Below are 57,671 nucleotides of genomic sequence, written 5' to 3' on the forward strand. Positions count from 1 at the left end.
GGCTGTTGCTACTGGTAATGGGTTTACCATTAATTCTAATGTCCCAATCACAGATACGCAGCCTGTTACTGTGTTATCTAAGCGTATGTATATTGTTTGATTTACTGGTGTTGTATTTGTGTAAGCTGGTCCTATTGCGTTTGTTGGCGGGGTTGCTTGTGCATCAGCCATTGTTGCGTAATAGGATACGACTACGTCGGCTTGTCCATTTATTGCGGAGGCATCTATGGTTGATAAATCGAACTCTGCTATTCCATTAGTTGCATCGCCATCATCGTCATTATCACATATCTCGTAGGCTGGTAATGCTGGGATTACGGGTAATGGATTTACTATTAAATCGAACGAAGTGAACCCATAACATGTAGGATTAGTATTATCATCTACTCTTACAAAAATTGTTTGAGGAGATCCTGTATTAGTATACGTTGTTGGGTTCGGAATTGCATTCATTGGAGTTGGTGTATCTCCATCTGCTGCATTTTCATAATAAGAAACTGTATAATTTGCTGGGTTTTGACCTCCTAATATAGCTGGTTCTTGAGTTGTTAAGTCAAAAACCTCGACCCCATCTCCAGAAGTATCATCACAAACAACCATATCCATTGGCTGGGTTGCTACTGCTCTTGGGTTTACTATTAAATTAAAAACTGCAGTAGCAGAGGCTATATAACAATCTGGATCTGTTACACTTTCTATTCTAACAAATATAGGTTCTGGACTAGTCGTATTATCATACATGTTTGGTAAAGCAGCCGTACCTGCATCTGCATTAGCAAAATCTAAGTGATAAGTTACAGTATAATCTGCTGCTGCTTGTGTACCTAATATAGCTGCTGTTTGAGACTGTAAATCAAAAGTTTCTGTACCATCATTAGAAATATCATCACAAACCTCCATATCTGGTGCTGGATTTAAAGACACATTTAAAAACTGAAGTTCAAAAGAGTCTGTCGCTGGACACATCATTGTTGCAGCATTTTCTACTCTAATATGAATAATCTCTCCATCTGTTCCCGTATAATTGGCTGGGTCTGCGATTGCATTCGTACCATTTGTAGCATCTAAAGCGGTATTGTGATAAGAAACAGCATATACTGCTGGATCTTGACCTCCTAATGCTGGTGCTGTATTCTCTGTTAAATCGAAAATTACTGGCCCTGAACCGTTATTACATTCTACAAGATTATTTACTGTATCGACTTGAGCACCTGGAATGAACTCTACAAAGATAGAGTCATTAGCTATACAACTTGCTGCAAACACTACATCTACAGAATAATTACCCTGCTGCGTTACATCTAGTGTAGGCCCTGTTTCTCCTGGAATCTCTACCCCTTCAAAATACCATACATGAGCTACAGATGCATCAGTCCCTGTATTTAAAGTAATTGTGTCTCCTTCACAAACAGATGTTCCTGCTGCAATTGTTACATCGTCTCCTAAATCGCCTCCTAAATTAAAACTTCCAGCTTCTAAGAAAATTGCAGAATCCCATATAGAATCCCCTTGATCGGCAACAACTAATTTGATCTCATAAGTTGTATTAGGTGTTACGTTAGACATTGCTGTTAACACAACCGTTCTTCCTCCATAATTAGTATCTGGAAGGTTGTAACCTTCAAAAAACGCAGGGTTTGCTGTACAATTTCCTGAATTATTAATATTGGTAACACTTACTGGTGTTCCATCAGGAAGAACTGCTAAATTGGTATATGCTGTAGTTCCTACCTCTCTTAATAAAAAGGCAAAACTATCTGCAAAACTACACTCAGTATTTCCATCATATTCTTCAGAAGCCATTAAAAATCGGAAGCTAATGCTATTCGCTGTTGGTACGAAATTAAATTTTATAAATGTAGCATCATTAGTATTTGTTTGTCCTAACGCAGCTTCTAAATCGGCATCTCCTGGCTGTCCATTATTATTACTTGGGTTAGGGTTAGCTGGTACAGCTGTTGTGTTTCCGCCTCCAAATGCTTGTCCTGTTGTAAGAATAACACCTTCTTCAAAAGGGAAATTCACAGCGCCTCCTTGTCTAAAATACCCGTAACTTTTTGTTGTTAAATCTCCTGTTCCTCCACTTACTTGAAATGTGAAATTATCTACTCCAGAGCAACCTCCAGAGACTAATACATCAGATATTAATTGTTCTGGACCAAAGCTAGACTCAGGATATGCTGCACTATTAATTGTTACTAATGGACTTAGTACAACGACAGTAATAGTTACCTGCTCAGAGCATCCTGTTGGATTAGGATCTGTAACCGTTAAAGTTGTCGTAAATGTCCCTACAGTATTGAATGTATGGTTAACTACTTCTCCAGCATCTGCATTTCCATCACCAAAGTTCCAATTATACGTTGCTCCAGTTGGATCATCTGAAAACGTTGCGCTTCCGTTAAATACAACATTTGTTCCTACTGGCACTTCAACAATACCTGCTCCATTTGCTGCTGGTGTTGTAGAGTCTATTGATGGTGTTATTGTTTGGCAAGTTTCTAAACATGATATTTCTGCAGCCCAACCAACAGTAGGCCCTGTTGCATCACTAACAAATTCTAGTGTTAAACATCCTGTTGCACTTGTAGTAGATGCAGAAACGGTTCCTGGATTATTTGCAGCTCCTCCTCCTGAGTATGTTCCAATTATAGGAGCTGTAGTATCATCTCCATCATATATAGTCAATACATCATTTACTGCTTGGGTTCCAAACTGCGTAAAGTTTAATGAAATAAATTGATCTGCTGCGTCTGGGCAAAGCGTTAAAACAAAGTTTTCGTTATTTCCATAATTACTAGCACTTCCTCCTGAATCATACAAAGTACCCGAACATTGATTAAATGTCCCGTTTTGCATTAAAATGTCTTGTGCTTGAAGCGTGAAAAATGAAATGAATAAAACTATAAATAATGTAAAATTTCTCATCATAAAGAGGGTTCAGTTTTTTTATCTAAATCTACTATTGCAATTATACTAATAATAACTCAATTTTTATGTTAATCTCGAGTAACTTATACCGTAAATACTTGCATTTCATCCTTTAATAAAAAGGCTTATCGATTGTTATATAACATATAACAATTTTAGTTGCCTATTTCCTACCCTACGTCTTGTATTTTTTTATTGAAAATAATTTTTACATTTTTATTTAACTAACTTTGGTTTATGAAATTTATTAAACTCTTCTTATTAATCGCTTTAATTAGTTGTAAAGGACAAAATAAAAATAGTATGGCGCATGAATTTACAAATAATCTTATTAATGAAACAAGCCCATACTTATTACAACATGCACACAACCCTGTTAATTGGAATGCATGGAATGATGAAACCTTAGAGCTAGCTAAAAAAGATAATAAGTTAATAATTATTAGCGTTGGTTATTCTGCATGTCATTGGTGCCATGTTATGGAGCATGAAAGCTTTGAGAATGTAGAGGTCGCCAAAGTAATGAACGCCAATTATATTAGCATTAAAGTTGATAGAGAGGAGCGTCCAGATGTTGATCAAGTATATATGAATGCGGTGCAACTTATGACCGGGCAAGGCGGTTGGCCATTAAACGTAATCACTTTACCCGATGGAAGACCTATATGGGGAGGCACATATTTTAAAAAAGAACAATGGATCGATGCCTTAAACAAAATATCTGAACTTTATAATACCAATCCAGATAAATTATATGAATATGCAGACAAATTAGAACAGGGTATCAAAACCATGGATATTGTATCGCTAAATAACGATGAGATTAATTTTGAAAGCAGTTTCATTAAAGAAACTATTGCTATTTGGTCTCAACAATTTGACAATAAAAAAGGTGGCCTCAATCGCGCACCAAAATTTATGATGCCAAATAATTATCATTTTTTATTACGTTATGCTTACCAGAATAATGATAGTGCTCTTAATACTTTTGTAAACACTACACTAACAAAAATGGCTAATGGCGGCATCTACGATCAAATTGGAGGTGGGTTTTCTAGATATTCTGTAGATGAAAAATGGCATGTTCCTCATTTTGAAAAAATGCTTTACGACAATGGACAACTTGTAAGTTTGTATTCTGATGCTTACTTAGTTACAAAAAATGAATTATATAAAGATGTAGTTGTTGAAACTTTAGAGTTTGTAAAGCGAGAATTAACTGCTAAAAATGGGGCTTTTTACTCCTCTCTAGATGCAGATAGTATTACTAAAGAGGGAGCGTTAGAGGAAGGCGCTTTTTATGTTTGGCGAAAAGAAGAACTTAAACAGTTATTAGGTGATGATTATAACTTATTTTCAGATTATTATAATGTTAATGGTTATGGTCATTGGGAAAATGGTAATTATGTTCTTATTAAAAGTAAAACAGATAAAGACTTTATAGAAAAACATAAAATACATTTTAACACATTAGTATCTAAAAAACAACAGTGGCAAGATTTACTTTTAAAACAAAGAACTTTAAGAAAACGACCTCGTTTAGATGATAAAACGTTAACATCATGGAATGCCCTCATGCTTAAAGGTTATATTGATGCTTATCGGGTTTTAGGTAATGAAGACTATTTAAAGTCTGCAATACAAAATGCTAATTTTATAATTAATAACCAATTACGAGAAGATGGAGGCTTGAATCATAATTATAAAAATGGTGTGAGTTCTATAAATGGTTATTTAGAAGATTACGCTACTACTACTGAAGCTTTTATTGCTTTATATGAACTTACTTTAAACGATAAATGGTTATTTACTGCCAGAGATTTAACTAATTACACTTTTGATCATTTTTTTGATGAGACTAATAAAATGTTTTATTTCACTTCAAATGAAGATGCAGATTTAGTTTCTAGAAACGTAGAATATCGTGACAATGTTATACCTTCTAGTAATTCAATAATGGCAAAAAATTTATTTAAGCTCTCTCATTTTTACAGTAACCCTCACTATTACAAAACAGCTACAACAATGTTAAATAATGTAAAACCTGAAATAAAAGATTATGGCTCTGGTTTTTCTAATTGGTTAGATTTAATGTTAAACTATACCAATCCTTTTTACGAAGTAGCCATTGTTGGCGCATCAGTTTCAGAGAAAATTTCAGAGTTAAACACTACTTATATCCCTAATAAACTTATTGTAGGCAGTAAAACCGAAAGTAAACTACCTTTACTAGAAAATAGATATGTTGATGGAGAAACTTTAATATATGTTTGCGTAGACAATGCTTGTAAACTACCTGTATCTGAAGTTAGTAAAGCGTCTAGTTTAATACAAAATAAATGATTATGAAACTACTAACAACTATTTTAATTTTGTTTGTTGCTTTTGAGCATTTCTACTTTTTAATTTTAGAAATGTTTCTTTGGACCAAACCACAGGGGATTAAAACTTTTGGCCTAAAAAATAAAGAGTTTGCTGAAGACACAAAAGTACTGGCCGCTAACCAAGGTCTATATAATGGTATTTTAGTAGCTGGTATAATTTACTCTCTTATTATAAATGCAACAAATTTTTTAATTTTCTTTCTAATATCTATAGTTATAGCCGGTATATATGGAGCATATTCTACGCGAAAGATTAGATTATTTTACGTACAATCTATTCCTGCATTATTAGCTTTAGTTCTTTTAATTATTAACCTTTATCTTTAGGCATTTCTTCGATAAAATAAACCATTTATCGATTAATTAAAATAAACACTTATAAGCTACTTACTTAAAATCTGTAGTTATTTAATTTTAACTTTATATAAAAATATAATATAATGGAAATACAAAAATGGATTGACAAAGGTATAGAATTCGCATCTGAGTATGGGATTAGAATTATTGGGGCTATAGCCATTTGGATTATTGGATCTTGGATTATTAAGAAAATAATGAAGGCAACCAATAAATTAATGTCTGTTAGAGAATACGACGAAAGTCTAAAACGTTTTTTATTAAACTTAATTAACTGGGTTTTAAAAATATTACTAATCCTCTCAATTTTAGCTAAATTAGGCGTGGAGACAACCTCTTTTGCTGCTATTCTAGCTTCTGTTGGTTTAGCGATAGGGTTAGCTTTACAAGGGTCTCTAGGCAATTTCGCAGGTGGTGTATTATTAATGATTTTTAAGCCTATTAAAATAGGTGATTTAATTGAAGCTCAAGGAGAAATTGGTGTTGTTAAAGAAATTGAGATTTTTACAACTAAACTAACAGGACTGTCTAATCGTGAAATCATTATTCCAAATGGTGCATTATCTAATGGAAATATAATTAACTACACTACTGAAGGTACTCGTCGTGTAGATTTAGTATTTGGAGTTGGTTATGATAGCGACATTAAAAAAACTAAACAGGTATTAATGGACGTTTTAACGTCTAACCCTAAAGTTTTAAAAGATCCCGCACCTACAGTAAACGTAATGGAATTAGCAGACAGCTCTATTAATTTTGCGGTACGCCCATGGTGTAATGCAGAAGATTACTGGGATGTTTACTTTGAAACAACTGAAAATACAAAAGAAGCTCTAGACGCAGCTGGTATAGAAATACCATATCCACATGCTGTTGAGATACAAAAAGAGGCTTAATTTATTTTTTAGGCTTAGGTTTTAAAGCTACAAAATCTTTTAAATAATAAGGTTCAAAATAAGCGACATCTTCGATGTCGTTTTTTTTGTACTTATTATAAGCTAATGTACTCATTTGCTCAGCTGAGGGTAATTTCCCTTCTATAAACACAGCATTTTCATGTTGTATTAGTCCTTTTGTTTTTTCTACACCATTACCAATAAAATATACTTTTTGAGAGTTTAGGTAATTTAAAAACGAGTTTTCATCAAGTATTTGTGCTTCAATTTCTCTTTTCTGCTCAAATGATGATGAAAAAACTGCAGAATAAACTTCCATACGTCTAGCATCTAACATTGGTACAATAACACCATTAGTTATATTTACTTGGTTAGCCAAAGCTTCTAGAGTAGACACAGAGATAAGTGGTATATTTAATGCAAAACAAAGCCCTTTTGCAGCCGAAACTCCTATACGTAAACCTGTGTAAGATCCAGGCCCCTTACTTACTGCTATAGCATCTAATTGAGAGCGGTTTATTTTAGATACTTTTAATATATTCTCTATAAATACATGTAATTGTTCTGCATGCGAATAATTAGTATTATAATCTTCTTTTAAAAGCAAAGTCTCTCCTTCTTTTGAAAGAGAGACCGAACAATTTGTTGTTGCTGTTTCTATACTTAATATTAGTGCCAAATTATTGTGTAATTGGTTTTCCTATATAAAAGTCTAACACTTTAGTTTTAAACACAAAATCATACTTTGCGTTTATTAATGAAGACTCTGCATTTATTAATCTAATCCTTGCTTGCTCTAACTCAAAAGCATTCATAGCGCCTATATTATATCGTTCTTGAGCATTACTAAATGATAACTGTTGAGCTTCTAACGATTTTGTAGCAGCTTGAAATGTTTTTAGTGCTGCTTGCGCATCTGTAAAAGAGCGCTGTATGTTTGCTTCTAGTGCTAATTTAGCTTCATTTAATGCTAGTTTTGAGTTTTCTTCTTGTATTCTAGATTTAGCTACAGCTGTTTTATTAGAAAATCTAGAAAAAATAGGAATACTTACATTAAGGTTAAAACTATGGGCTCTTTGATCATTTAACTGGGTAAATAATGCGGCTTCATCATCCCTTAAGTTAGTAAAAAAGGCATTAGTACTGTAACCATAGCCAAGACTTACTGTTGGTAAAAATCCACTTTTTGATATTTCTGTATTTAACTCTGCATTTTCAATATTTTTTTCTGCAACTTTTATTTCTCCTCGATTAGAAAAAGCATAATCTAATATAGGTTGAATATCGTTATACATTATTGATGCAGATGGCGTATCTATATTTATAATTTCAACGTCAAATCCTTCGTATGGGACTTGTAGTAATTGAGATAAAGTTAATAACGATAAATTATAATTATTTTCTGCGACGGTTACACTTTGAGAGTCATTACTAAGTGTCGCTTCTGTATCGTATATATTGGCTTTAGGTTGCACTCCTGCATCTACTAAATCTTTTACTTGCTGTAATTGTTTTTCTGTAAAAGCATATTGCGCTTTTGCAGTTTCTAAACGCTCTTTATTAAATAATATATTTAAATACGAATTAACTACGTTTAATGAAATATCATCTCTAATTCTTTTTAATTCTAAATCACTTGTTTCTCTTGTTAATAGCGATTGCTTGTATAAGTTTGTTCTTCTAAAACCATTAAATATAGTATAATTAGCACCTATACTTATACTTGTACTATTAGACGAACGGTCTACGAATTGTCCTGGAAATACTTCTGTATTACCTAAACCAAGAGATTGCCCAACACTTCCACTAACACCTGGTAAAAATTGTCCTTTTGCAGCTTTAATATCTTGGTCGTTTAACAGTAATGCATTTTGAGCTCTTTTAACCGAAATATTATTTTCTATCGCATGATTTACACATTCGGTTAGTGTCCATTTTTTACCTTGTGCAAATGTTGATACACTAACAAGTAATGCTAAAACTAATATTGTTATATTTCTATTATTCATCGTCTTCATCGTTATTATCGTCTTTTGATGCTTTATTCCATACCTTTATTTTATCTCCTTCTGCTACTCCATCTTCAAGAATTTCTACATTTATACCATCAGACAATCCCAATACCACATTTTTCTTCTCAAATTTACCATCTTCTTTTTGAATTTCAACATATGGCTTCTCTGTTATTCTGTTAAATTGTAATAAAGATTCTTTTATCACTAAAACACTGTCTTTACTTGCCATTTCTATTTCAGCATTAGCACTATACCCTGCTCTAATTTTAGTTGAAGGTTCTACTTCTACATCTGCTTTAATTGTAAATTGTACAGCGCCATTTTCTTCTTTTCCTTTAGGTGCTACAAATGTAAGTTTTGCTGGAAAATCTTTTTCATTTATGGCTCCTAAAATTACTTTAATATCTTTACCTTCTTCTAACTTGCCTACTTCAGCCTCGTCCACTTTTCCTTCAAAAATCATTTTACTCATATCTGCAATAGTAGCGATTGTTGTTCCTGCATTAAAATTGTTACTTTCTATAACTTGATCTCCTTCTCTTACAGGTATTTCTAATATAGTACCAGGTATTAAAGCTGTAATTGTTGTATTTGCAGAACCTCCTCCAGATAGAGACCCTCTTTTTATAATTTGATAATTATTTTGAGCTTGGTTTAAATTTTCTTTTGATTGGTTAAAACTTAACTCACTATTTTCAAAATCTTGCTTAGAGATCACACCTTTATCGAAAAGTGTTTTATTTCTTTCATAAATTGTTTTTGCATTATTGTAAGCTATTTTAGCTGATGAAATTTGTCCATTAGCTCCTACTAAACTTTGTTCGTTTGGTACAACTCTAATTTTAGCTATTACATCTCCTTTCTTTACTATATCGCCCTCTTCAACCATTATTTTATCTATAATTCCAGAGATTTGAGGTTTTAATTCTACTTCTTCTTCTGGGTTTAATTTTCCTGTTGCAACAACTTTGGTTTGCATAGATGAGTAAAATGGCTCTGATACTTTAAATTCTTCTACAGATTTCTCATTAGAGTCTTTAAAATATTTTAATACGAATAACAAGGCTACTAGTAACCCTAATCCTAAAATGATTTTTAATGCTTTTTTCATTTTTTATTTAATTTTTGCTGTTGGTTGAAAACATATTGTTTTTAAATACATTTTCGTTTTTTATTTTGATTGATTTATTTATTCTTCTCTTAATGCGTCTATAGGTTTTATACTGGTTGCTTTAAATGCTGGTATTAACCCTATCAAAGTTCCTAAAAAGACTAATATTACTAATGCTATAAATACTACTCCTATGGATACGGATGCATTTACCATCCATGCTTCGTCCCCCTGCCCTATGGTTGCATCTATTAGTATTAAAATCCAGCCTCCACTTAATATTCCAAAAAAGCCTGCAATTAGTGTGATAAAAACAGCTTCTACAACTATTTGTCTTTTAATTTCAAAAGGTGTTGCTCCTATTGCTCTACGTACTCCAATTTCTTTGGTTCGTTCTTTAACTGTTATTAATAAAATATTACCTATGGCAAATACCCCAGCTACTAAGGTAGCAATACCTACAAACCAAGTTAGAAACTGCATTCCTGTTAAAAATCCAGTCATTTTACCAAACATACTACCCAAATTGAAGCTACCAAAAGCACGTTTGTCTTTTGGGTGGATTCTGTTTAAGTTTTTTAATAGTAATTTGGCGTCTGCTTCTATTTGTTTTATATCGTATTCTGGTTTCCCAGTAATCATCATCCAACCTATTTCTTCTCCTTGATTATATATTTGCTGAAAGGTTGTAAATGGAATGTGTATGTCGCTAGATGGCCCCATATTTACATTTCCTACTTCAAATATGCCAACAACTTTAAAATTAATGCTGTTTACTTGTATATACTCGCCTATAGCTTCTTCATCTTTTTCGAAAAGTTGCTTGTACATGTCTTCTGAAATAACAGCAACTTTTTTATTATCGTTAATATCGTTTTGGTTTATAAAACGCCCTTTTAACATTTTCTTTTTCTGCACTTTATCTAATAATGGATAATCGCCGTTTACTGAAAAGTTTCCTGATAAAAAATTTCTAACCACTAAAGCTCCACTTTGATTTCTAGGCACAACAAACTCTATTCCTTCTATATTCTCTTCTACTTTTTTAGCATCAGATAATGATAAACGGACTCTTTTCCCTTCTTGAAATCCTTTAAATGGTTTACTTGTATTTTGCCCCCATACAAAAACGCTATTTGTAGCAAAGCTTCCAAATAATCTATTAAATGAGTTCTCTATTCCTCTTGCCGACCCTAAAAGGCCAATGAGAAGTAATATCCCCCACCAAACACCAACCATTGTTAATGCAGATCTTAGTTTGTTTTTACTCAAACTATCGAACACTTCTTGCCACGTATCTCTTTCAAATAAAAATCTCATAGTCTAATCGTCTCTTAATGCTACAATAGGTTTAATTCTTGATGCTTTCTTTGCTGGTAAATAACCTGCAATAGTTCCTGCTATAATTAATGTGATAGTGGCACCAACTACAAGTGATGTGCTAACGCTTGGGTCTTTTATAAAGTAGGTTTCTAAACTAGGTGCTACCAGATTTAAAATTCCTGTTCCTGCTAGCAATCCTATATAACCTGCAATTGTTGTTATTAGTACTGACTCTATTAATATAAGCGACACTATAGATTTTGGAGATGCACCTAGTGCTTTTCTAATCCCTATTTCTTTTGTACGCTCTTTTACAATAAAAATCATGATATTACTTATTCCTACAATCCCAGCTATTAATGTCCCAAAGCCTATTACTAGTATTAAAATTCCCAAACCAGAAGTCATAGTTTCTACACCTTTATTTGCTTCTGCCATATTACGAATTCTTATTGCTCTTTGATCGTTGGATGCTACAGAGAACCGATTTTTTAGCTTATTTGTAATTGTTCTTCCAAAGGCTAAAGCTTGGTCATTATTCATTTTTGGATTATATGTCAAATTTATTTGATCTATATAATCATTACTTCCATAGACTTGCTGGGCTGTAGTAATTGGCATATATATCATACGCTCCTCATTATCTCCTCCTTCATCTTCAAAAACACCTACTACTTTATATTGAATATCATTTAAGTTTACATATTTTCCTAGAGCTGTCGTTTTTTGAAATAAATCTTCCTCAACTAAGCGTCCAATAACAATTACTTTTGTTTTATTATCTAAGTCTAATTGGTTTATAAAGCGTCCTTCTGCCATCAATGTATTTTCAAGATATTGATGGTCTGGGTGACATGCTCTTACGTTATAGGTACTTTTTTCGTTTCTAAAAGAGGCATTGACATTTTTATATATTCTGGCTGTGATATATTGTACTTTGTCTCCAAACTCATTTTTTAAGTAATCGTAGTCTTCGTTTTTAAATTGTATACGTCTTCCTGCTTGCATTCCCTTGTGCGCCTTAGTTGTTCGCCCAGACATAACAAAAATAGAATTAGAGGCGTCGTCTACAAATGCTTCTGCAAATGTATTGCCTAATCCATTAGCTATACCAAAGAGAACGGCAAATAACAAAATAGCAAATGCTACAGTGAAACCAGATAGTAAACTTCTGGTTCTGTTCATATTTATACTCTGAAATATTTCTCGCCAAAGGTCTCTATCAAACATACTGAGAGGCTCTTACTTGTTCTACAAACTTATCTTCCATAATAACGCCATCTCTTAGTCTAACTATACGCTTACACATGTTAGCAATATCTTCCTCATGGGTTACCATTAATATTGTTTTACCTTCATCGTTTAAAGATTGGATAAACTCCATTATTTCGTGAGATGTTTTGGTATCTAGTGCTCCTGTAGGTTCATCTGCTAATAACAGTTTAGGGTTTGCTGCTAATGCTCTTGCTATAGCTACACGTTGTTTTTGCCCTCCAGATAATTCGTTTGGTAAGTGATTTGCCCAATCCTTTAATCCTACTTTTTCTAAATGGAACAGTCCTTTTTCTATACGCTCTTTTCGTTTTAAGCCTTGATAGTATAATGGTAATGCAACATTGTCTAGTGCATTTTTATAATTAATAAGGTTAAAGGATTGAAAAATAAACCCTAAAAATTTATTTCTGTAAATGGCTGCTTTCTTTTCTGTTAAGTTTATTATTGGCACACCATCAAGAATGTATTCTCCTTCATCTGCCTCATCTAACATTCCTATAATATTAAGTAGTGTCGATTTTCCAGATCCAGAGGATCCCATAATAGCTACCATTTCTCCACTTTCTACGGAAAGATCTATTCCTTTTAGTACATGCAGACTAGAATCTCCTATTGGGTAAGATTTATGAAGCTTGTTTATTTTTAGCATATTGATAGTTTTTGATTGATTGTAATTCTATACGGCTCAACATGTGGCGTGTATATAATTATCAATTAGACTACAAAGGACAAAAAATGTTACAGGTTATTTGTGAATTATTTGTTAAAATAATTTATTTACTGCTTCTAAATAAAAAATAGTTAATCTGTTATTTAGTTTTAAAATAGCGTCTGTATATAAAATAACCTAAACCAAAAACTAATATGTAAGGTATAGACATAAGGTATACTATACCATTATTAATGCCTTTAGCTGCGCCTTGGCCTTCTTCGTTTTCTAATACAGCACGACACATAGCGCATTGTGCATCTACAGGAAGCAAAACTAAAAGCAATACTATTGAGAGAATGATTGTTTTTTTCACAGTTATATGTAATATGGAGAAATCATTATATACACTATAACACCTGTTATAGCAACATATAGCCATAATGGAAATGTTATTTTTGCTATCTTTTTATGACGTTCAAAATTTTGAGTGATTGCTCTTACGTAAGTTATTAAAACAAATGGTATTACTGCTATTGATAATACTATATGTGTTATTAAAATAAAATAGTAAACATATTGTATAACACCTTCTCCTCCAAATTTAGTAGAATCACTAGTCATGTGGTAAGCAATATACATTAATAAAAAAGTAACAGATAAACCTATTGCAAATTTCATTAAGTTCTCGTGCAGCTTTATTTTTTTATTCTTAACAGCCCATAAAGCGATTAACAGTACTATAGCAGTACATCCATTTATAGTAGCATAAATTGGAGGTAAAAATGTTAAAGGTTCTACATTGAATCCTAATTCACGAAGGTTTATACCAAAAAGAAGTGCTACTGCTAATGGAATAATTATAGACAATGCTATAATCCATTTATTGTATTTTTTTTCGTCTTGTATATTCTCTAAGTTACTCATTGGTTATTTCTTTTGAAGCCTAATCTTTTCTTTTAATTACTCGTTTAATAATTTTTTGATATCCTCTTTAAGCATCGTAATTTCTTCTTCATTACCATCTTCATCCATTTTCTCTTCTACACTTATAACGCCTTTATAAAATATTTTTGGATTACCAAAAGCATCTTTTCTTGAACGTATATATCCCTCTTTATCTATTAATGCAAAATCTCCAGAGTGCTCAAACCCTGCCTCTACTTCTGCGTTTTTTCCAACAAAAATATTAAATCCTATGTTTGCCAAATTATATATAGCATTTTCTTCTCCTGTCATTAAGTTCCAATTAGGGTTTGTTACTCCATAACGAGATGCGTATTCTTTTAAAACCTCTGGCGTATCTATTTCTGGTGTTATACTAAATGAAGCAACCCCAAAATCACTTTCTCCTCTAAATGCGTTTTGAATTTCAATTAAATTTCTATTCATTCTAGGACATATTGTAGGACATGTTGTAAAAAAGAACTCAACAACATATACTTTCCCTTTATAATCTTCTTGGGTTATAGTTTTTCCATCTTGATTTGTAAAACTAAAGTTAGGGACTCTTTTTCGCTTACCATTAATTTCTATATAAGAGAGTTTTTCATTATTAGAAAAATTATTATCCTGCCCTTCACTCATTCTATCACTTCTACTTATATCATTATTTTTCACTCTATTTACTATTCTAGGAATAAAAAGAATTCCGAATAATAATATAATAAATGCTATCCCTATGTATGAATAATTATTCTTTTTCATCGGATGTATTGTTTGGTTTTATATCGTCTGCTCTTCTACTAGTAGAATTGAAATCTCCTTTTCTTTTTTCTCTATATTCTTTAAATAGTACTCGCATATCTTCTGCCCCCATTTTATTTTTTAGTATAGATACTTCTGAGCAATTGTATGCAGTTAATGGGTATGCTTGTACTGTATTCTCTTTAACTTCTTTTTTAGTTCTGTCATCAAGTCTTCCTCGCTGGTTAAGTTCTGTATCTATAATATAAACGCTATTAGTGGCATACGTCCCATCTAGGCGTAAACTAGTTCTTAGACTATTAAATAAACGATTTATATCGCTCTCACTTGCATATACAAAATGCCAAAACTTTAAAGGTTTATATTTTGTTAACTCTTGTTTTACGCGTTCTGCTTCTGCTTTTGCTTGCTCTGGAACGAGCATAACTACTTGAAATTTTTTAAAGCCTTTAAATTTATTATAAATTAATTCTTTTAAATTGGATGCTTCTGTAATTTTTGCTTCTGGATTACTCCCCAAAAAACCTAAAATAGTTATATGATCTTTTAAAACAATATCTTTATCTTTATTAGATGGTAAATTCTCTATACCTAATACATTTTCTTTAACAATATTTAAAGGTACATAGTTATCTTCTGAAGGTAATAATATTAATAAAAAAGCAACGGGAAGAAAGAATAGTATCCCTAATACAATGTTTTTTTTTATTGACTTTTTGCTCATTAGAAGTCTGTTATTTTTCGTTTTACAAAAATAAAAAAGGTGGTTTAAATAAACCACCTTTTCTTTATGTTTAACACCTAATCATTTGGTGTTTAGAAATCTCTTTTAATAAAACCATTTCTATATACTCCTTCTACATATCCTCCTTCTTGCAATAAGATAAATACTAAGTAGCATATTAAGAATATTGCAGTCCAAACGACAGCACGTCTTAACCCTTTTGTTTCATCACGCATGTGCATAAAATCCCAAGTAATGTAATATGCTTTTACAATTGTTAGTATAATAAATATCCAATTAAGACCTTTCATTCCTAAAAACTGTCCCATTAAAGCTTCTGGTTTGTATATACCTAATACAACTTCGATTGCTGTGATGATACTTAGGAAAATTAAAACTCCCCAAATCTTTTGGGTATTAGATTTAAATTTTAGTAATCCTTGAAATATTGCTAATTTATGTTCGTGTGCCATTTGTAATTTTATATTTTGAATCCTTTATATTGGATTATTGTCTTGATCTAAATAAATTATACTAAGTAGAAGAATGTAAATACGAATACCCATACTAAATCGACAAAGTGCCAGTATAGACCTACTTTCTCTACCATTTCGTAATTTTTACGTCTTTCGTATGTTCCTAATATAACATTAAAGAAAATAATGATGTTAATTACAACTCCAGAGAATACGTGAAAACCGTGGAATCCTGTAATGAAGAAAAAGAAATCTGCAAATAATGGAGATCCATATTCATTTACTTCAAGATTAGCACCTTGAACAAATCGTTTTCCATTGTCTTTTATTTGTTTAAGCCCTTCTTCTCTACTTAACACTGTTTTTTCTCCGTGCTCATTTATAATTTGATTTCTAACACGAATATTACTGTGAGATTGTAATCCAGCGTAAACTTCTTCTACAGTAAATTCTGGCAATGGCCCTTCTGAAACAAACCAAAGTCCATTCTTTCTTTCATGCTGTACTCTTTCTGTATGCATTGTTTTGGCAAAATCGGCCACAGCTACACGTTTAAATACTTGCTTACCTTCTACCTCTTTATATTCCCCAAATTGTAAAATGTTTCCACCTTTAGTTTGTACTGCTCCGTATTCTCCTTTAATGAATGTTCCCCATTCCCATGCTTGAGAGCCTACGAATATTAAACCTCCTATTACAGTTAAAAACATGTACCATGTTACAGCTTTTTTCTTCATGTGGTGTCCAGCATCTACAGCTAATACCATAGTTACCGAAGACATGATTAATATAAAGGTCATAAACGCTACATAGATCATTGGGTAATTCCCATGAAAAAATGGTACGTGCGTAAATACTTCATCGGCTATAGGCCATGAATCTATAAATTTGAATCTAGAAAAACCATAAGCTGCTAAAAAGCCTGAGAATGTTAAGGCATCTGATACGATAAAAAACCACATCATCATTTTACCATAACTTGCATTTAGAGGTTTGTTTCCTCCGCCCCAAGTTTTTCCTTCTATTGCAGTATTTTCAACTGTAGTATTCATATAATTTAATTAGTTATTTAAATGTCGCACAAAAATAATCAATTTTCTTTTCTAAAGAAACTTCGCTTGACTAAATTTTAACTTGTGTATATAATGTTTCTCGTATTTGGCTCTATGTCTATTAAAAAAGGGACTTTAACTACATGAAAAAATATAAAAACAAAAACAGACAGACCCAAAGTATATCTATAAAATGCCAAAATGTAGCTGCTAATTCTAGCCCCAGCATATTGGTTGCTGTATACTTTTGTTTAAAATGATTATAAATTACAACTATTAAACAGATTAACCCCGCAACAACATGTAATATGTGTACAAATGCTATTAAAAATATATAGGATGCCTTAGGGTCACTTGTAGGACCTGTTAAATAATACCCAGAGTTTATTAGCTCTCCAAAACCCACAAATTGGATATAAATAAAAGCACAGCCTAATCCTAAAGTTACTAACAGAAAGGCACTAGCCACATCTTTTTTTGCTTTTTTAACGGCTTGTTTTGCTAAAATAAAAGTAATACTACTTAAAATAATAACAATGACGCTTACAATAAAAACATTAGGTAACACCAAGTCTTCAGACCAATCTGGTCTAGAACTACTTACTATTACTGCACTTGTTAATCCTGCAAATGACATGATTAGTGAAATAATACCAAACCACAGCATCATTTTTTTTGCTCTGTTATTTTTTTCTTGTAATGTCCCTTGGGTTAAATCCATAATTATCTAATAAATTTATCTACAACGTACACGATTTGTATTAATGTAATGTACGATACACTTGCTAACATTAATTGTTTTGCTGCTTTTTCTGTCATTTTCTTAAATAATTGTACAGCATAATACAGCATAACTAAGCCTAATAAAAAGACTATTATTGCAGAAATTATAGACAGTTTTAATTCCCCTGTTATTCCTAATACAGGTACAACAGAAATTAATATAGTCCATACAGTGTACATAATGGTTTGCACTGCTGTTCCTTTATCTTGTTTTCCTGTTGGCAACATAAAGAAGCCTCCTTTTTTATAGTCTTCAAATAAGAACCAACCTATGGCCCAAAAATGTGGAAATTGCCAAAAAAACTGTAATGCAAATAGAGTTCCAGGTTCTATACCAAAATCGTCTGTTGCAGCTACCCAACCTAACATAAAAGGAATGGCTCCAGGAATGGCCCCAACAAATACAGCTAGTGGTGTTTTTGTTTTTAATGGTGTGTAAACACAGGTGTATAAAAAAATAGAAATAGCACCAAACATTGCTGTTTGTGGATTAATAATATACAAAATGGCAATACCAAGTACAGTAAAAATACATGCAATAATAAAAGCTGTACTAACAGACATTCTACCTGAAGGTACTGGTCTATTTTTTGTACGATTCATTAGTACATCTAAATCCTTTTCTATGATTTGATTAAATGCGTTTGATGCTCCAACCATAAAATAACCTCCAAAGCCTAGCAGCGCCAAGTCTTTATAGTTTACTACATCTACTCCTAGTAAATAACCTGCTATTGAAGAAAACACGACACTTAATGCCAAACGCATTTTCGTGATTTCTTTAAAATCTGAAATTAAAGAGTGTTTTTTTGTCGTTTTTGTTGTACTCAATGTACTATAATTTACCGCTTTAACAACCTTACCACTATAATTTTGTCTAAGCGTTTTATTGCGAGTGCAAAGATACTTTATAAAAGCTTATTCACCAACGGTAAACAAAAGTAAATTACAAATCGAAATACCAGTTAAATAAATCTGTTCTAATTCCTAAATTAAACCATACAGTACTATTGTTTACAACAGATGCTATTTCGGTTTCTGGATTAAAATTCCTGTAACTAATATCTGCAAAGATCTTTAAATTTGATGCTGGGTTAACTAAATACCCGCCTTGAATACTAGCATTTATTGTTTTTGTTTTTATCCCTTGTCCAATTTCCACTCCAGTATCAAAAGGTCTATCGTTGTAGTTTTGGTATATATCGCCTCCATAACTAAAATTATCTGTACCATCATTAACATCAAACCCTCTTAATCCAGCTATTATTTTTGCTTCTCCAAACCATCGTTTATATCTGTAACGCCCTATAAGTACTAATTCTTTAAAGTTTGCTCCCCATAAGTGAGCAAAAGGTTGATTGTTATGTCCATAATTTAGTGCTACTGTATTATGAGAATATGTGTAAGGCCTAACTTGGTTATATTCTGCTTGAAGCATTAAATCTTTTACTTTAAATGCATTATAATATTTTACTCCTAATTGATAACCGTATTTGTTTTTCCAACTTTTCTCACCTCCTTTTATATCACTTAAAGAAAACTCATCTAATATAAACTGGCCATAAAAATTAATATTGTCGCTCCATTTATATTTTGCAGATGCTCCTAAAATAGCGTTACCTGCATCTTGGCCTGTTTCGAATTCTATGGCTCTGTAAAAAATAACAGGGTTTAAGTAATTAACATCAAAACCACGATCGTTAGAATTTGTCCAAATCACAGATTCAAACAAACCTATATTTAATCGTTTATTTACATTCCAGCTTAAATAATGGTTAGCTATATACTTGGTTAAAAAGGCACCATCTTCTGTTACTTCTGGTCTTACGTCTCGCAACCAAGACCATGTATTTGTATATTTTATTTTCCAAAATTTAGTGTTTAACTTTAAAAAAGGATATGGGCTAGCTACATCACTTTGTAATAATGATCTATAACCATCTCCTATAAAGTTTTTACCATGACCAAATTGAATGTTTATAAAATCTGCAGGGGTATACGATAAATAGGCTTCGGCTACAGGGTAATCGTAAGCATCATCTTTAAATCGTTTTGCAATCCCGCGCCCTGGAATTATTGCTGGATCTGGACCAAATGCTTTTAAGGTTTCGGCATACTGGTTGTAATATTGTGCAAAACGTCCTTGGCTTTCATATACTGATGCTGAAAAATTAAATCGCTTACCTAGCCCTCCTTGTATGTATACACCTCTTGTATTATTAAATGTTGAATTAAAATCGGCATCTGTGTCTTTCCCTACTTGTAAATCGAAAATAGGGTCTATTGTAAACCAATAATCCTTTCCTTGTAATTGCACTAGGTGTTCATTCCAAAGTTTTTTAGTCAACCAAGTATCTCCTTCTTTTTTTAATGCTTCATTCTCTGCTTCTATACTATAATATTTTGAAACATCTTCATACAGAAATGGTTTTGCTGCTGTATGGCTATTAGTTCCTATTAGGTTTGTTGCTCTATCAAATTTAGAATAGTTACTATGACTAAATGGAATATTCAATTGACTTGTATAAGCTTTATTACTGTAGGGTTGTTTATTAGCCTCAATACTATCAAATTCTGACTTTGCACTTTTCTCTAATGTCGTTAATTCTTCTTCTATCGTTTTTTCATCAGATAAGTCTTTTGTAGACACTGTTTGGTCTTCTAAAGGGATTTTTAATGCTATTGAATATTGCTTGAATGTAGGCTGACCATTATATGTTGCTGGTTCTACTTTTGGAAACGTTTTAAATACGCGAGTAGCTTCTTCTTTTAGCTCTTTATATAGCGCATCAACATACATGACTCTAAATGTGCCTTCTTTATTCACTTCAAAAAGAATAACAACTTCTCCTTTATAATTATTTTCTGAAAGGTTTTCTGGTACTTTAAAATCTGTAAACAACAGGTTAAACACCTTATTATCGAAACAATTTTGAAGGTTCTCAACATTCGTTTCTTTACAGTCTTCGAAAACTGGAGGTTTTTCGTTAGTTAAAGTTTCTTGAGCCTGAGCAAAAAATTGGAAGCATAATATGATAATAAGAAAGCAGCGCTTCATAAAATAGAAGATTTTATATAATGGCGAAAGATACTGTTTTTTTAAGAATGAAAAAATCTAAAAAGCCGTTATCGTTTAGGTCGATAACGGCTATAAATTATTTTTTATAAAAAGGCTTAATAATTTTGAACGTTTAAAGTAATTGGTAAATTATAAAGTACTTCTACTGGCTCATCATTATTTTTACCTGGTTGCATTGTTGGCACTTTTTCCACCACTCTTCTTGCTTCCTTTTCTAATCTAATGTGTGTTCCTTTTGTTTTTAATATTTCTACATTTCCTGCTTTATTTATTTTAAAGCTTACGTAGATTTTTTGTTTCCCACTTAAACCTAATTCTGCTCCTAGGTCTGAATCAAACTTTTTACTTATTAGTTTCTTTAATTTATCAGACATACATTTTCTACGTTCGTTATTGTTTTTTGCTTTTTCGCAACCTGGATAAATTGGCACTTTTTGTACTGCCATGATGTTTACAGGATCATCTATTGGCTGCACATCAAGTATATCATCATCTTCAGATAGTACAGGGTCTTTAGATACTGTTTCTGGTTCTACTGTTAAATCTAAATCTTTTTCAGCTTCCTCTATATCTTCCTTTTCTGTAATCTCAATTTTATGAATGATTTTCTTCTTTTTTACAACAACTTCTTCTTTTGGTTTAAGTTCTTCCTCTACGATGTAGTTTTTGTCTTCAGGGTAATAAATATTATCAGCTTCATCTGTAGGAGCCATTACTATATCATCACTAGCTGTAGCAAAACTCATTTCTAAAGCTGTGTAACTAGCCAAAAGGCACATTATTAAACCTATTTGAAAGTAAAGCGTTGAGTTTTTTCGTAAATTTGCATCATGCTTTTGTGATTTTTGCACGGTTTTGTCGTTTTGGCGAACGACTCCGTGGCTTTCGTTAGATTGTTTCATAATAATTAAAAGTTTATATGTTAATATTATGAGTAGTTCACAATAAGCGTACCAAACAAAAAAATCCCGTTACAAATTTGTAACGGGATTTTAATTTATTTAAATACAGGTCTTATAATTAATCCTGTACTTGGAACTTAATAGGTAAATAATATGGTACTCTTACCGCTTTTCCTCTCTGCATTCCTGGCTTCATTTTTGGCAATAAGTTTACAATACGTTTTGCTTCTTTTTCTAATCTTGGGTGTGGTGCTCTAGCTTTTACATCTACTATTTGACCTGTTTTATCGATTTTAAAGAATACACTAATTTTTTTGTTTCCTGGAGGTAAACCTAAATCTTGAGCTAAATCTGTATTAAACTTTTTTCTAACAAATTTTGCCATTTTTTCGTTCATACATTTTTTCTTAGCTTCATTGTTTCCACTTTCACATCCTGGAAAAACTGGAACATTTTCAATTACAGCAAAGGCAACTTCTACATCCTCTTCTACTTCTTCTACTTCTACTTCTTCTACTTCAACAATTTCTTCTTCTTGTGTTGTCTCGGTAGATTCTAATACTGTTTCTTCTATTTCCACTTCATCTTCAACGACCTCAATAACTTCTGGTGCTGGTGGCGGTGGTGGCGGTGGCGGTGGTGGCGGTGCTGTATTAGTAATTGGGATTTCCTCTTCTAATTCTTCTTCACCTAAAGAGTACTGATTTTCTACGATTTCTTCATCGTAAGTTTTGTAGTTGATAGCATAATTTGTTAAAAATAACATTAATGCTAATCCAACGGCAAAGTACAGTGCACTGTTACGGCCTACGTTTGATTTTGGATTTTTCTTAAGTTCCATAAATTAATATTTGTTTACACTCTAGTTGCTAAAATAACTATTTATTTGTTAAAAAAGCAAGCTATTATTATTTTTTAACACCTCTTAAAACGATCGTTATAATTATCATTGCTATTAGTGTTCCTGTTGTATTTGCAATAACATCAAATAAATCTGCTTCTCTATTCTTTGTTAAACTACCTTGTAGTAGTTCAATAATTATGCCAAATACGGATGAAAACAAAAAGCTAAAAACTAATGCTTTTATTTTCTTTAATTTAATTTTATAATAAAATGAAAGAAACCAAAGTGCAGTAAATATTGCATATGCTAGTGCATGAAATATTTTATCACTATTGGTTGGTAATTCTGAGGTTACCTTATTTACTTTTATTAAACTTAATACTGCAAGTGTTATGGTATAAGCAACACTTATAGGTAATATTAGCTTTTTAAGCACCAATAAGTTCTTTATAATCTTCTGCAGATAATAAGTTTTCTAGTTGAGAGGCATCAGAGAATTTTACTTTTACCATCCAACCGTCTCCATAAGGATCTGTATTTACTTTTTCTGGTTCATCTTCTAAAGCTTCATTAAACTCAATTATTTCACCTGAAACTGGTAAAAATAAATCTGAAACTGTTTTTACAGCTTCAACGGTTCCAAATACCTCATCTGCTTCTAGTGTTTCATCTACTGTTTCTACTTCAACATATACGATGTCTCCTAGCTCGCTTTGAGCAAAATCTGTAATACCTACAGTTATTGTATCGTCTTCTATTTTAACCCACTCGTGGTCTTTGGTGTACTTTAATTCAGCTGGAATATTCATTGTTGTGTTTTATATAATTTCTACAAATATATCTAATCAGTTTGTTATTTCAAACACTATTTTATACTAGTATTAATTCCCAAAATTATACCTTAAAGTTAAACCAGATCGTATTGTTGTTTGAGGAAATGCTGTAGAAATAGCATATTCAGAGAAGGTATAATCAAAATAAAATATTCCTGTTAGGTTTTTACTAAATGCATAATCTGCTTTATACTTTAAACTCCACACCGTTTGCCCGCTGGTTACTTGGTTATTATCTAAGTCTAAATATCGTATAATAGTTTTATTATCTCTTACAGACACATCCATTTCCATGTTTAAATCACTAACTATTCGTTTTCTAGGCCCTGCAAGTTTAGATTTTATTTTTACATCTTTAAATTTGTATCCTAATCCAATAATATATTCTTTTCCTTGAACTTCTGTCATTAAGTTATTATCGAAACTTAAAGACAATTGTCTGTCTTTTCTAATTTCTGTTAATATTTTTACAGAATTTTTCATCTCGAAATCTAGCCTTACTAATGGACTAAACATTTCTGTAAGACTAACATTACTGTATAGGTTTTCGTTTTTATAGTTTCCTGCTTGATCTAAATCGTCTGCTGGTTGGGAATCGTAATCTATAGTATAATCAATTCCATTATAGTCTAAGTTAGTTCTAAACTGGTTTATTGTATAATTAGAGCGGTATCCATGTGTTATAGAAAAACGTTTAAATCGTTTTTTAAACCATTTTAATTTCATTAAACCTGTATATTTTAAATCCCAGTTAGGAATAGGAATGTTACGTAAGGCTCCCAATTTTGTTTTTTCTGCATTTTGCCCTGTATATGCGCTTACAAAGGCTGGCAGCAATACGGCTTGACTTGTTTTACCAAAGCCTCTTGGAAAACCATCGGCATCTACATCATTAACATTTGCCCCTTTTTCTTGTGCTAATCGTCTAGCTATGGTTAACCTATTCTCTTTAAAATCATTAAAGGCTGCGGAACTTATTTCATCACTCTTACTAAATGCAGTAGGCAATGTAAATGTTGAAATATTAAAGTTTCCAAAAGCATTTGGTGTTAAAGATCTATATGTACCATCTTCTACTCTAAAGTTCTCTGTATAATTTTTAGCATAAATTCTAGAACCCACGAGATCTATTTTTAAGTCTTTAATAGGTTCTAAATTAGCAGAGATATCTAATTGTTTGGTTTGGTTTTGTGTGTATTGTTGATTAAATTCTTGAAAATTTGTTATCCACCCGTTTCTTGCTGCTAAAGCTCTAATATCTCTCTGGCTTCCAAAAGTATATCCTGTGGTTGGTTTTAATGTCCCTAAAAATCCTGGTGTTTGTAAGTATCCAGGTAAGAATGTTCCATTAGTTTCTGCATAATTAACTTGTATACGTTTTACACTTGTTATTATATCGATTCCAATATTGGCTAATTTTCTTCCTACGCCCTTACTTTTCTTAGCAGCTGGCTTACCGCCTTTATCTGCTATTTGTTTTTTACCTCCTGGCGGTGCACCAATATTTCTATCTGCACGGCTTACTTTATTGCCTTTTTTAGATTTTCTTTTCTTTGTTAACCCAATATACTTATACAACTTATTCATGTCCAAAGTTGAATTTATATTGTGTGTATTTCCATTAGATATTGAGTTTCCTAAATCGTAAGTTAATCCATCATCTGCAACTAATTCTCCAAATAAATCTGATCCTTTTTGCCATTGAAATTGTCCTGTATAGGCATAGGTAGCTTTTAAGAAACTTAATGTTGGTATTTTGCTTAATGGTATTTCGTAGTTTATTCCTAATTGTTGACTTTGTCTGTTTGGATCACCAAAATCGAAGAATCCATCCCAAACGTCTAACGATGGGTCTTGTTCTCCATTAATGATATTGTCTTTAAAATAATTTCTTACAATATTATTTTTTGATGTCGCAAAGTTAAATGATAGTGCATTGGTTAAATTCCAATTAACGTTATACTGGTAATCGAAAGTATAGTTTCTTCTAAACAGTTCTTCTAAACCAATATTATTACCTCCTAATTCTACATCTCTAAAACGTTGTCTGTTAAACTGCCTGTTTAAATCTGTATTAAAGGCTATGCTAGATGGTAATAAGTTTACGTTAAAATCTTTTAATAATTTCCAATACTTGCCTGTAAACAACGAATCGTTTTTCTTGAATGGCTCTATTACTTTTGGCTGAAAACTATAGGCATAATTAACACCTGCTCGTACTTGTTTATCTATAGAGCGTTCAATTTCAAAATCACGGTGTTCCACTTTATTATACGAGTAATTTAATGTTAAATTCTCTGCATCGTAGAATCGAGGTTTAGAATCTCCTGTTCTCGTTTTTCTAACGCCTATAAAGTTTATACTTTTTCGCATAGTATAATCTTCAGAATTCTCTTTAATACGTTTACGGTCTTCTGCATCTGTAGCTGCATCTAAACGTGTTTGCAACTCAATATCTTTATATTGTTGATCGAATTTTGGTGTTATTAATTCTTCAGACTGCCCATAATTAAATGGTATTTGTAAGCCCCATTTTTTTGGTAATAATTGCCCGATATTAACATTAGTAACAACATCATATTGTTTTACGTCTTCACGACTCCTCTCGTTTGGTCCTTGGTCTACAGAGCCAAATCCTGAAGTACTCATACGTCCTGTAGCGCTTACATTTGCAAAGTCTGCAAAATTTGTATCTAGACTTAATACTGCTGCCCAACCGCCTTCGTTATCCATCTCAGATAAACGCAATTCGTTATACCAAACTTCTCCACAAACATCAAATCCTCTTGCATTTTTAACACCTACCATTAGGGTTCTAATATCTCCAAAATTTGGGTTACCTTTTATTGCTACACGTTGTTGTCCTGTTACATAGTTAGAAAATTCATCTCCTGTAATTGGCACTACTTCTCCACCCACTACGTCATAAAACGTTGCATCAAGATCTGTTAGGGCTCCATTACTAATACCTATAGATTTTATTTTTTGTAATAATTCTAACTCTAAGTTTATTTCGTTTGCTGATGGCCACAAGCCTTCAGAGGAATTACTAGTAGATACTTGTAATGGCACTTCTATTTGGTAGTAGTTTTGCGTTAAATCGTTACCCATTCTAATAAAACCTACTAAGTCTCCATCTGATAGTCCTGGGGTATCTCCTTCTCCTGCATGCATAAACATACGTAAGCGCTTATATTGTCGCATATCTACGTTAATGTTTTTAAATACAGCTCTGGAATCTTCTGGTTCTAAATCGCAAACGTTGACTACTAAGGCTTGCTCATTTTGGTCTATAATGGTATTATTATTATTTAATTGCTCTGGCACAACACCTGGAGGTGATGCATAACTACCATCGTTTTCTAACGTGCTAATAACTCCTACAGAAAATTCTGTTTGTGGATCGTCTGCTGCTGGGCCTGTTTCGTCATCTAATGCTAATGTATAGCGTCTCCAATCGCTTCTTACTAAATCTAAAGTACCAAAACGGAATACTGTACTTTCTGAAAACTCTTTTAAATACATACGTGCAAAACGTATAGAACGTAAATCGGTAATACCATTAACGGCTTCTACATGGTCTCCTTGTACTGGAATTCTAAACTGATACCAGCGTATTTGCTCTGTATCTCCATTTGCTAATGCTCTTGGTCTGGTTTTAATATCTCTAATAAAGCTACCTATTGGATTAGTAGATGTAATCGCATTTAAGTTTTCTGGTAAGTTTTGTGGTGTTATCTCTAATTCATATTCAAAATAACTATCAATTGTATTCATCGTATTGTCACGATTAATATCTTCCACATCAGGGACAGTCGTAGATCCTCTATCTGTATTACTAAAGGTGTCTGGAGAGTTTCCTTCTACATTGTTATACTTTTTATAACGATCGAATAGGTTTCCTTCTGCACTTATATAGTATTGGTAGTTATCATTTGCTGGATCGGCTACGCCACTATATAACGGTGAAATAGCAACTTCTTCAACATCGTCTAATCCATCATAACCAACATCTTGATTGATTCTTTCTTGTCCTGTTGTATCGAACGCATAAATTAGGGCTTGATTTTGTGGTACTACTGTTTGTTGATTCCACCCATTGGTATTTGATGCGCCTTGTAATAGCGAAATATTACCATCTTGTGGTAATCCGTTTTCGTATAATTTCCTACCGTCTTTTAATACATCTTCAGAAATATTTCCTAAGTTAAAAACTAATTTCCCTCCTGGGTTTAATGCATTTTCTTGGAATGGATCTTGTAACCAAAATTCTATATATTCTACATTAGATTGTTCGAAATCTGTAGAGGTTAATTGTCTTGTTATACCCGCCCAACTATCTAACGGGTTATCATTAATATTATCTTCTGATCCTGGTTTAAAGTTATACGGCCCTCTTTCTTCTGGATAGTAGGCTAAATCTAGTGTATTAATAACCGATGTCTGCCCTTGAGCAATATCTTGTTCTGGAAATAATTCGTTTACAAAAACTCTTGAGGTATAAATTCCTGAAACATCATCATCACTAATACCACTTGGTCTTTGATTGCTATAAAAAATAGGATCGATAGTATACCAGTTTAACAAGGCTCTATCGTAACCATTTTGGATTCCATTTTCATCTTCTCCCTCAGCTACATCTGTATATATTCTCCCTAAATCTTTTGGTCTACTTGATAAAAACCAAGCTTGAGGCGCTTTTAAATCTACTCCATTTTGCGAGCCTTCAAAGTCGTCAACATAAGCTGTTGCTTCTCCATTAAAGTTTGTTCCTTTTGGTGCTCCTGGTAACAAATATGCAAACTCTCCTCTTACCGAAAGGTTAGATGGTGCATCTGTATCTACATTTGGTAGTTTATTGGCTAATCTTGTAAAAAACGGAACTTCTGTAGAGTAATTTCCATTGAATCCTAATATGGTATTATTTATAGGTTCGCTGTTAAAGTTTGCTTTTTGTGTTATTGGTCTTTCATTTAGGTTAATGTATGTAGCGCCTAATACAAAGTTTTCATTAAATTCATGCTCTACATTTATTCCTGTAAATCTTTTTGTTTGCTGACCAAATATTGAGTTGTTTTCTGTAGTTACCTCAATTGGTGTGTTAGATGCTTTTAAAGCTTCATCTAAAATTTGTACACGCCCTAATTCATAGTTTACAGTATAATCTACACCTTCTACTAATACTCTTCCTCCTGCTGTTACTTTTACAGAGCCTCTTGGCACATTAAATCCTCCTATAGGAATGCCTTCTCCTCCTGAAGATTTATAGCGTCCTTTTATTTGAAATTTATTCTTTTCTATCTCATCTAACGCTGCTGTTTTTGTAGCCTTATATAATAAATCGTATACATATTTTTCTTGATTGGCGTTAGCATACACATCTGCTTCATAGTCTGCTTCATTGTTACCCGAGTTATTATCGTTATCTAACACATCGAATAGGTAACGTCCAAAAGGCTCCACTTTTGTGAATACTATTTTTCCGTTTTGTGGGATTACTGTAATACCTGGAACGAAATCGAAAAATCCATCTCCATTGGCTTGGGGATCGTTATTAAAGTTTAATCTATCTAGATTGAATAATCGTAATAATGTCGTTTCTTCTATTGGGTTTCCATTAAAGTCTACTCCAAATGGTGTTCCTTCTACTGGTGTAATGTAATTTAATGGTGCTGCTTCGTTATAAAAAATGTTCAGCTTAAAATCTTCTTGACTTAATTGGTATGCTCCGGTGTCGTAGATGTTTTTCATCATTAAGTCCCAAATAGGTTGTGAGACACTTGTTATACTACTTTTAAGTAACTTAAGAATTAAGTTATTATTAGTTACATTAGTTACTTCTCCATTTGTATTTGTTTCTACATCTGTAGCTCCTATACCATCGTTTGCAAATTCTCCTACTTGGTATACTTGGCCTCCTACTGTAAATTGGAATGCTACTGCTAATACCTCATCGTTATTTAAACGTTGGTTTAAAGAGATGTACCCTAATTGTGTATTTAATTGGTATTCTTGCCCTTCTGTAAGTTTTCTTGAATTTTCTAATTTAGCATAATCGAACCCTTCATTAAAACTTGGTATTGTTATACCTTGTTCTACAGTTGCAATATCTCTAATAGCATTTGTTATTTGTGCTCCTGGCCCGCCAATATTTGTTGGGTCTAATCTGTTGTTTCCGTTATCTGGAAATGCTCCTGGGCCTGCTGTTACTTGTACTCCTGCATTTCCAATAATTTCAGATTCTCCTAAATCTTGTAACGCAACAATATTTCTTACATTCTCTGTTCTGTTACTTCTATTTGTTATCCAGACTTCTGCTCTTGTTATTTGTACATTTGTATTTATAAACGGATAGTTTTCTAAAGCTCTATCGTAATTCTGCCTAAAGTATTGTGCTAAGAAAAAGTGTCTGTTTTCATCATAATCTCTAATAAAGAAATCGAACTCATCTAATGTTCCTCCTCCTTGAGCTACAACTGATCTTGTATCGGATTTTTGCTCAGAAAACACTCCTGTTATTGTTGTTTTACCAAATCTTAATTCTGTTTTTACTCCAAATAAACTTTGTGCTCCAGAGATTAACGAACTGTTTAATGGCATGTTTACATTACCGACTTCTATTTTTTGAATAATATCATCTTCTGTTGGTGTATATTCTAATTTTATTAAATTCTGAAAATCGAAAGTAGATTCTGTGTCGTAATTTGCCGTAACTTGTAACCTAGATCCTACCTTACCTAGTAAGCTTAAACTGATTCGCTGATCGAAATCGAAAGTAAAATTACTCCTGTTTCTAGGTGAAAATGATGGATTATCTTGCTTGGTATGCAAAATACCTAAATCCATTTCTAAAGAACCTTGTGGTACAATAGATATTGGTCCTTCTCCAAATATGCTAGTAAAGAAATCTGAATTAACATAAAATTCTGGGATTAAGTTTTTCTTTTGCTCCTCTGCTCCTTCTTTCTTACCATCGTAAGCATCTATTTTGTCTTTATAGTAGGATTTTAAATTTTCTTTAAGTACTAAATCTTGATATTCTTGCGGTGTTAATATTATTGGGTAATTTATATTAAAACTCCCAACACTCTCAGTGTAAATGTATCTATCTATTTTAGGGTCGTAAGTGTATTTAGATTGTATGCTATTAGGGTTTGGCATTTGCAAAGTTCCTAAGCTAAATCCTGTTTTAACAGAATCTTGAACGACTGTAGGATCTGGATCTTGAGCCAATGCGGTAAAAGAAAGTAATAGCGCTGAGATTAATAGAATGTACTCTTTAATGGATTTCTGAAAGTGTATATTGATTGTATTCAAAATCTATTATAAATTTTTTAAAGCTAGTTTGATTATAGTTTCTACGTTGGCTTCTGGTTCTGCTGCTACTATTTTTTCGACCACTTTTTCGGCCTGTTTTTTTGCAAAACCAAGAACTTCTAATGCTGATAACGCTTCATCTTTATTAGTATTGCTTTTATTAACAGAAACTTCGTCTATATCGTAGATTTTAATGATTTTATCTTTTAAATCTATAATAACGCGTTGTGCCGTTTTAAGTCCAATACCTTTTACTGATTGAATTAAAGCGACATCTTCTGTAGCAATACCTTCTTTAACTTGTTTTGGGGTTAGAGACGATAACATTGTTCTTGCTGTATTAGTGCCAATTCCACTTACAGATATTAATAACCTAAACACATCGCGTTCTCCTTTAGAGGCAAAACCATATAAACTATGTGCATCTTCTTTAACTTGAAGATGGGTGTATAATTTTAAATGCTCTTCATTAGGGATTTGAGAGAATGTATGCAGGGAAATATTAATTAGGTAACCTACTCCGTTACAATCTATAACAACATCGGTTGGGTTTTTCTCAACCAATTTCCCTTGTATATGTGTGATCATTTATTAATGTCTTATTAAACTACCAAAACTACACATTTTTTTTTATTTAGAGTTAATAAAATAAAATGTAATACATATTACCGTTTATCGCCCTATTTTGCTGTTATTATGCAGTTTTTATAAGTAATATATTTTATTAAATTTAGATATAAATTTATATTTAATAAAAAGTACTAAATAAAAAAGCGACACTATTTCTAGCATCGCTTTTTTAGGGTATCATTATTTAGAGTCTTATTTTTTCTCTTTTTGTTGTGCATCTATTACTGCTATCGCTGTCATATTTACCATTTCGTCTACACTTGCGCCTAGTTGAAGAATATGAACTGGTTTTTTCATTCCCATCATTATTGGCCCTATAGATTCTGAGCCATTAAGCTCCTTTATAAGTTTATACGTAATGTTTGCAGATTCTAAATTTGGAAATATTAGTGTATTCACTTTTTTGCCTGCTAATTTAGAGAATGGGAATTTTGCTTGTAACATTTCTCGGTTTAATGCAAAATCGGTTTGTAATTCTCCATCTACTAATAAGTTTGGATGTCTTTTATGCAGGTATGAAACGGCTTCTCTTACTTTAGTTGCTGTTTGGTCTTTAGATGATCCAAAGTTAGAATACGAAGTCATAGCCATAACTGGCTCTAAACCAAACATTTTTACAACACCAGAGGTCATCTGTGCTATTTTAATTAAATCTTTTGCTTCTGGGTTTATATTTATAGAGGTATCACTTAAAAACATTGGCCCACGTTGGGTCATCATTACATTTGTAGTTGCTATTCGTGTAGATCCTGGAGCTAAGCCTATAAGTTCTAACATTGGTTTTACTACACTTGGGTAGCTACGAGAATAACCAGAAATTAATGCATCTGCATCTCCTTCATTAACCATCATTGCGGCATAGAAATTACGCTCTCTCATTAATTTCTGCGCTTCAAATAAAGTTACACCTCTTCTTTTACGTTGCTCCCAATAGACTTCGGCATATTCGTTTCTCTTGGCTTCTTGTTCGTCTGTTTTTGGGTCTATAATAAGTACATCTGCATCGAATTCTATTTCTTCTTTTAGGCGTTCTATTTCTTCTTTACGGCCTAATAAAATTGGGATAGCCACACCATCATCATGCACAATTTGCGCAGCCTTTAACACATCTAAATGATCTGCTTCTGCAAAAACCACACGTTTTGGATTTATTCGTGCTCTATTCATTAAAAGTCTAACGATTTTATTGTCGGACCCTAAACGTTCCATTAAAGCATCTTTATACTTTTCCCAATCTGTTATTGGCTCTTTTGCAATTCCGCTTTCCATAGCTGCTTTTGCTACTGCTGGTGGTACTTCTGCAATTAAACGCGGATCGAATGGTTTTGGAATAATATAATCTCTTCCAAATGTTAACCTTGTTTCTCCATATGCAATGTTTACTTGTTCTGGAACTGGTTCTTTTGCTAGACTTGCTAAGGCTTTTACTGCTGCCATTTTCATAGCTTCGTTAATTCCTGTTGCTCTAACATCTAATGCGCCTCTAAAAATAAAAGGAAACCCTAAAACATTGTTTACTTGGTTAGGGTGGTCGCTTCTACCTGTAGCCATAATAATATCTTTACGGGTTGTTATTGCAACATCGTAATTAATTTCAGGGTCTGGGTTAGCCATTGCAAAAACGATAGGGTTATTTGCCATAGTTTTTAACATATTTGTTGTAACTATATCTGCTTTAGATAATCCTATAAACACATCTGCATCTTGCATGGCTTCTTCTAATGTGTCTATTCTTCTATGCGATGCAAACTCTGCCTTTTGTGAGGTTAAATTCTCTCTATCGTCTCTAATAACTCCACGACTATCTAGCATAACTACATTTTCGCGTTTTGCTCCACATGCTAAATATAACCTTGTACAAGAAATTGCTGCTGCTCCTGCACCACTTACAACAATTTTAACATCCTCAATTTTCTTTTCTGCAATTTCTAATGCATTAATTAATGCTGCTGCAGATATAATTGCTGTTCCATGTTGGTCATCGTGCATTACAGGAATATTTAACTCTTCCTTTAAACGCGTCTCTATTTCAAATGCTTCTGGAGCTTTTATATCTTCAAGATTTATTCCTCCAAAAGTTGGAGCAATCATTTTAACGGTTTGTATAAACTCTTCTATATTCTCCGTATCTACTTCTATATCGAAAACATCTATATCTGCAAATATTTTAAATAATAGTCCTTTACCTTCCATTACTGGTTTAGAGGCTTCTGGCCCGATGTTTCCTAATCCTAAGACAGCTGTACCGTTAGATATTACAGCTACTAAGTTTCCTTTTGCTGTATACTTATAGGCATTATTAATGTCCTTTTCTATTTCTAAACAAGGTTCTGCAACTCCTGGCGAATAGGCTAAAGCTAAATCTCTTTGCGTGGCGTACTTTTTGGTAGGTACTACCTTTATTTTTCCTGGTGTTGGCTTAGCATGATATACTAAAGCTTCTCTTCTCTTGCTCTGTTTACTCATATATGGTATGATTTTACTCTGACTTACAAATGTAGGCTTTTAATAGAAAAGATTTTAGTAAAAAAAATTATAGACTGATATAATTTTATCCTCTTTAAAATTCTAGATTTTTTTACCAAAAAAAATATTTAATGTTTTATAAACTTCTATAGGATTTATGTTAAAAACCTTAAAACAAACCTATTAACTAATAATTTGCACTTAAAATAAGTTATAGCATTTTATTAAACACCGTTAGTATCATTGTTATTAGTATGAATAGTTTTCCATATTTATGGAAACGCTCTTTAAAACTAGAGTCATCATCTTTAATAAATACAGGTTCTAACAATGCAACGATTAAAGCTAGTATAGCACCAAATATTGGAGATATAAAGAATTCCCACTCTATGTAGATTAATAGACAATGCATCTAGTCTTTTAAAAAATTGATATTACGTTTTAATCCAGAAAATTTAGTTCGCTTTACTGCCGATTTTTGAAATACTTTTTTAAATACATCTTCGGTAATTTCTTCCCAATCTTTTTTGGTCATCTCTAGCAGTTCTGGGTGCGGATTAAACAAGGGTTCGTTATGGGCTTTAGAGAACCTATTCCATGGACAGACGTCTTGACAGACATCGCAGCCAAACATCCAATCATCAAACTGTCCTTTCATAGAGTTTGGCAATTGGTCTTTAAGTTCTATAGTAAAATACGAAATACATTTGCTCCCATCTACCACATACGGTTCTACAATGGCTTGTGTTGGGCAAGCATCTATACATTTGGTACATGTACCACAATGGTCTGTTGTAATGGTGTCGTATTCTAATTCTAAATCTATAATTAACTCTGCTATAAAATAAAAAGATCCTACTTGTTGTGTTAACAGGTTACTATGTTTGCCTATCCAACCTAATCCAGATTTTGCTGCCCAAGCTTTATCTAATACTGGCGCTGAGTCTACAAAGGCGCGGCCACTCACTGCTCCTATTTCATCTTGTATAAAATGGGTTAAATCTTTTAGTTTACTTTTTATAATATGGTGGTAATCGTTACCATAAGCATATTTAGAAATCTTAAAGGTATTTTCTGTTTGGGTTTCTTGCGGATAGTAGTTTAATAATAATGATATTACACTTTTAGAGTCTTCTACTAGTTTTGTTGGGTCTAATCGCTTATCGAAATGGTTTTCCATATAGCGCATTTCTCCATGCATATTATTGTTTAACCATTGCTCTAATCGTGGTGCTTCTTTTTCTAAAAACTCAGCTTTGCTAATACCACAGGATAAAAACCCCAAACGCTTGGCTTCAGTTTTTATAAGGCTGGTATGTTTTGCTTTTGGCTTCATTTTTAATGGCCTTTATAGCTTCTTCTATTTTAGGTTTTATTTATTAGAGTGTAGGTTTATCGTTTTTCAAATCTTAAAATTGCATTTTTAGGCTTTAGCGTAATTAAAGGTATAATTTCTATCTCATCAAATTCAGCAACGATTTTATACTTACTTACTAATTTAAACACAGCAATTATCATTTCGAACATGGCAAAATTATTTCCTATGCATTTTCTTGGGCCAGCTCCGAAAGGGAAATAGAATGCCGAGAATTTACGTCCTCCTTCTCCAAAACGTTCTGGTAAAAATGCTTCTGGCTTATCCCATAGTTTCTTATGTCTATGTATTTCGAATACCGAAAAGAGTAAGTTACAACCTGCTGGAAATTCCATACCATTAAAAGTGTCTGGTGTTTTATTTACTCGGTCTAAAAAGTACACTGGCGGATACAATCTCATACTTTCTTCTATAACTTGTTGTGTATTTTTAAAAGTAGTGACTTGTTGCATTAAATCTAATTCTTCATTTGCTTTTGCTTCCTTATATATTTTGTCTTGCCATTCGGGGTGTTTTGCTAGTAATTGAAAGGTAAAGGTTAATGCATTCGATGTGGTTTCGTGTCCCGCAGTAAAAAGAATTAATATTTCATCTATTAATTGTTCCTCGTCCATTGTGCTTCCGTCTTCGTATTTGGCATCCAACAACATGTCTAGTAAATCGTTTTGTTTTACTCTTGATGCTTTACGTGCGTTTGCTATATTTTTTAAAATAGATCTGGCTTCTTCGCTCTCTTCTAAATGCTTTTTTAAAATACCGCTAGATTTAAACCACCATCCTAAATAGGGTTGTCGTAACTCTTTAATTAACATGCGTTGGCTAGACTCTGTTATTTCTTGCAATCGATTTATTTCTTCGGCAGTTGCTGCGCTACTAAATAGCGATTTTACTACGGTTTGAAACGCTAGATCGTTTAATATTGGGAAGATATCTATAGGTTGTTCTGGCGTTATTCTTTCATATTCTAAAAGAATTGCCTTTTGCATGGCTTCTAGTAAATTCTCTAATTGTTTTTTATGAAAGGCGGGTTGAATTAATTTACGTTGCTTTTTCCATAATTCGCCTTCGGATGTTAATAAACCTCTTCCAACGTATTTTACTAAATCTTCTGTTTGAATTTTAGATTTAACATAGTTTTTTTGGTTTTTCTGAAGTACGTATTGTGCAAATGCTGCGTCTCTAGAAAAATAAATTCTAGATTTCAGGCCTATTTTTAAGGTAAAAATATCGCCATGTGCTTCAAAATTTTTATGGTGAAATGGTAATGGGTTTTTTAAAATATTTGCCGAATGTTTTATAAACTGAAACAAAGGCACTTTAGGTATTTCTTTTTTCTCCTCCATTAATGCGTTTTCTATTTTAAAATAATCCGCCTTGTATTGGTCCTTTTATTTTCCCTAAATGTTTATATGCTAATTCTGTTACTTCTCTACCTCTGGGTGTTCGCATTAAAAACCCTTGTTGTATTAAAAAAGGCTCATATACTTCTTCTACTGTTTCTGGGCTTTCACTTACTGCTGTTGCAATAGTACTTATACCTACAGGTCCGCCTTTAAACTTATCTATTATTGTAGATAGTATTTTATTATCCATTTCGTCCAAACCATAGGCGTCTACATGTAAGGCTTCTAATCCAAATTTAGCTATAGCTATATCTATGGTTCCGTTACCTTTTATTTGCGCAAAATCTCTAACACGACGTAATAAGGCATTTGCTATTCTTGGTGTTCCTCTACTTCTTCCTGCAATTTCTATTGCTGCTTCCATAGAGATTGGTACATTTAAAATGTTTGCACTACGTTGTATAATTGTAGATAATAATTCTGTATTATAGTATTGTAGCCTGCTTTGTATTCCAAATCGCGCACGCATTGGTGCCGTTAATAAGCCTGAACGTGTTGTTGCTCCTACTAATGTAAATGGGTTTAAGTTTATTTGAACGGTTCTAGCATTGGGTCCAGACTCAATCATGATATCAATTTTATAATCTTCCATAGCCGAATACAGGTATTCTTCTACTATAGGGCTTAATCTATGGATTTCGTCTATAAACAATACATCTCTATCGTCTAGATTTGTTAGCAATCCTGCTAAGTCTCCTGGCTTGTCTAAAACAGGGCCTGAGGTAATTTTAATACCTACTCCTAACTCATTAGCCAGAATGTTTGCCAAGGTGGTTTTTCCTAATCCTGGAGGGCCATGAAATAGGGTATGATCTAACGCTTCATCTCTTTGATTTGCTGCCTGAACAAAAATTTGAAGGTTTTCTAATACCTGATCTTGTCCTGTAAAGTCTTCAAAAGATAACGGTCTTAATGTTTTTTCTATATCAAATTCTTCTGATGAAAAATTATTATTTGTTGGGTCTAGATTCTCGTTCATGTTATAACAAAGATAAAGAAAAAGCCTTTCTGTTTAATAAGAAAGGCTTTTGATTATTACAATAATGCTATCTGTAAGTTAGTTTATAATTTTAAACTCACAACGTCTATTAACGTCATATTCTTCATCGCTACAAATGCCTTCTTTATCACACTTGTTTAATGGTTGTAATTCGCCATATCCTATGCTTCTTAATCGGTTTCTATTTATACCTTGACTTACAATATATTCTAAGGTAGACGCTGCACGTGCTTTAGATAAATCTAAATTGTATTGATCATTACCACGAGCATCGGTATGCGCAGAGACTTCAATTTCCATGTATTCATACTTTTTCATCAAACTTACTAAAACATCTAATTGTTTAGCTGCATCTTCTCGGATATTAGATTTGTCGAAATCGAAGAATATTTTTTCTAATTGTACTTGTACTTCTCCTTTTTCATTCTCTCTTACTTTAGCTTCTGCATCTGCATACGATTCTAAAATTAAGTAGATGTTATGGTTTATTTTTCCTTTACTATCTGTAGAGAATTCTACGTCTTGTGGAATGTAAGCTTTACGTGTACCGCGAACTTTATATTTTTTGTTTGGTTCTATTTTAAATAAATAGGTTGCATCGTCACCAACTATACTGTCTTGAATTACATTTCCTCTTTCATCCATTAGTGTTACTAATGATCCTGGTAATAACTCTTGACTGTTTTTATCTTGTACTATTCCTGCTACCAAATACTTAGTTAATATATTTTCTTCTCTAGCATAACCATATAATCTATCGAATCCTGAACGGTTTGATGAGACATAGCCTTTATTCTCTTTTTCTCTAATTACATAAGCAAAATCATCCATGCTACTGTTTATTGAGCTTCCTAAATTAACAGGGGTATCAAAATTACCATTAACCATATTGCTTCTAAATACATCTAAGCCTCCAAAGCCTTGGTGTCCATTTGAGGCAAAATAGAGTACATCTACATCACTAATAAAAGGAAACTGTTCTCTATGTTTAGTATTTATTTTGCTTCCTAAGTTTTCTGGTTCTCCGTAGGTTCCATCATCATTTATAGCTACTTTATAGATATCAAAGCTTCCTAAAGTTCCTGGCATATCACTTGCAAAGTATAAAGTTTTTTCATCTTTACTTAGTGCTGGGTGTTCTGTACTATATTCATTTGAGGTAAATGGTAGTGCTGTTACGTTTGTCCATGTGCCATCTACTAATTCTGCTTTGTATATTTTAATATGTGCTATACGCTTTTCTCCTGTTTTTGTGCGGTCTTTATTGGTTCTATTAAAATACATGGTTTTACCGTCTCTCGTGAATGTTGCGTTACTTTCATGAGATTCTGTATTAATAGATTCTGGAAACGGTTGTACATCTTCTAATACACCATCTTTTGTTAATTTAGCACTATACAGGTCTAAATATGGTAAATCGTTCCATGCAAATGCTGGATTTTCTGTATTTCTTCCTGATGCAAATGCTACACGATCTCCGTAAAAGGATAAACCAAAATCACTACTAGAATTTTTATTTTCTAATTGCTTTGTTTTAAATGTATGTGGTGTTGTTTTTTCTAATTTGGCAATAAACGCAGGTGTATTGATTCTCTTGTTATAATATCTGCTTAATTGTTTATCTGCTTCTTTATAATTTTTAACTCCTTTTAGTGCTTGTCCGTATCTAAAATGAAATTCTATATCTATAGAGTCTCCATAGGTTAAAAACAATTCTCTATAGGTTTTAATTGCCTTTTGCATAGACATGTTATAGTAATAACTATCTGCAAGATTCTGTAATACGTCTTGTGTTCGGTCTTTATTTTCGTATATCTCTGCTGCAGATTTGTAAGCTTTCATTTCAAAAAGTGTATTTGCTCTTTTTAAGCTTCCTTTTTGTGCTAAAGCTACAGTGCTAACTAATATAAGGCTAGCCAATATGTATAGTTGTTTTTTCATCTTTATCGTTTTAAATATTAAAAGAATCTTGGCGAACGATCGTAACCGCCTTTTAATCCAAATAAATCCACATCAAATAAAACAAATATTTCATGAGATCCAGAATTGAAATTCCCTAAGTTACTTGTTGTATAATCATAAGAATAGCCTATTCTTAAATTTGGTGTTACTCTAAAACTAGCTAATGCACTTATTGCATCTTCTAAGCGGTATCCTAAACCTAATTCTATACGATCTTTAATTAATACATTTCCTGTTATGTCTAAAGATAATGGTGCCCCATTTACAGCTTTAGCCATAAATGCTGGTTTTAGTTTTAAGTCTCTATTAAGTTTAAATACGTATCCTCCTGTAAAAAAGTAATGTATACTTTGTACTCCTGTAGATTTTATTCCGTTTTGAGTTTCTAAATGTGTTGTTGTTAATAAATTTGGTACAGACACTCCTAAATAGTAATCTTTTGTAAAGAAGAAGACTCCTAACCCAACATTTGGAAATGCTTTGCTTATATTTTCGTCGAAAGCTATGTCTGTAGACTGGTTTCCGGATTGTAAATTAAATCCATTAAAGTTGGCATTAAATAATGTAACTCCGGCTTTAAGCCCTAAAGACAGTTTACTTTCAAGCCCTACTGGCAACACATAAGCAAAATCTGCATAAATATTATTTTCATCTACTACATCTCCTATATTATCGTTAGTAAAAGAGATTCCTACTTCTATTTTTTCGCTTAACGGTGTATGCGCGAAAAAAGTTCCTGTTTTTGGTGCGCCTTCTACACCTACCCATTGTGTTCTGTATAATCCACCCAAATTAAGCATACTTTCTTCTGCTGTGGCATAGGCTGGATTTATAACACTCATATTATACATGTAGTGTGTAAATTGTACATCTTGCTGTGCATTACTTTGTAATGACATGAATGCCAAAGCAACTATCGCAGCTATTTTATGATATATATTTAAATGTTTCATTTTTTTAAAATTTGTTTTATCTAAAAATTATCTGCTTAAGTATAAACGTCCTTGTTTTGCTTTTGTAATACCATCATTGTAGTTAAAAATGTAGTAGTATACTCCAACTGGCAAATCTCCTTTTCCTATGCTTGGTTGATTCGATGTTCCATCAAAGCGAGGTGTTGAAGCATTTCCTTTATAAACCATATTCCCGTAACGGTTGTATATTTCCATATCGAAATTAGGGTATAGTAATTCTACATTATCAATATCGAATGTTTCGTTATTTCCATCTCCATTTGGTGAGAACCCATCTGGTATTGTTAGTAAGCCACATCCTGTTAAATCTGGTGTAAATTCAAAAGGCACACTACTTTCACATCCTGTAGTGGTATTTACTAATACTGCATAATAAGTAGTCCCTACTGTTAATAGTGTTTCGCTTGAAATAACATTTCCATTTACTGCTGAATCGTACCATATAACATTGTCTTGAGACGGCTCGTATTGTGCAATATTGATTGTTAAATCGTTTATTGTTGGATTATCATTAATACATAATTCTAATTCTGGATTTGCCAATACTGGTGTTGGTGCATCACTTACTGTTGCTATAATTTGAACACTTACAGACGACTCGCAACCAGTGGTTCCTGTTTGTGTTGCAAAATAATCTTCTCCATCTTCTAATGCTGTTGTACTATTTACTACTGTTGTTAAGGTTGCATCTGTATACCAAATGATTGTTCCTGTTGTAGATATTGAAGCACTTAAATCTGCTACTGTAGCGTTATCTGTTACACAAAATACTGGATTAGCATCTACTACTGTTGGTGGAACTGAATTATTTACTGTTACTGTAACTTCTGCTGTTGCATCTGTTGTACAGAAACCAGTTGCTGCAACTGTATATGTATATGTCCCTGCTGTATCTACTTCTGGGTCGAATACGCCTGTTCCACTTGCTAATGCTGGAGACCATGTTCCTGTTGTATCGGGTGTACCTGTTAGCTGCGTAAATAAATCTATTGTGCCATCTATTACGCAAAGTGTTATTGCTGCATTTCCTCCTGCATTAGGCGCCTGTGTTACTGTTACGACTACTTCGCTAGTAAAGTTTCCACATCCATTTGCTAGTAAATAGGTGTAGGTTCCATCTGGGTCTACTAATGGGTCAAATACGCCTGTTCCACTTGCTAATGCTGGAACCCACGCTCCTCCTGCATCTACTGTTCCTATTAGGGTAAATAAATCTGTAGTTCCATTATTGCTACATATTTCTAAAACTGCATCTGTTCCTGCGTTTAAAGGTGCGTCTATGGTTAATGTTATTGTTGTTGTTGCATCTACACATGGTGCAATTGCTGTTACTTCGTATGTAAAGTCGTAATCTCCAGGAGCTAGTCCTGTTGTATCAAACGGACTTGTAACTACTGTTCCTGTTATGTCTGTACCCATATACCACGTTCCGCCTGCATCTTCTGTTCCATCTAATCCTTGTGTTAAATCTACTGCTGTATCATTTTCACAGACATTAAATGTATTTGTATTTACTCCTCCTGAATTTGGTGTGGTATTTATGGTTACTGTTACTTCTACTCTTGTTACAGATTCGCAGTTAGCATCTGTTTGAGTGGCATAATATGTTTCTCCGTCTACTAATGCTACTACTGCATCTAACGGTATTCCTCCTGTTGCTTCTTCATACCATTGTATTGTTGTTCCTGCTGCTACTAAGTCTCCTACTGTTGCTGCATCACAAAATGCTTGAGAGGCCATTGCCGTTGGTGCAACTGTATCGCTTATAGTTATTGTTACTGTTTCTGCATCGTCTGGACAAAATGTTGTACTTACTGTGTATGTATAATTATACACGCCTGTAGTTAATAGTGTTAAATCTACTGTATTTCCTGCTAAGGCTCCTGATGTATCATCGTCTGTCCATGTTCCTCCTACATCGTTTCCTGTTAATTGGCTAAATAAATCTAATGGTGTGTTATTTGGTACATCTATTAAACAAATTGTTATTGGTGTTGCTGTTCCTGCTTCTGGGCTATCGTTAATAGTAATTTCTACTGTACTACTACTTGTACAACTACTGCCGTCTGTAATGGTGTATGTATAATTATAGGTACCGATTGCTAATAGTGTTAAATTTACTGTGTTTCCTGTTAAGGCTCCTGATGCGTTATCGTCTGTCCATGTCCCTCCTGTATCATTTCCTGATAATTGACTAAATAGGTCAAACGGTGAGTTCATTGCTGCATCGTTTTCACAGAATGCTATTGGTGTTGCTACTCCTGTATTTGGTGTGGCATTAATAATTATTTGTACGGTTACATCTACATCTGTACAGTTTCCTATTGGTGGCACTGAATAGGTATAGTTGTGTGTTCCTGCTGTTAGCCCTGTAATGTCTATTGGGTTTGTTAGTACTGCTCCTGTTGTATCTGCTCCATCATACCATGTTCCATTAGTATCTTGTGTTCCATCTAATAGTGTGAATAAATCGAATGGTGAATTTGTAGCTACATTTTCTTCACAAATTTCTACTGGTGCTAATGCTTCTCCTGATTCTGGTGCTTCTTCTATTGTTATGTCTACTGTACTACTATTTGTACAGCTATTTCCGTCTGTTATACTATAGGTAAAATTATAACTTCCAACGGTTAATAGTGTTAAGTCTACATTACTTCCAGATAGTGCTCCTGTTGTATCGTCATCTGCCCAAGTTCCTCCTGCATCGTTTCCTGATAGTTGATTGAATAAATCGAATGGTGAATTTGCTTCTAGTTGATTTTCACAAAAAGCTATTGATGATGCTATTCCTGAATTTGGTAAATCGTTTATTATTATTTGTACGGTTACATCTACATCTGTACAGTTTCCTATTGCTGGTACCGAATAGGTATAGTTATGCGTACCAACTGTTAATCCTGTAATGTCTATTGGGTTTGTTTGTACTGTTCCTGTTGTATCTGCTCCATCATACCATGTTCCATTGGTATCTTGTGTTCCATCTAATAGTGTGAATAAATCGAATGGTGAATTTGTTCCTAAGTCTGATATACAAATCTCAACTGGTGTTAATGGTTCTCCTGACTCTGGTGCGTCTTCTATAGTTACGTTTACTGTTGTACTATTTGTACAGCTATTTCCATCTGTTATACTATAAATATAATTATATGTTCCAATTGCTAATAGTGTTAAATCTACTGTGTTTCCTGTTAAGGCTCCTGATGCGTTATCGTCTGTCCATGTTCCTCCTGCATCGTTCCCTGATAATTGATTAAATAAATCTAAAGGTGTATTTATAGCTGGATCATTTTCGCATAGTAATACTGGTGTAGCTGTTCCTGTATTTGGTAATGGGTTAATTGTTATTGTTACTGTTACTAATTCATCATCGCAAGTTCCTATTGCATCTACATCGTATGTATAATTATATGTTCCTGATGTTAATATTGATAAATCTACTGGGTTTGTTGTTACTGCTCCTGTATTATCTAAACCTGCATACCAAACACCTGTTTGGTCTTCTCCATCTAATAAATCGAATAAATCAAAGCTTGCTGGTGCTGCTGATTGGCAAAATTCTGGGCTTCCGTTTACTGTTCCAGATTCTGGAGCTGGTTCTATTGTTATTGTTATCGCTTCTGTGTCGCTACATGTTCCATTATCTATTGTGTAATTATATGTATATGGGCTTCCTGCAACTGTAAGTACTGTTATATCTATTGGGTTTGTAACTGTTGCTCCAGTTCCATCTGTCCATGTTCCTGAAGTGTTATCTTGAGTGTCATCTAATGCACTAAATAAATCGAATGGTGAATTTGCTACTAAATCATTTTCACAAAATGTTTGATTTACTGCATTTCCTGCATTTGGATCTTGCAGCACCATTACTTCTACTGTAGTCGATTCTTCTGGGCATGGGTTAGGTAATACATTTTGCGTATATGTAAAATTATATGTTCCTGGAGTATACGTAGATAAATCTATAGGTGATGTTACTACCGGGTCTGTACTTGATAATCCTTCTGTCCATTGTCCGTTAGGGTCCTCGTTATCTAGTAATGTTGTTAAATCAAATGCGGAAGGCAATCCAGACTCACAAAAAGTTGCTGGACTACTAACCGATATTGTTCCAGAGATAAACGTCTCGTATATTGTAATAGTTACTGTTGCTGTATCCTCTAAACAGGCTCCATTAGCAGGAACTGTATATGTAAAAGTGTAAACTCCTGGTGTTGTTAGTGTAGATATATTAACAGTACCTAAGTGACCATTTGAGGTTGCTAACGGTCCTGTCCATGTTCCTACTGTATCTGGGCTTCCTCCTAATTCATTAAATAAATTAAAATCGGCTGTTGGTATATTATTATTACAATAATCTAATGTTCCAGAAGTTCCTGCTATAAAAGGGTCCTGTATTGCCACAATGACTTCAACGGCATTACTTGTACAGAAAAAATCACTTGCTTGTACAAAGTAGTTTTCACCATCTACTAATGGCGTTGTTAATTGTAAGGCTGGTAGAATTGGATCTCCGTTTCCATCTACGTTAGCATACCAACTTACATTATCTGTACTACCTGCATTTAAATCTCCAACGGTTGGGTTTGTGTCTGAACAGAAATCTTGTGGTGTTGGTGGTGTTGGATCTTGTGGTGCAGTAAATACTGCTGTACTACCGCCTTCTATTTGACTTCTACAACCTCCATTATCTACAAAAACAATAAAAAAGTTTGTGCCTCCATTTGGTAATGTGTCGGTTCCAGCAGCTTGGTTCATTAAAGCAGAATCATAATAGACTTCTACGCTTCCGCCAGATGGGGCTTCAGATTGTAATACTTCGTCTATGTAGGTTTGTATTGTTGCATTATCTGTTGAGCAGTAAATAGCATCTAAGTTATTTCCTGTTTCACCTACAACAAAATCTATAATAATAGAACTCCTTATAGCACAAGTACCTGCAGAATCGTCTGCGTAATAGGTTCCTTCTTGAACTAGTTCTGAGTCTGTAAATGCATTACCATTAGTTAAAGCGTCGTACCATACAACGCCTCCACCGTTATCTGTAACATAAATGTTTAAATCTGCAAACGTTAAACCTGCAGCATCACAGATGGGGTTTGGATTTGGGGTTGTTACTGTGGGGCATTGGGCACTTGCTGAAAGTGCAGTGAATAAAAATACCAGAATGTAGGATATGTGCATATATGCTTTCCTAAACAAAGGTGGGGGGCTTGTTTTCATAATGAATAAAAGTATAGTTAGAATAGCTTTTCTTAAAAAAGAAAAATCAAATATAAACGTATTAATTATATATACATTACATACATAATAATTTCTTACAAAATAGCAATTTAGCTGTTTTTTAAGCATTTCATCGGTTTAAAACACTCTTTCTGTATGCATACATAGTATAACAACGTAAAACCCAACATTTTTTAAAACAAAAAAGCTCATTCAATTAGAATGAGCTTTTTTGTTTTATATGTTAAAGATTAGTGTTGTAATTCTTCTTCACCATCTTTTAAAGGAATAATCTGAGATACAAAATCATCATCATGCCCTGGCTTACTATAGTCGTATGCCCAACGGTGTACATGAGGAATTTCTCCTGGCCAGTTACCGTGAATATGTTCTACTGGTGTTGTCCATTCTAATGTATTAGATCTCCATGGGTTTTGCACAGCTTTTTTACCATAAAACATACTTCTAAAGAAGTTGTATAAGAATACTATTTGAAATGCTCCTCCTATTAACGCGAATACAGTAATAACTACATTTACGTCTGCTAAATCATCAAATAATGGGAAGTTACTGTTAGTGTAATAACGTCTTGGTAAACCAGCCATTCCAATAAAGTGCATAGGGAAGAATACTCCATAAGCACAGATTGCTGTTACCCAGAAGTGAACATAGCCTAAGTTTTTGTTTAGCATACGCCCAAACATTTTAGGGAACCAGTGATATATCCCTGCAAACATTCCATAAAGCGCAGATATACCCATTACCAAGTGGAAGTGTGCAACTACAAAATAGGTATCATGAACATTAATATCTAATGCACTATCTCCTAAAATAATTCCTGTTAAACCTCCTGTTATGAACGTAGATACTAATCCAATTGAAAATAGCATTGCTGGGTTCATTTGGAGATTACCTTTCCATAGCGTAGTAATATAGTTAAATGCTTTTACCGCAGATGGTATAGCAATTAATAATGTTGTAAATGTAAATACAGATCCTAAGAATGGGTTCATTCCTGAAATAAACATGTGGTGTCCCCAAACAATTGTAGATAAAAATGCAATTGCTAATATTGAAGCTACCATGGCACGGTATCCAAAAATTGGTTTACGTGAGTTAGTTGCAATAATTTCTGAAGTTATACCTAATGCTGGTAATAATACAATATATACTTCTGGGTGACCTAGGAACCAGAATAAGTGTTCAAATAATACTGGTGAACCTCCTTGATAATGTAATACTTCTCCTTGGATGAATATGTCTGATAAGAAAAATGATGTACCGAAGCTTCTATCCATTATTAATAATAATGCCGCAGATAATAATACTGGGAAAGAGATAATACCAATAATAGCAGTTACGAAAAATGCCCATATTGTTAATGGAAGTCTAGTCATAGACATTCCTTTTGTTCTTAAGTTTATTACTGTTACTACATAATTAAGAGAACCTAATAATGAAGAAGCAATAAATATAGCCATAGATACTAACCACATTGTCATACCTGCTCCAGAACCTCCTTGTGCTAATGGTAATGCACTTAATGGAGGGTAAATAGTCCAACCTGCTGCTGCTGGTCCGGCTTCTACAAAGAAAGATAATACCATGATAACACTTGAAAGGAAAAATAACCAATAGGACACCATGTTTAAGAATCCTGAAGCCATATCTCGCGCTCCAATTTGTAATGGAATTAACAAGTTACTAAATGTACCACTTAATCCTGCTGTTAGTACAAAGAATACCATTATAGTACCATGAATTGTTACTAATGCTAAATAAATATCTGCATCCATAACACCATCTGGTGCCCACTTACCTAATAAGGTTTCAAATATTGCATTTCCTTCTTCTGGCCATGCAATTTGCATACGCATCATAAGCGACATCATAACTCCAATAACACCCATTATAGTACCAGTGATTAGGTACTGCTTTGCTATCATTTTATGATCTTGACTAAATATGTATTTAGTTATGAATGTTTCTTTATGATGGTGACCATGATCGTCGTGTGCGTCGTGAGTATCTACTGCGTGTGCTGACATAATCTAATATCTTTTTTCTTTTAATTATTAGTTGATAAGAGAATCTTTAAATGCTTTCTGTGTTTTTAACCAAGCTTCATATTCTTCTTGAGTTTCTACTACTATTTTCATTTGCATATTGTAGTGAGATTTACCACAAATCTTATTACATAATAATAGATAGTCAAATTCGTAACGCTCTAAAGCTTCTTCTCCATTTGCTTGTAATTCTTTACTCTTCTCTACTCTAATTCTGTTAATGTTTTGAACCTTATCAATCATTTCAGGAGTTGCTCTCATATCTTCTGTAGTTACAGTAGGTGTAAACCCAAACTGTGTAATCATACCTGGAACACAGTTCATCTGAGCTCTAAAGTGAGGCATGTAAGCAGAGTGTAGCACATCTTGAGAACGCATTTTAAATAATACTGGACGTCCTACTGGTAAGTGTAACTCTGTTGTTATAATATCGTCTTGAGCATTAGGGTCTGATTCATCTATACCCAATATGTTAGCACGATCTATATCAATTAATCTAACATTTGCTTTACCTAGTGTATTATCTGCTCCAGAGTAACGTGCTTTCCAGTTAAACTGTTGTGCATATAATTCTATAACTATAGTATCGTCTTCTTCAGATACATTCATTATTTCTGTCCATGTAAATAACCCTTGAATAATTAATCCTGCTAATACTATTACTGGGATAATTGTCCAAATTGCTTCAAGTTTGTTATTATCTGCAAAGAATAATGCTTTTTTTCCTTTTTCGCCTCTGTATTTAAAAGCAAAATAGTGCAATAAGAATTGTGTTATAGTTTGTACAAAGAATATAATAACCATAGATATAATCATTAGGTTATCTATTCCTGGTCCATGCTCTGATGCTGAGTTAGACATTAATGGTAAATCGCCATACTTAACAAAACATATAATGGTAATTACATATATGAAGATTAAGAAACCTAACATTAAGTAGCCATTAATTTTGTTGTCACCGTCATGCGCTATTTGATTGTCTCCTCCATTGGCATTGCCTTGAGTTAAATCAAATATTTTAACCATTTGCCATATGGCAACTAAAATAAATACTAAAACTAAAATTGATAATAAAGCCGTCATTGTTGTCGTTCTTCTTTACTTATTTATATTAATAATGGAAATGTTCACTTTCCTTTATGAATGGGTTTCTTTTTGCTGTTAAAGGTTGCTTAGATATCGCATAGAAAACTATTAATATGAATAACCCTGCAAAGAATAACACCGATGAAATCTCAGGAATCCCAATATGCCAATGGTTTCCAACTGTTGCTGGCATTATCATATTAAAGATATCTAAATAGTGTCCTCCTAATATTACTAATCCTGCCATTACAACAAACCAAGGGATACGTTTGTAATCGCTATTCATTAATAATAATAATGGGAATATAAAGTTCATTGCTAACATACCAAAGAAAGGTAGTTTGTAATCTTCTATACGTGTTACAAAGTATGTTACCTCTTCTGGAATATTTGAGTACCAGATTAACATAAATTGAGAGAACCATAAGTAAGTCCAGAAGATACTAAATGCAAACATGAACTTAGCTAAATCATGTAAATGGCTATCATTTACATGTGGTAATAAGCCTTTACCTTTTAAATATAAAGTTATTAAAGCTATTACAGTAATACCACAAACCATCATTCCTGCTAATACGTACCACCCAAATAATGTACTAAACCAGTGTGGGTCTACACTCATAATCCAATCCCATGACATCATAGATTCTGTATATAAAAAGAATACTAAAAATGCTGCTGAAATACGGAACGTCTTTTTAAAGTTTTTGTTATCATTAGCTTCATCTTGTGCTAAAGAGAATTTTCTAGAGAAATATCTGTATGCAGACCACCCTCCAATAAATATTAATGCTCTAATTACAAATCCAGTTGTATTTAACCAACCTGATTTACCTGCTACTAATGCATCGTACTTAGGGCTTTCTGGTTTAACCATATCTGGATTCATCCAAACAAAAATATGATCTCCTGCAAAAACTGCTATTCCAACAACTATTAAAGCGCCTGGTAATAGGTAATAGGTTATTCCTTCCATTACTCTAAATAATAATGGCGACCAACCTGCTTGAGATGCATATTGTACGGCATAAAAGGCTAATACTCCTAATGCAATCATCATAAAGAAAAATGCTGCTACATATAATGCAGAATATGGTCTGTTATGAATGGCATGCTGTACGTGTTCAACATGTTTTTTGTGTTCGTCTACTTTATCATGAGAACCATTTGCAGAAGCATGACTATCACCATGAGCTGTTTCAGCTTTGTGAGTATCTTGTCCTTTAGTTTCTCCATGACTTGCTGCTGCATCATGTCCTCCACCGTGGTGAGACTCGTCTGCCAGCATTTGTTCTACTTGTTCGTATGTCTTATGTGAAGACATAAAACCAGAAGTTATTCCTATTGCTCCAAGAATAATTAGAACGATAGCAGTAATTTTTAGTCTATTTGAAAATGTGTACATATCTATATATAAACTTTATCTAAATCTTATTTTTCTAAATCTGCTTTTAACTTTAAAACATAAGCAATAACTTGCCAACGCTCTTCTTCGTTAATTAGGTTAGCATAAGAACCCATAGCATTTTTACCGTAATAAACTGTATGGTAAATACTACCTTCAGTGATTGCTCGTCCTGCATCTGCATAACTTGGTACACCTAAGATTTTTTCACGCTTTACTAGTTTACCTTGTCCTTTACCTTTATTACCATGACAGATACCGCAGTAAATATCATATAATTCTTTTCCTCTTACTAAATCTATTTGTGTAGAGTCTAAAGGGCTTTTTAATGTTTCTTTTGCTAAAGCATATCCTTCATTTGTGTTATCGATATCAAAAGGAGTGTATCCTCTTGGTACTGATCCCTCTGCAGGTAATTGAGCTTCTCTTCCGTTTGCAAATGCATTGGACTCTTGATATGTTTCATATCCTGGAGACACATACATGTTTGGCATGTATTCGTAGTTTGGTCTAGATTTCTTTTGACATGAAGCAAAAGAGATTAGGACTACTGCCAATATTGTTATTTTAATAATACTTTTCATCTTGTATAATTAATGTGCTTTATCTACTATATTTATTTCAACTGCTCCAGTTTCAACTAAAAGACTTTCTAATTCAGTTTCGTTACCATGAACTGGTATTTCCATTAAAAAATGATCGTCTGTTGTTCTTGGGTCTGGGTTTTCAGCTTTCTTAAAAGGCCACATTTTACTACGCATGTAAAATGTTATTACCATTAAGTGAGCTGCAAAAAATACTGTAAGCTCAAACATGATAGGCACAAATGCTGGCATGTTTTCTAAATAGCTAAAACTTGGCTTACCACCAATGTTTTGTGGCCAATCTTCTATCATAATGAAATTCATCATTACAGTGGCTACACATAAACCTACACATCCATACATGAATGCTGCTATTGCTATTCTTGTTGGGGCTAAGCCCATTGCCTTGTCTAGTCCGTGAACTGGAAAAGGTGTATATATCTCTTCGATATGGTGTTTTTCGGCTTTAACTTTTTTAACAGCTGCCATTAAAACATCGTCATCGGTATAAATAGCGTGAATTACTTTTGAAGCTTCCATATGCTACTCTCTAGTTTATTAAGTTTTTAGCTTGTCCTGACCAGTCATCACGTTCTGCTCTTCCAGGGAAAGAACCAGTAATTGAGTCTAACAAATCATATTCTTTTTTCGTCATCTTACTAACCTGAAGGTAAGAGTATATTCCTATACTGTTTAACACTTCTTCCATTTTAGGACCAATACCATTAATCTTTTTAAGATCATCTGGTGTTTGTGTACTAGAATCGAAAGTACCGATAGTTCCTAAAAGACTATTAACACTCTCTGTAGTATCTGTAGAAGCTTCTACTTTTGGTGTTGCTTCTGTTCTATTAGATACTGTTGCAGTTTTACCATTAGAAGTTCTAGGGTCTGAACCTGTTCCTACTAAACTATCTCCTCTTTCTCTAATGTTTTTATAACGTTCTCCAGAAGACTTTAATATAGTTTTAACCTCTGCTTGTGCAATTACTGGGAATGTTCTAGAGTATAATAAAAATAATACAAAGAAGAATCCTATTGTTCCAATAAATATCCCGATATCTACAAAGGTTGGAGAGAACATTGTCCATGAAGATGGTAAATAATCTCTGTGTAATGATGTTACTATAATTACGAAACGCTCAAACCACATTCCAATGTTTACTACAATAGATATTGCAAAAGAGAACATGATACTTGTTCTTAGTTTCTTAAACCACATAAACTGTGGAGAGAACACGTTACAGGTCATCATTGCCCAATATGCCCATGCATAAGGTCCTGTTGCTCTGTTTAAGAACGCGTATTGTTCGTACTCAACTCCAGAATACCATGCTACGAATAACTCAGTAATGTATGCCACACCTACTATAGAACCAGTAATCATAATTACAATGTTCATTAATTCGATGTGTTGTACTGTAATGTAGTCTTCCATGTTACATACTTTTCTCATGATGATAAGTAATGTGTTTACCATTGCAAATCCAGAGAAAATTGCTCCTGCAACAAAGTAAGGAGGGAATATTGTTGTATGCCAACCTGGTATTACAGATGTTGCGAAGTCAAAAGATACAATCGTGTGTACAGAAAGTACTAATGGTGTTGCCAACCCTGCAAGTACTAAAGATACTTCTTCAAAACGTTGCCAGTCTTTTGCTCTACCTGTCCATCCAAAACTTAACAGACTGTATATTTTCTTTTGAAAAGGTTTTACTGCTCTATCACGAATCATTGCAAAATCTGGTAATAAACCTGTCCACCAGAATACTAATGATACCGATAAATATGTTGAGATTGCAAATACATCCCAAAGTAATGGAGAGTTAAAGTTTACCCATAATGACCCAAATTGGTTTGGTATAGGTAATACCCAGTAAGCTAACCAAGGTCTTCCCATGTGTATTACAGGGAATAAACCAGCTTGTACTACTGAGAAAATTGTCATTGCTTCTGCAGAACGGTTAATTGCCATTCTCCATTTTTGACGGAATAATAATAGTACTGCAGAAATTAATGTTCCTGCGTGACCAATACCAACCCACCAAACGAAGTTAGTAATATCCCAGGCCCAACCTACGGTTTTATTTAAACCCCAAGTTCCTATACCTGTAGATATAGTGTAAATCATACATCCAATTCCCCAAAGAAACGCGACAAGTGCGATTGAAAAGACAATCCACCACTGTTTATTTGCTTTTCCTTCTACTGGAGCAGCAATATCAACAGTTACATCGTGATACGATTTTTCGCCTGTAACTAAAGGTCTTCTAATAGGTGCTTCGTAATGAGACGCCATAATCCTTTTATAATTGTTTGTTAGTTATTCTATTTTATGCTTCTGTTGTGTTCCTTACTTTAGTATGATACTGAACATTAGGTTTAGTACCAACACTTTCTAATAAGTGATACATACGATCGTCTTTTAAAAGTTTTGCAACTTTACTATTTTTATCGTTTATATCTCCAAACACCATTGCTCCACTACTACAAGCTGCAGAACATGCTGTTTTAAATTCTCCATCTTTAATAGCTCTACCATCACGTTTCGCATCAAGAATTGTTTTTTGTGTCATTTGAATACACATAGAACATTTCTCCATAACTCCACGAGAACGAACCGTTACGTCTGGATTAATTACCATTCTTCCTAGGTCATCATTCATGAAATAATCGAACTCATCATTTCCATTATATAAGAACCAGTTAAAACGACGTACTTTATATGGACAGTTGTTTGCACAATATCTTGTACCTACACAACGGTTATAAGCCATATGGTTTTGTCCTTGACGACCGTGTGATGTTGCCGCTACTGGACAAACTGTTTCACATGGTGCGTGATTACAATGTTGACACATTACTGGCTGGAACGCCACCTGTGGATTATCTGCTGCTATTTCTAATTCGCCAAATCCTCCTAAAGAACCGTTATCTCCTGATAAACCTGAGAATCCATCTTTTTTGTCGTTATCTTGTTCGAATGTATCTTCACTAGAATAGTATCTATCTATACGTAACCAATGCATATCTCGACTACGACGTACTTCTTCTTTACCTACAACAGGAACGTTGTTTTCTGCGTGACATGCTATAACACAAGCCCCACATCCTGTACAGGCGTTTAGGTCTATAGATAGGTTGAAGTGATGCCCTACTGTACGATCAAATTCATCCCATAAATCTACATCTGGAGAAGTTACTGGAGTTTCTTCGTGATTTAAAGATACTACAGGTATTGCATTCCAATGTTCTTTATCTTTAGTATTAAAGATTTCTAGTGTTGTTTCTTTAATGATATCTCCACGACCCATTAAAGTATTTTGTAATTGTACACAAGCAAACTCGTGCATACCAGATGCTTTTGCTACAGTTACATTTTGTATTGTATTGAATCCTTGGTATAATGCATAAGCATTAACACCAGTTCTCATTTCTTCTTTTATTCCTTCACTCGTTCTACCATAACCTAATGCTAAACCAAAAGAGCCTTTAGCTTGTCCTGGCTGAATGATAACTGGAACTGTTAATGTTTCACTTCCTTGTACAGAAATATTTACATAACTACCGTTTAATCCTCCTGTGGCGTCATGATCGTTAACCACACCTAATTCTTTAGCATCTGCTGCCGACATTGTTAAGTAGTTATCCCAAGATGCTCTTGTAATTGGATCTGGAAACTCTTGTAACCATGGGTTATTGGCTTGTTGCCCATCTCCCATACCTACTTTAGTATAAAGTGTTAACTCCATACCCTTAGATGTTGCTTGTGCTAAAGCTCTTGCAGCGTTTCCTGATGGTGTTTCTACAGCTATTACTTCAGCATTTTCGTTCTCAACGGCATCCTCCTCTTCTACTACTGGAGCTGTACTTGTTGAAACAAAGATACCATCGTGAAGTGCTTTATTGAACGATCCACCATTTAAGATAGATTCATTCCAAACCATTTTAATATAATCGTTAAGAGATACATCATTTCCATTCCACATTAATAATGCGTCTTGAAATTGTTTTGTATCAAATAAAGGACGTATTGTTGGTTGCATTAATGCAAAATGTCCTTTTTTAATTTCTACATCTCCCCATGATTCTAAGTAATGAGGTGCTGCAGCTATATAGTTTGTTAAAGCTGATGTTTCGTCAACTTTCATAGAGAACGCAATAGATAATCCTGTTTTCTTTAAACCTTCTGCAAAATCATTTGCATTTGGCAAAGTATACATAGGGTTTACTCCACTCATAATAAGTGCTCCTACTCTACCAGCTTTCATATCTGATATTAAAGTTGCAACTTTATTATTATCTCCTTGTCTTGTTTGTATTGTATTTACAGTATCGAATGCTTTACTACTAATGTGTTCATTAATTTCTAACACTACTGTTTGTGCATTTACATCTTGTATTCCTGTTACAACAACACCATTACTACCTGCTCTTTTAATTTCGTTAGCTGCTTTTTGCACAGCGTCTCCTATAGCTTTAGGTAGATTAACAGACACAGAACCTCCAGTAATTAAACTGTGCAATTTTGCTAGTGCTAATTTTTGTTGTGTTGGTGTTAATGGCACACGTTTATCTGCATTTGCTCCAGATAAAGACATGTTAGATTCAAACTGTACGTGGCGAGACATTTTACCATGACTAGGCACACGTCCTTTTGCGTAACCTGAGTCGAAACCTCCACCTTGCCAATCGCCTAAGAAATCTGCACCTACAGATACTATTGTTGTTGCTTTAGAAAAATCGTAATTAGCTAAAGCACGTTGGCCATATTTAGCTTGAAATGCATCCAACGCAGCAGATTCTGATACAGCATCATATTGTACGTGTTTTACATTTTCTCCATATTTTTCTTTAAATTCTGAAATTAATTTACTTGTTGAAGGACTAGCATACGTTTGTGTTAATAACACAATTTGTTTTCCAGAATTTTTTAAGGCATCAAGTTGTTGTGTTGTCTCAGACATTAACGAAGACCAAGAGATAACACTCTCACCTTTCATTGGTGTCTTTAATCTCTTACTATCGTACAAACTTAAAACCGATGCATTTACTCTGGCGTTAGCACTACCATTAGCAGTTGCCATTGTATTATTTTCAATTTTAATTGGACGACCCTCACGAGTTTTTACTAAAACGCTTGCATAATCAAATCCATCTGCAATTGTTGTTGCATAATAATTAGCTACACCAGGAATAATAGTATCTGGCTGAACTACATAAGGAATTGATTTAACTACTGGTCCTTCACAGGCTGCTAACGATGCAGCTGCTGTACTAAAACCAACATACTTTAAGAAATCACGACGCGTTGTTGAAGACTTCTCTAATGTTTCCTTATCTCCTAAGAATTCATCTGTTGGAATTTCTTGAACAAATTCGTTTTGTTTTAGCGTCTCAACAATAGAGCTATTTTCTTTTAGCTCCTCAACACTTTTCCAGTATTTCTTGTTTGATGACATATTATATAATTGAATTACTTCTTAATTTTATTTTTATAGTTTTAAATCCCTTTTTCTTATTTCTTCAAAGAGATTTCCGATGTCTCGGAAATATTAAAAACGTTTCGTTTTTAATAGTGACATTTACCACATTCTAAACCTCCCATTTGAGCAGCAGTAACTTTATCTAAGTCACCATACTTTTTAGCTAATTCCTCATGGATTTTAGTATAGTAGCCATTATCTTTAATTTTAACATTAGTCTCTCTGTGACAGTTAATACACCACCCCATTGTTAATGGAGCATGCTGAGAAACGATTTCCATCTCCTCTATTGGCCCGTGACATGTTTGACACTCTACTCCTGCAACAGTTACGTGTTGCGAGTGGTTGAAGTAAGCAAAGTCTGGTAAATTATGTATTCTAGTCCATTTTACTGGCTTAGATTCTCCTGTGTATTCTTGGTTAGCATCATCCCAACCTACAGCTGCATATAGTTTTTTAATTTCACCATCATAGAAATCTTTAGTGTATTCTTCTGTAGCTGTTGCATCTGCTACTTCTGATATAGATTTATGACAGTTCATACAAACATTTAACGAAGGAATCCCCGATGTTTTACTAACTCTTGCAGAAGAGTGACAGTATTTACAATCTACACCATTATCTCCAGCGTGAATTCTGTGAGAGAAATGAATTTCTTGTACTGGCTCGTATCCTTGATTAACTCCTACTTGCATTAAGTAACCATACACAAAGTATCCTGATGCTAATAAAAAGAATATAGCTGTTACTAATACTAAGAATTGGTTTTGTATAAACGCTTTCCAAATCGGCGTCGTTTTAGTTTTCTCTCCTAAATCCACTCCTTTTTCTTCTGCAAAACGACGTAATGTTTTATTTACTAACACTAACGCTCCTGCTAGTAGCGCAAACAATAATGCTAAAGCTCCAAGGATTAATTTGTTTGAAGCATTATCTCCTCCGCCTTCTCCACCATTAGGATTATACCCAGGACAGCCTGGCTGAGGATTAGTTTTACATGGATCTTCTTTTATAACCTCTGCCGTATACGCTAAAATATTATCAATATCTGCATTAGATAATTGAGGAAAAGCAGTCATTGCTACTCCTTTGTATTCTGCATAAATCTTATTTGCATAAGCATCTCCAGAGTCGATTAATCCTTTACTGTTTTTAATCCAAGCATATAACCACTCTCTATCTAAATCCTGCTCATCAGCTAAACGTGCTTCAACATTACGCAATGCAGGACCTGTCATCTTTTTGTCTAACTTATGACAAGATGCACAGTTTGTATTAAATAATGCTTTACCGGCTGCCGGATCGCCTTCTTGGGCTGAAAGTGAAGTTGAAAATGCTATTAAAATAATTAAGCTT

The 57,671-nt window shown here is 33.4% G+C and carries 41 protein-coding genes (1 of these 41 running past the window's edge); 3 read left to right on the forward strand and 38 right to left on the reverse strand.

From position 1 onward, the window contains the following. A partial coding sequence (locus ACVC08_RS03805) for a choice-of-anchor L domain-containing protein (protein WP_452601053.1) occupies positions 1-2,931 on the reverse strand: 2,931 nt, incomplete at its 3' end. A 237-nt stretch (positions 2,932-3,168) separates the two neighbouring features. Between ACVC08_RS03805 and ACVC08_RS03810 the strand changes: the two genes are divergently transcribed. The 3 genes from ACVC08_RS03810 (at position 3,169) to ACVC08_RS03820 (ending at position 6,568) form a co-directional block, all read left to right on the forward strand. Continuing rightward, positions 3,169-5,274 carry a thioredoxin domain-containing protein gene (locus tag ACVC08_RS03810; protein ID WP_452601054.1) on the forward strand — a complete coding sequence of 702 codons (2,106 nt, stop codon included), beginning with the start codon at positions 3,169-3,171 and terminating at the stop codon, positions 5,272-5,274. Positions 5,275-5,276: 2 nt separating this feature from the next. Continuing rightward, the gene (locus ACVC08_RS03815; protein WP_452601055.1) at positions 5,277-5,642 is read left to right on the forward strand and encodes a DUF1304 domain-containing protein; all 366 of its coding nucleotides are present in this window, start codon (positions 5,277-5,279) and stop codon (positions 5,640-5,642) included. A gap of 113 nt (positions 5,643-5,755) precedes the next feature. After that, entirely contained in the window at positions 5,756-6,568 is an 813-nt protein-coding gene (locus ACVC08_RS03820) for a mechanosensitive ion channel family protein (protein WP_452601056.1), read from the forward strand. A gap of 1 nt (position 6,569) precedes the next feature. Here ACVC08_RS03820 and tsaB read toward each other — a convergent pair whose 3' ends face one another. From tsaB to ACVC08_RS04005, 37 genes are all read right to left on the reverse strand, one after another. Continuing rightward, positions 6,570-7,247: a tRNA (adenosine(37)-N6)-threonylcarbamoyltransferase complex dimerization subunit type 1 TsaB gene (gene tsaB / locus ACVC08_RS03825; RefSeq protein WP_452601057.1), complete on the reverse strand. Its 678-nt coding sequence runs from the start codon at positions 7,245-7,247 to the stop codon at positions 6,570-6,572. 1 nt (position 7,248) lies between these two features. Continuing rightward, entirely contained in the window at positions 7,249-8,577 is a 1,329-nt protein-coding gene (locus ACVC08_RS03830) for a TolC family protein (RefSeq protein WP_452599576.1), read from the reverse strand. Next, complete coding sequence (locus tag ACVC08_RS03835; protein WP_452601058.1) at positions 8,570-9,694, reverse strand: efflux RND transporter periplasmic adaptor subunit; 1,125 nt, start codon at positions 9,692-9,694, stop codon at positions 8,570-8,572. Before ACVC08_RS03835 ends, ACVC08_RS03830 begins: the two co-directional genes overlap by 8 nt. Positions 9,695-9,772: 78 nt before the next feature. Next, positions 9,773-11,014: an ABC transporter permease gene (locus ACVC08_RS03840; protein WP_452601059.1), complete on the reverse strand. Its 1,242-nt coding sequence runs from the start codon at positions 11,012-11,014 to the stop codon at positions 9,773-9,775. Positions 11,015-11,017: 3 nt separating this feature from the next. Continuing rightward, complete coding sequence (locus tag ACVC08_RS03845; RefSeq protein ID WP_452600205.1) at positions 11,018-12,247, reverse strand: ABC transporter permease; 1,230 nt, start codon at positions 12,245-12,247, stop codon at positions 11,018-11,020. Further along, on the reverse strand, positions 12,240-12,941 hold the full coding sequence (locus ACVC08_RS03850; protein WP_452600206.1) for an ABC transporter ATP-binding protein: 702 nt from the start codon (positions 12,939-12,941) through the stop codon (positions 12,240-12,242). The genes ACVC08_RS03845 and ACVC08_RS03850 overlap by 8 nt, the downstream gene beginning before the upstream one ends. A 160-nt stretch (positions 12,942-13,101) precedes the next feature. Next, a complete protein-coding gene (locus tag ACVC08_RS03855; RefSeq protein ID WP_452601060.1) occupies positions 13,102-13,317 on the reverse strand; it encodes a hypothetical protein in 216 nt (71 codons plus the stop codon). Positions 13,318-13,319: 2 nt separating this feature from the next. Next, complete coding sequence (locus ACVC08_RS03860; RefSeq protein ID WP_452601061.1) at positions 13,320-13,868, reverse strand: DUF420 domain-containing protein; 549 nt, start codon at positions 13,866-13,868, stop codon at positions 13,320-13,322. 36 nt (positions 13,869-13,904) lie between these two features. Continuing rightward, positions 13,905-14,648: an SCO family protein gene (locus ACVC08_RS03865; RefSeq protein ID WP_452601062.1), complete on the reverse strand. Its 744-nt coding sequence runs from the start codon at positions 14,646-14,648 to the stop codon at positions 13,905-13,907. Beyond that, positions 14,635-15,372 (reverse strand): hypothetical protein, encoded by a 738-nt coding sequence (locus tag ACVC08_RS03870; protein WP_452601063.1) that lies wholly within the window; start codon positions 15,370-15,372, stop codon positions 14,635-14,637. Before ACVC08_RS03870 ends, ACVC08_RS03865 begins: the two co-directional genes overlap by 14 nt. Positions 15,373-15,464: 92 nt before the next feature. Next, a complete protein-coding gene (locus ACVC08_RS03875) occupies positions 15,465-15,845 on the reverse strand; it encodes a cytochrome C oxidase subunit IV family protein (protein WP_452597861.1) in 381 nt (126 codons plus the stop codon). Between the two features lie 56 nt (positions 15,846-15,901). After that, entirely contained in the window at positions 15,902-16,900 is a 999-nt protein-coding gene (locus tag ACVC08_RS03880; protein WP_452601064.1) for a cytochrome c oxidase subunit 3, read from the reverse strand. 139 nt (positions 16,901-17,039) lie between these two features. Beyond that, a complete protein-coding gene (locus ACVC08_RS03885; RefSeq protein ID WP_452597863.1) occupies positions 17,040-17,621 on the reverse strand; it encodes a cytochrome c oxidase subunit 3 in 582 nt (193 codons plus the stop codon). A 2-nt stretch (positions 17,622-17,623) separates the two neighbouring features. Then, positions 17,624-18,514, reverse strand: coding sequence for a heme o synthase (gene cyoE, locus ACVC08_RS03890; protein ID WP_452601065.1), 891 nt, complete (start codon positions 18,512-18,514; stop codon positions 17,624-17,626). Positions 18,515-18,629: 115 nt separating this feature from the next. Further along, positions 18,630-20,741, reverse strand: a complete 2,112-nt coding sequence (locus tag ACVC08_RS03895) for a gliding motility protein RemB (RefSeq protein ID WP_452601066.1) — start codon at positions 20,739-20,741, stop codon at positions 18,630-18,632. A gap of 116 nt (positions 20,742-20,857) precedes the next feature. Then, complete coding sequence (locus ACVC08_RS03900; RefSeq protein ID WP_452601067.1) at positions 20,858-21,664, reverse strand: energy transducer TonB; 807 nt, start codon at positions 21,662-21,664, stop codon at positions 20,858-20,860. A 118-nt stretch (positions 21,665-21,782) separates the two neighbouring features. Beyond that, complete coding sequence (locus tag ACVC08_RS03905) at positions 21,783-22,505, reverse strand: energy transducer TonB (RefSeq protein ID WP_452597933.1); 723 nt, start codon at positions 22,503-22,505, stop codon at positions 21,783-21,785. A 67-nt stretch (positions 22,506-22,572) separates the two neighbouring features. After that, the gene (locus tag ACVC08_RS03910) at positions 22,573-22,944 is read right to left on the reverse strand and encodes a VanZ family protein (RefSeq protein ID WP_452601068.1); all 372 of its coding nucleotides are present in this window, start codon (positions 22,942-22,944) and stop codon (positions 22,573-22,575) included. After that, positions 22,937-23,317 carry a glycine cleavage system protein GcvH gene (gene gcvH, locus ACVC08_RS03915; RefSeq protein WP_452597935.1) on the reverse strand — a complete coding sequence of 127 codons (381 nt, stop codon included), beginning with the start codon at positions 23,315-23,317 and terminating at the stop codon, positions 22,937-22,939. The genes ACVC08_RS03910 and gcvH overlap by 8 nt, the downstream gene beginning before the upstream one ends. A gap of 72 nt (positions 23,318-23,389) precedes the next feature. Beyond that, complete coding sequence (gene sov, locus ACVC08_RS03920) at positions 23,390-30,658, reverse strand: T9SS outer membrane translocon Sov/SprA (RefSeq protein ID WP_452601069.1); 7,269 nt, start codon at positions 30,656-30,658, stop codon at positions 23,390-23,392. A gap of 6 nt (positions 30,659-30,664) precedes the next feature. After that, entirely contained in the window at positions 30,665-31,246 is a 582-nt protein-coding gene (gene ruvA / locus ACVC08_RS03925) for a Holliday junction branch migration protein RuvA (protein WP_452598571.1), read from the reverse strand. 234 nt (positions 31,247-31,480) lie between these two features. Continuing rightward, a complete protein-coding gene (locus ACVC08_RS03930; protein WP_452601070.1) occupies positions 31,481-33,754 on the reverse strand; it encodes an NADP-dependent malic enzyme in 2,274 nt (757 codons plus the stop codon). 211 nt (positions 33,755-33,965) lie between these two features. After that, on the reverse strand, positions 33,966-34,166 hold the full coding sequence (locus ACVC08_RS03935) for a hypothetical protein (protein ID WP_452596448.1): 201 nt from the start codon (positions 34,164-34,166) through the stop codon (positions 33,966-33,968). Next, on the reverse strand, positions 34,167-35,090 hold the full coding sequence (queG, locus tag ACVC08_RS03940; RefSeq protein WP_452601071.1) for a tRNA epoxyqueuosine(34) reductase QueG: 924 nt from the start codon (positions 35,088-35,090) through the stop codon (positions 34,167-34,169). It abuts the gene before it with no gap. A gap of 56 nt (positions 35,091-35,146) precedes the next feature. Then, positions 35,147-36,472, reverse strand: a complete 1,326-nt coding sequence (locus tag ACVC08_RS03945; RefSeq protein ID WP_452601072.1) for a cytochrome P450 — start codon at positions 36,470-36,472, stop codon at positions 35,147-35,149. A gap of 16 nt (positions 36,473-36,488) precedes the next feature. Further along, positions 36,489-37,511 (reverse strand): Holliday junction branch migration DNA helicase RuvB, encoded by a 1,023-nt coding sequence (gene ruvB / locus ACVC08_RS03950; RefSeq protein ID WP_452596946.1) that lies wholly within the window; start codon positions 37,509-37,511, stop codon positions 36,489-36,491. A gap of 78 nt (positions 37,512-37,589) precedes the next feature. Beyond that, positions 37,590-39,473 (reverse strand): OmpA family protein, encoded by a 1,884-nt coding sequence (locus ACVC08_RS03955; protein WP_452601073.1) that lies wholly within the window; start codon positions 39,471-39,473, stop codon positions 37,590-37,592. 17 nt (positions 39,474-39,490) lie between these two features. Beyond that, entirely contained in the window at positions 39,491-40,447 is a 957-nt protein-coding gene (locus tag ACVC08_RS03960; RefSeq protein WP_452601074.1) for a PorP/SprF family type IX secretion system membrane protein, read from the reverse strand. Positions 40,448-40,474: 27 nt separating this feature from the next. Then, positions 40,475-45,688 carry a T9SS type B sorting domain-containing protein gene (locus ACVC08_RS03965; RefSeq protein WP_452601075.1) on the reverse strand — a complete coding sequence of 1,738 codons (5,214 nt, stop codon included), beginning with the start codon at positions 45,686-45,688 and terminating at the stop codon, positions 40,475-40,477. Between the two features lie 251 nt (positions 45,689-45,939). Next, on the reverse strand, positions 45,940-47,736 hold the full coding sequence (locus ACVC08_RS03970; RefSeq protein ID WP_452596950.1) for a cytochrome c oxidase subunit I: 1,797 nt from the start codon (positions 47,734-47,736) through the stop codon (positions 45,940-45,942). A gap of 27 nt (positions 47,737-47,763) precedes the next feature. Beyond that, positions 47,764-48,837: a cytochrome c oxidase subunit II gene (locus ACVC08_RS03975; RefSeq protein WP_452601076.1), complete on the reverse strand. Its 1,074-nt coding sequence runs from the start codon at positions 48,835-48,837 to the stop codon at positions 47,764-47,766. A 28-nt stretch (positions 48,838-48,865) separates the two neighbouring features. Next, entirely contained in the window at positions 48,866-50,245 is a 1,380-nt protein-coding gene (locus ACVC08_RS03980) for a quinol:cytochrome C oxidoreductase (protein WP_452601077.1), read from the reverse strand. 26 nt (positions 50,246-50,271) lie between these two features. Next, the gene (locus ACVC08_RS03985) at positions 50,272-50,829 is read right to left on the reverse strand and encodes a c-type cytochrome (protein WP_452601078.1); all 558 of its coding nucleotides are present in this window, start codon (positions 50,827-50,829) and stop codon (positions 50,272-50,274) included. A gap of 9 nt (positions 50,830-50,838) precedes the next feature. Further along, entirely contained in the window at positions 50,839-51,369 is a 531-nt protein-coding gene (locus ACVC08_RS03990; protein WP_452601079.1) for a DUF3341 domain-containing protein, read from the reverse strand. A 10-nt stretch (positions 51,370-51,379) separates the two neighbouring features. Next, on the reverse strand, positions 51,380-53,128 hold the full coding sequence (gene nrfD, locus ACVC08_RS03995; RefSeq protein ID WP_452601080.1) for an NrfD/PsrC family molybdoenzyme membrane anchor subunit: 1,749 nt from the start codon (positions 53,126-53,128) through the stop codon (positions 51,380-51,382). Between the two features lie 34 nt (positions 53,129-53,162). Further along, entirely contained in the window at positions 53,163-56,291 is a 3,129-nt protein-coding gene (locus ACVC08_RS04000; RefSeq protein WP_452601081.1) for a TAT-variant-translocated molybdopterin oxidoreductase, read from the reverse strand. 110 nt (positions 56,292-56,401) lie between these two features. Continuing rightward, a protein-coding gene (locus ACVC08_RS04005) for a c-type cytochrome (RefSeq protein WP_452601133.1) crosses the window boundary here: on the reverse strand, positions 56,402-57,671 show its 3' portion. It continues 47 nt past the right edge of the window; the window shows 1,270 of its 1,317 coding nt (coding positions 48-1,317); its start codon lies off the right edge, out of view; the stop codon is at positions 56,402-56,404.

This window comes from Pontimicrobium sp. MEBiC06410 (assembly GCF_053601615.1).

Excerpts from the sequence above, each read along its gene's own strand:
- ACVC08_RS03810 (WP_452601054.1), top strand. The coding sequence starts at position 3,169 with ATGAAATTTATTAAACTCTTCTTATTAATCGCTTTAATTAGTTGTAAA.
- ACVC08_RS03815 (WP_452601055.1), top strand. The coding sequence starts at position 5,277 with ATGAAACTACTAACAACTATTTTAATTTTGTTTGTTGCTTTTGAGCAT.
- ACVC08_RS03820 (WP_452601056.1), top strand. The coding sequence starts at position 5,756 with ATGGAAATACAAAAATGGATTGACAAAGGTATAGAATTCGCATCTGAG.
- ACVC08_RS03830 (WP_452599576.1), bottom strand. The coding sequence starts at position 8,577 with ATGAATAATAGAAATATAACAATATTAGTTTTAGCATTACTTGTTAGT.
- ACVC08_RS03835 (WP_452601058.1), bottom strand. The coding sequence starts at position 9,694 with ATGAAAAAAGCATTAAAAATCATTTTAGGATTAGGGTTACTAGTAGCC.
- ACVC08_RS03840 (WP_452601059.1), bottom strand. The coding sequence starts at position 11,014 with ATGAGATTTTTATTTGAAAGAGATACGTGGCAAGAAGTGTTCGATAGT.
- ACVC08_RS03845 (WP_452600205.1), bottom strand. The coding sequence starts at position 12,247 with ATGTTTGATAGAGACCTTTGGCGAGAAATATTTCAGAGTATAAATATG.
- ACVC08_RS03850 (WP_452600206.1), bottom strand. The coding sequence starts at position 12,941 with ATGCTAAAAATAAACAAGCTTCATAAATCTTACCCAATAGGAGATTCT.
- ACVC08_RS03860 (WP_452601061.1), bottom strand. The coding sequence starts at position 13,868 with ATGAGTAACTTAGAGAATATACAAGACGAAAAAAAATACAATAAATGG.
- ACVC08_RS03865 (WP_452601062.1), bottom strand. The coding sequence starts at position 14,648 with ATGAAAAAGAATAATTATTCATACATAGGGATAGCATTTATTATATTA.
- ACVC08_RS03870 (WP_452601063.1), bottom strand. The coding sequence starts at position 15,372 with ATGAGCAAAAAGTCAATAAAAAAAAACATTGTATTAGGGATACTATTC.
- ACVC08_RS03875 (WP_452597861.1), bottom strand. The coding sequence starts at position 15,845 with ATGGCACACGAACATAAATTAGCAATATTTCAAGGATTACTAAAATTT.
- ACVC08_RS03880 (WP_452601064.1), bottom strand. The coding sequence starts at position 16,900 with ATGAATACTACAGTTGAAAATACTGCAATAGAAGGAAAAACTTGGGGC.
- ACVC08_RS03885 (WP_452597863.1), bottom strand. The coding sequence starts at position 17,621 with ATGGATTTAACCCAAGGGACATTACAAGAAAAAAATAACAGAGCAAAA.
- ACVC08_RS03895 (WP_452601066.1), bottom strand. The coding sequence starts at position 20,741 with ATGAAGCGCTGCTTTCTTATTATCATATTATGCTTCCAATTTTTTGCT.
- ACVC08_RS03900 (WP_452601067.1), bottom strand. The coding sequence starts at position 21,664 with ATGAAACAATCTAACGAAAGCCACGGAGTCGTTCGCCAAAACGACAAA.
- ACVC08_RS03905 (WP_452597933.1), bottom strand. The coding sequence starts at position 22,505 with ATGGAACTTAAGAAAAATCCAAAATCAAACGTAGGCCGTAACAGTGCA.
- gcvH (WP_452597935.1), bottom strand. The coding sequence starts at position 23,317 with ATGAATATTCCAGCTGAATTAAAGTACACCAAAGACCACGAGTGGGTT.
- ruvA (WP_452598571.1), bottom strand. The coding sequence starts at position 31,246 with ATGATCACACATATACAAGGGAAATTGGTTGAGAAAAACCCAACCGAT.
- ACVC08_RS03930 (WP_452601070.1), bottom strand. The coding sequence starts at position 33,754 with ATGAGTAAACAGAGCAAGAGAAGAGAAGCTTTAGTATATCATGCTAAG.
- ACVC08_RS03935 (WP_452596448.1), bottom strand. The coding sequence starts at position 34,166 with ATGCATTGTCTATTAATCTACATAGAGTGGGAATTCTTTATATCTCCA.
- queG (WP_452601071.1), bottom strand. The coding sequence starts at position 35,090 with ATGAAGCCAAAAGCAAAACATACCAGCCTTATAAAAACTGAAGCCAAG.
- ACVC08_RS03945 (WP_452601072.1), bottom strand. The coding sequence starts at position 36,472 with ATGGAGGAGAAAAAAGAAATACCTAAAGTGCCTTTGTTTCAGTTTATA.
- ruvB (WP_452596946.1), bottom strand. The coding sequence starts at position 37,511 with ATGAACGAGAATCTAGACCCAACAAATAATAATTTTTCATCAGAAGAA.
- ACVC08_RS03955 (WP_452601073.1), bottom strand. The coding sequence starts at position 39,473 with ATGAAAAAACAACTATACATATTGGCTAGCCTTATATTAGTTAGCACT.
- ACVC08_RS03960 (WP_452601074.1), bottom strand. The coding sequence starts at position 40,447 with ATGAAACATTTAAATATATATCATAAAATAGCTGCGATAGTTGCTTTG.
- ACVC08_RS03965 (WP_452601075.1), bottom strand. The coding sequence starts at position 45,688 with ATGAAAACAAGCCCCCCACCTTTGTTTAGGAAAGCATATATGCACATA.
- ACVC08_RS03970 (WP_452596950.1), bottom strand. The coding sequence starts at position 47,736 with ATGTCAGCACACGCAGTAGATACTCACGACGCACACGACGATCATGGT.
- ACVC08_RS03975 (WP_452601076.1), bottom strand. The coding sequence starts at position 48,837 with ATGACGGCTTTATTATCAATTTTAGTTTTAGTATTTATTTTAGTTGCC.
- ACVC08_RS03980 (WP_452601077.1), bottom strand. The coding sequence starts at position 50,245 with ATGTACACATTTTCAAATAGACTAAAAATTACTGCTATCGTTCTAATT.
- ACVC08_RS03985 (WP_452601078.1), bottom strand. The coding sequence starts at position 50,829 with ATGAAAAGTATTATTAAAATAACAATATTGGCAGTAGTCCTAATCTCT.
- ACVC08_RS03990 (WP_452601079.1), bottom strand. The coding sequence starts at position 51,369 with ATGGAAGCTTCAAAAGTAATTCACGCTATTTATACCGATGACGATGTT.
- nrfD (WP_452601080.1), bottom strand. The coding sequence starts at position 53,128 with ATGGCGTCTCATTACGAAGCACCTATTAGAAGACCTTTAGTTACAGGC.
- ACVC08_RS04000 (WP_452601081.1), bottom strand. The coding sequence starts at position 56,291 with ATGTCATCAAACAAGAAATACTGGAAAAGTGTTGAGGAGCTAAAAGAA.